57 protein-coding genes and 1 tRNA gene (2 of these 58 only partly in view) are annotated in these 57,320 nt (G+C 60.6%); 32 read left to right on the top strand and 26 right to left on the bottom strand.

The window, feature by feature from the left end; all coding sequences use genetic code 11:
- From NKF26_RS06240 to NKF26_RS06160, 17 genes are all read left to right on the top strand, one after another.
- A protein-coding gene (locus tag NKF26_RS06240; RefSeq protein WP_253227352.1) for a hypothetical protein crosses the window boundary here: on the top strand, positions 1-438 show its 3' portion. The gene continues 258 nt to the left of window position 1, outside the view; the window shows 438 of its 696 coding nt (coding positions 259-696); its start codon lies beyond the left edge, outside the window; its stop codon occupies positions 436-438.
- A gap of 68 nt (positions 439-506) precedes the next feature.
- Entirely contained in the window at positions 507-992 is a 486-nt protein-coding gene (locus tag NKF26_RS06235) for a chemotaxis protein CheW (protein ID WP_253227351.1), read from the top strand.
- A gap of 85 nt (positions 993-1,077) precedes the next feature.
- Positions 1,078-1,440, top strand: coding sequence for a chemotaxis protein CheY (gene cheY / locus NKF26_RS06230; protein ID WP_253234095.1), 363 nt, complete (start codon positions 1,078-1,080; stop codon positions 1,438-1,440).
- Entirely contained in the window at positions 1,437-2,474 is a 1,038-nt protein-coding gene (locus NKF26_RS06225) for a chemotaxis response regulator protein-glutamate methylesterase (RefSeq protein ID WP_253227349.1), read from the top strand. Before cheY ends, NKF26_RS06225 begins: the two co-directional genes overlap by 4 nt.
- A gap of 6 nt (positions 2,475-2,480) precedes the next feature.
- Positions 2,481-4,499, top strand: a complete 2,019-nt coding sequence (gene cheA / locus NKF26_RS06220) for a chemotaxis protein CheA (protein WP_253234094.1) — start codon at positions 2,481-2,483, stop codon at positions 4,497-4,499.
- Entirely contained in the window at positions 4,499-5,095 is a 597-nt protein-coding gene (locus tag NKF26_RS06215; RefSeq protein ID WP_253227348.1) for a chemotaxis protein CheC, read from the top strand. Before cheA ends, NKF26_RS06215 begins: the two co-directional genes overlap by 1 nt.
- A 40-nt stretch (positions 5,096-5,135) precedes the next feature.
- Complete coding sequence (locus tag NKF26_RS06210; RefSeq protein WP_253227347.1) at positions 5,136-6,257, top strand: chemotaxis protein CheC; 1,122 nt, start codon at positions 5,136-5,138, stop codon at positions 6,255-6,257.
- Positions 6,254-6,757, top strand: coding sequence for a chemotaxis protein CheD (locus tag NKF26_RS06205; protein WP_253227346.1), 504 nt, complete (start codon positions 6,254-6,256; stop codon positions 6,755-6,757). The genes NKF26_RS06210 and NKF26_RS06205 overlap by 4 nt, the downstream gene beginning before the upstream one ends.
- Entirely contained in the window at positions 6,754-7,551 is a 798-nt protein-coding gene (locus NKF26_RS06200) for a protein-glutamate O-methyltransferase CheR (protein WP_253227345.1), read from the top strand. The genes NKF26_RS06205 and NKF26_RS06200 overlap by 4 nt, the downstream gene beginning before the upstream one ends.
- A gap of 156 nt (positions 7,552-7,707) precedes the next feature.
- Positions 7,708-9,006, top strand: a complete 1,299-nt coding sequence (locus NKF26_RS06195) for a FlaD/FlaE family flagellar protein (protein ID WP_253227344.1) — start codon at positions 7,708-7,710, stop codon at positions 9,004-9,006.
- Positions 8,990-9,421, top strand: coding sequence for a fla cluster protein FlaF (locus NKF26_RS06190; RefSeq protein WP_253227343.1), 432 nt, complete (start codon positions 8,990-8,992; stop codon positions 9,419-9,421). The genes NKF26_RS06195 and NKF26_RS06190 overlap by 17 nt, the downstream gene beginning before the upstream one ends.
- Positions 9,422-9,880, top strand: a complete 459-nt coding sequence (locus tag NKF26_RS06185; RefSeq protein ID WP_253234093.1) for a flagellar protein G — start codon at positions 9,422-9,424, stop codon at positions 9,878-9,880.
- Positions 9,877-10,644 carry an ATPase domain-containing protein gene (locus NKF26_RS06180; protein WP_253227341.1) on the top strand — a complete coding sequence of 256 codons (768 nt, stop codon included), beginning with the start codon at positions 9,877-9,879 and terminating at the stop codon, positions 10,642-10,644. Before NKF26_RS06185 ends, NKF26_RS06180 begins: the two co-directional genes overlap by 4 nt.
- Before the next feature lie 3 nt (positions 10,645-10,647).
- On the top strand, positions 10,648-12,462 hold the full coding sequence (locus tag NKF26_RS06175; protein WP_253227340.1) for a type II/IV secretion system ATPase subunit: 1,815 nt from the start codon (positions 10,648-10,650) through the stop codon (positions 12,460-12,462).
- Position 12,463: 1 nt separating this feature from the next.
- Positions 12,464-14,188 carry an archaellar assembly protein FlaJ gene (gene flaJ, locus NKF26_RS06170; protein WP_253227339.1) on the top strand — a complete coding sequence of 575 codons (1,725 nt, stop codon included), beginning with the start codon at positions 12,464-12,466 and terminating at the stop codon, positions 14,186-14,188.
- A 62-nt stretch (positions 14,189-14,250) separates the two neighbouring features.
- On the top strand, positions 14,251-15,120 hold the full coding sequence (locus tag NKF26_RS06165; RefSeq protein ID WP_253234092.1) for a CheF family chemotaxis protein: 870 nt from the start codon (positions 14,251-14,253) through the stop codon (positions 15,118-15,120).
- A 75-nt stretch (positions 15,121-15,195) separates the two neighbouring features.
- The gene (locus NKF26_RS06160; protein ID WP_253227337.1) at positions 15,196-15,732 is read left to right on the top strand and encodes a metallophosphoesterase family protein; all 537 of its coding nucleotides are present in this window, start codon (positions 15,196-15,198) and stop codon (positions 15,730-15,732) included.
- A gap of 29 nt (positions 15,733-15,761) precedes the next feature.
- Here NKF26_RS06160 and NKF26_RS06155 read toward each other — a convergent pair whose 3' ends face one another.
- The 6 genes from NKF26_RS06155 to NKF26_RS06130 form a co-directional block, all read right to left on the bottom strand.
- The gene (locus tag NKF26_RS06155) at positions 15,762-16,628 is read right to left on the bottom strand and encodes a CheF family chemotaxis protein (protein WP_253227336.1); all 867 of its coding nucleotides are present in this window, start codon (positions 16,626-16,628) and stop codon (positions 15,762-15,764) included.
- Between the two features lie 27 nt (positions 16,629-16,655).
- Positions 16,656-18,458 (bottom strand): methyl-accepting chemotaxis protein, encoded by a 1,803-nt coding sequence (locus tag NKF26_RS06150; protein ID WP_253227335.1) that lies wholly within the window; start codon positions 18,456-18,458, stop codon positions 16,656-16,658.
- A 244-nt stretch (positions 18,459-18,702) separates the two neighbouring features.
- Positions 18,703-19,923, bottom strand: coding sequence for a HEAT repeat domain-containing protein (locus tag NKF26_RS06145; protein ID WP_253227334.1), 1,221 nt, complete (start codon positions 19,921-19,923; stop codon positions 18,703-18,705).
- A gap of 101 nt (positions 19,924-20,024) precedes the next feature.
- Positions 20,025-20,654 carry an archaellin/type IV pilin N-terminal domain-containing protein gene (locus NKF26_RS06140; RefSeq protein WP_253227333.1) on the bottom strand — a complete coding sequence of 210 codons (630 nt, stop codon included), beginning with the start codon at positions 20,652-20,654 and terminating at the stop codon, positions 20,025-20,027.
- A gap of 9 nt (positions 20,655-20,663) precedes the next feature.
- A complete protein-coding gene (locus NKF26_RS06135) occupies positions 20,664-21,266 on the bottom strand; it encodes an archaellin/type IV pilin N-terminal domain-containing protein (protein ID WP_253227332.1) in 603 nt (200 codons plus the stop codon).
- 463 nt (positions 21,267-21,729) lie between these two features.
- On the bottom strand, positions 21,730-22,071 hold the full coding sequence (locus NKF26_RS06130; protein ID WP_253227331.1) for a helix-turn-helix domain-containing protein: 342 nt from the start codon (positions 22,069-22,071) through the stop codon (positions 21,730-21,732).
- A 169-nt stretch (positions 22,072-22,240) separates the two neighbouring features.
- Between NKF26_RS06130 and NKF26_RS06125 the strand changes: the two genes are divergently transcribed.
- From NKF26_RS06125 to NKF26_RS06100, 6 genes are all read left to right on the top strand, one after another.
- Positions 22,241-22,651, top strand: coding sequence for a chemotaxis protein CheW (locus NKF26_RS06125; protein ID WP_253227330.1), 411 nt, complete (start codon positions 22,241-22,243; stop codon positions 22,649-22,651).
- A 481-nt stretch (positions 22,652-23,132) separates the two neighbouring features.
- Complete coding sequence (gene glmS / locus NKF26_RS06120) at positions 23,133-24,953, top strand: glutamine--fructose-6-phosphate transaminase (isomerizing) (protein ID WP_253227329.1); 1,821 nt, start codon at positions 23,133-23,135, stop codon at positions 24,951-24,953.
- 88 nt (positions 24,954-25,041) lie between these two features.
- Complete coding sequence (locus NKF26_RS06115; protein WP_253227328.1) at positions 25,042-26,001, top strand: polysaccharide deacetylase family protein; 960 nt, start codon at positions 25,042-25,044, stop codon at positions 25,999-26,001.
- 276 nt (positions 26,002-26,277) lie between these two features.
- Complete coding sequence (locus NKF26_RS06110) at positions 26,278-27,864, top strand: alkaline phosphatase family protein (RefSeq protein ID WP_369682118.1); 1,587 nt, start codon at positions 26,278-26,280, stop codon at positions 27,862-27,864.
- On the top strand, positions 27,861-28,811 hold the full coding sequence (locus NKF26_RS06105) for an NAD-dependent epimerase/dehydratase family protein (RefSeq protein WP_253227326.1): 951 nt from the start codon (positions 27,861-27,863) through the stop codon (positions 28,809-28,811). Before NKF26_RS06110 ends, NKF26_RS06105 begins: the two co-directional genes overlap by 4 nt.
- Positions 28,812-28,874: 63 nt before the next feature.
- Positions 28,875-28,959 (top strand) — tRNA-Ile (locus NKF26_RS06100).
- Positions 28,960-29,023: 64 nt separating this feature from the next.
- Here the strand turns inward: NKF26_RS06100 and NKF26_RS06095 are convergent.
- The 13 genes from NKF26_RS06095 to NKF26_RS06035 all read right to left on the bottom strand — a co-directional run bounded on the left by NKF26_RS06095 (position 29,024) and on the right by NKF26_RS06035 (position 44,394).
- Positions 29,024-30,025, bottom strand: coding sequence for a nitronate monooxygenase (locus tag NKF26_RS06095; RefSeq protein ID WP_253227325.1), 1,002 nt, complete (start codon positions 30,023-30,025; stop codon positions 29,024-29,026).
- Positions 30,026-30,128: 103 nt separating this feature from the next.
- Complete coding sequence (locus tag NKF26_RS06090) at positions 30,129-31,598, bottom strand: oligosaccharide flippase family protein (RefSeq protein ID WP_253227324.1); 1,470 nt, start codon at positions 31,596-31,598, stop codon at positions 30,129-30,131.
- Between the two features lie 31 nt (positions 31,599-31,629).
- On the bottom strand, positions 31,630-33,423 hold the full coding sequence (locus tag NKF26_RS06085; RefSeq protein ID WP_253227323.1) for a hypothetical protein: 1,794 nt from the start codon (positions 33,421-33,423) through the stop codon (positions 31,630-31,632).
- A gap of 113 nt (positions 33,424-33,536) precedes the next feature.
- Positions 33,537-34,463 carry a glycosyltransferase gene (locus tag NKF26_RS06080; RefSeq protein ID WP_369682126.1) on the bottom strand — a complete coding sequence of 309 codons (927 nt, stop codon included), beginning with the start codon at positions 34,461-34,463 and terminating at the stop codon, positions 33,537-33,539.
- A 275-nt stretch (positions 34,464-34,738) separates the two neighbouring features.
- Positions 34,739-35,812 (bottom strand): DUF354 domain-containing protein, encoded by a 1,074-nt coding sequence (locus tag NKF26_RS06075; protein WP_253227321.1) that lies wholly within the window; start codon positions 35,810-35,812, stop codon positions 34,739-34,741.
- Between the two features lie 2 nt (positions 35,813-35,814).
- Positions 35,815-36,888 (bottom strand): GNAT family N-acetyltransferase, encoded by a 1,074-nt coding sequence (locus tag NKF26_RS06070; RefSeq protein WP_253227320.1) that lies wholly within the window; start codon positions 36,886-36,888, stop codon positions 35,815-35,817.
- A gap of 503 nt (positions 36,889-37,391) precedes the next feature.
- Positions 37,392-38,285 carry a polysaccharide deacetylase family protein gene (locus tag NKF26_RS06065; RefSeq protein WP_253227319.1) on the bottom strand — a complete coding sequence of 298 codons (894 nt, stop codon included), beginning with the start codon at positions 38,283-38,285 and terminating at the stop codon, positions 37,392-37,394.
- Positions 38,269-39,330, bottom strand: coding sequence for a non-hydrolyzing UDP-N-acetylglucosamine 2-epimerase (gene wecB / locus NKF26_RS06060; RefSeq protein ID WP_253227318.1), 1,062 nt, complete (start codon positions 39,328-39,330; stop codon positions 38,269-38,271). The genes NKF26_RS06065 and wecB overlap by 17 nt, the downstream gene beginning before the upstream one ends.
- Positions 39,331-39,349: 19 nt before the next feature.
- On the bottom strand, positions 39,350-40,414 hold the full coding sequence (locus NKF26_RS06055) for a glycosyltransferase family 2 protein (RefSeq protein ID WP_253227317.1): 1,065 nt from the start codon (positions 40,412-40,414) through the stop codon (positions 39,350-39,352).
- Positions 40,415-41,770: a nucleotide sugar dehydrogenase gene (locus tag NKF26_RS06050; protein ID WP_253227316.1), complete on the bottom strand. Its 1,356-nt coding sequence runs from the start codon at positions 41,768-41,770 to the stop codon at positions 40,415-40,417.
- The gene (locus NKF26_RS06045; RefSeq protein WP_253227315.1) at positions 41,767-42,750 is read right to left on the bottom strand and encodes a Gfo/Idh/MocA family protein; all 984 of its coding nucleotides are present in this window, start codon (positions 42,748-42,750) and stop codon (positions 41,767-41,769) included. The genes NKF26_RS06050 and NKF26_RS06045 overlap by 4 nt, the downstream gene beginning before the upstream one ends.
- Entirely contained in the window at positions 42,743-43,819 is a 1,077-nt protein-coding gene (locus NKF26_RS06040; RefSeq protein WP_253227314.1) for a DegT/DnrJ/EryC1/StrS aminotransferase family protein, read from the bottom strand. The genes NKF26_RS06045 and NKF26_RS06040 overlap by 8 nt, the downstream gene beginning before the upstream one ends.
- Positions 43,816-44,394, bottom strand: a complete 579-nt coding sequence (locus NKF26_RS06035; RefSeq protein ID WP_253227313.1) for an acetyltransferase — start codon at positions 44,392-44,394, stop codon at positions 43,816-43,818. Before NKF26_RS06035 ends, NKF26_RS06040 begins: the two co-directional genes overlap by 4 nt.
- 413 nt (positions 44,395-44,807) lie before the next feature.
- Between NKF26_RS06035 and NKF26_RS06030 the strand changes: the two genes are divergently transcribed.
- Positions 44,808-45,359: a hypothetical protein gene (locus tag NKF26_RS06030; RefSeq protein ID WP_066145596.1), complete on the top strand. Its 552-nt coding sequence runs from the start codon at positions 44,808-44,810 to the stop codon at positions 45,357-45,359.
- 40 nt (positions 45,360-45,399) lie between these two features.
- Here NKF26_RS06030 and NKF26_RS06025 read toward each other — a convergent pair whose 3' ends face one another.
- Together NKF26_RS06025 and NKF26_RS06020 are read right to left on the bottom strand one after the other, a co-directional pair.
- A complete protein-coding gene (locus NKF26_RS06025; protein WP_066145593.1) occupies positions 45,400-45,609 on the bottom strand; it encodes a hypothetical protein in 210 nt (69 codons plus the stop codon).
- On the bottom strand, positions 45,609-47,042 hold the full coding sequence (locus NKF26_RS06020; RefSeq protein ID WP_253227312.1) for a hypothetical protein: 1,434 nt from the start codon (positions 47,040-47,042) through the stop codon (positions 45,609-45,611). The genes NKF26_RS06025 and NKF26_RS06020 overlap by 1 nt, the downstream gene beginning before the upstream one ends.
- A 530-nt stretch (positions 47,043-47,572) precedes the next feature.
- On the opposite strand from NKF26_RS06020, the gene NKF26_RS06015 reads away from it, so the two are divergent.
- Genes NKF26_RS06015 through NKF26_RS06005 form a run of 3 tightly spaced genes read left to right on the top strand, consistent with a single transcriptional unit; the run spans position 47,573 to position 50,476 of the window.
- The gene (locus tag NKF26_RS06015; protein ID WP_253227311.1) at positions 47,573-49,186 is read left to right on the top strand and encodes an alkaline phosphatase family protein; all 1,614 of its coding nucleotides are present in this window, start codon (positions 47,573-47,575) and stop codon (positions 49,184-49,186) included.
- On the top strand, positions 49,183-50,199 hold the full coding sequence (locus NKF26_RS06010) for a GNAT family N-acetyltransferase (protein ID WP_253227310.1): 1,017 nt from the start codon (positions 49,183-49,185) through the stop codon (positions 50,197-50,199). The genes NKF26_RS06015 and NKF26_RS06010 overlap by 4 nt, the downstream gene beginning before the upstream one ends.
- A gap of 43 nt (positions 50,200-50,242) precedes the next feature.
- On the top strand, positions 50,243-50,476 hold the full coding sequence (locus tag NKF26_RS06005; RefSeq protein ID WP_253227309.1) for a hypothetical protein: 234 nt from the start codon (positions 50,243-50,245) through the stop codon (positions 50,474-50,476).
- A gap of 33 nt (positions 50,477-50,509) precedes the next feature.
- Here NKF26_RS06005 and NKF26_RS06000 read toward each other — a convergent pair whose 3' ends face one another.
- The gene (locus NKF26_RS06000) at positions 50,510-51,091 is read right to left on the bottom strand and encodes a metal-dependent hydrolase (protein ID WP_253227308.1); all 582 of its coding nucleotides are present in this window, start codon (positions 51,089-51,091) and stop codon (positions 50,510-50,512) included.
- A complete protein-coding gene (locus NKF26_RS05995) occupies positions 51,091-52,110 on the bottom strand; it encodes a DUF1616 domain-containing protein (RefSeq protein WP_253227307.1) in 1,020 nt (339 codons plus the stop codon). Before NKF26_RS05995 ends, NKF26_RS06000 begins: the two co-directional genes overlap by 1 nt.
- A gap of 291 nt (positions 52,111-52,401) precedes the next feature.
- Here NKF26_RS05995 and NKF26_RS05990 point away from each other — a divergent pair, with 291 nt between their 5' ends.
- From NKF26_RS05990 to NKF26_RS05975, 4 genes are all read left to right on the top strand, one after another.
- Positions 52,402-52,587: a hypothetical protein gene (locus NKF26_RS05990; protein WP_342766333.1), complete on the top strand. Its 186-nt coding sequence runs from the start codon at positions 52,402-52,404 to the stop codon at positions 52,585-52,587.
- 69 nt (positions 52,588-52,656) lie between these two features.
- The gene (locus NKF26_RS05985; RefSeq protein ID WP_253227306.1) at positions 52,657-52,860 is read left to right on the top strand and encodes a XapX domain-containing protein; all 204 of its coding nucleotides are present in this window, start codon (positions 52,657-52,659) and stop codon (positions 52,858-52,860) included.
- A gap of 172 nt (positions 52,861-53,032) precedes the next feature.
- Positions 53,033-54,157, top strand: coding sequence for an acyl-CoA dehydrogenase family protein (locus tag NKF26_RS05980; protein ID WP_253227305.1), 1,125 nt, complete (start codon positions 53,033-53,035; stop codon positions 54,155-54,157).
- 138 nt (positions 54,158-54,295) lie between these two features.
- Complete coding sequence (locus tag NKF26_RS05975; RefSeq protein ID WP_253227304.1) at positions 54,296-54,814, top strand: HAD-IA family hydrolase; 519 nt, start codon at positions 54,296-54,298, stop codon at positions 54,812-54,814.
- A gap of 36 nt (positions 54,815-54,850) precedes the next feature.
- Here NKF26_RS05975 and NKF26_RS05970 read toward each other — a convergent pair whose 3' ends face one another.
- On the bottom strand, positions 54,851-55,501 hold the full coding sequence (locus NKF26_RS05970; protein ID WP_253227303.1) for a helix-turn-helix domain-containing protein: 651 nt from the start codon (positions 55,499-55,501) through the stop codon (positions 54,851-54,853).
- Positions 55,502-55,695: 194 nt separating this feature from the next.
- Positions 55,696-55,944, bottom strand: coding sequence for a DUF5822 domain-containing protein (locus NKF26_RS05965; RefSeq protein WP_253227302.1), 249 nt, complete (start codon positions 55,942-55,944; stop codon positions 55,696-55,698).
- Positions 55,945-56,046: 102 nt separating this feature from the next.
- Here NKF26_RS05965 and panB point away from each other — a divergent pair, with 102 nt between their 5' ends.
- On the top strand, positions 56,047-56,856 hold the full coding sequence (gene panB, locus NKF26_RS05960) for a 3-methyl-2-oxobutanoate hydroxymethyltransferase (protein ID WP_253227301.1): 810 nt from the start codon (positions 56,047-56,049) through the stop codon (positions 56,854-56,856).
- 102 nt (positions 56,857-56,958) lie between these two features.
- Here the strand turns inward: panB and NKF26_RS05955 are convergent, their stop codons facing one another.
- Positions 56,959-57,320: the 3' end of an alpha/beta fold hydrolase gene (locus NKF26_RS05955; protein ID WP_253227300.1), read on the bottom strand. 415 nt of this gene lie beyond the right edge of the window; 362 of the gene's 777 nt are visible here — the last part of the coding sequence; the start codon falls outside the window, past its right edge; its stop codon occupies positions 56,959-56,961.

Here is a 57,320-nt window from a genome sequence, read left to right as displayed (position 1 = left end):
CCCGAATCGGACGTCGAGGATGGGTCGATGGCATCGAACACGGACCCCTCGTCACCGGCCACGACTTCGGAAATCAACTCGCGCGACGTTCGTCAATGGCTGGAAGCGGATTTGGCGGACGTGACGTCCCGATACGGGTTTCACATCAGCGCGAAATCGGAAGATTCCATCAGCCACCAACAGATGTTTTCGGACGACGTGGGGACCGTTTTCGACAGCCTCCTCCTGTGGTACGCTCAGCAGGTGGATAAGGGGACAGCCGTCGAGGACGTCCTCGGCATCCTCCTGATGGAGTCGAACATCCGGGTTCGCTACTCGCCACGCTGTCTTCGTGGTCTGCTCGATACACACGACCTCTCACCGGACGACAGTATCGCGGACCTCTTTCAGGCGATTCAGGACGCGAACGGCGTCGTCTTTCCGCCGGACGTCGAGTAGTCATTCTCCGCCGTGATAGCGAGGAGTGGGTTTTATGTTCTATCGTTCGATGTATCCAGTAACTGACTATGAGCGTTCAGGAACAGGAACCATCGAACGAAGAGACCCAAGTCGTCGAATTTCGACTCGGCGAGGACGTTTGCGCCATCGATATCGAACAGGTAGACAGCATCGTCGAAGTGAAGAAGGTGACGCGGATTCCACGAACGCCGAACTCCATCGAGGGCGTCATGGACCTTCGCGGTGAGACGACGGCCATCATCGATCCGAAGGAGTTTCTCAGCGTCGAAACCGGCGAGCGAGGTGACGACGTTCTCGTCTTGGACCGCCCCGACGACAAACAGAAGATCGGAATTCGAGTGGACGAGGTGCTCGACGTGACCACACACGCACCGGAGAGGATAGACGCCAACGACGAATTGGAGAACCTCGACACGCGTGGAATCCGTGATCAGATCTCACGTGGTATCATCAAGAAGCCGAACGGCGACGATGACGAGCTCGATCTCGTGATATGGGTGGACATTGACAAAATGATTAACAGTCTGAATTAACTTTCTGAAGAAATCCTCAACTGTGATAATCACAGGGGAGCATTTATTTTGCCCCCTTTCAAAAACTCTCGATAGTGAAACTTGAATGGTGAATGACGTACTAATTGTCGATGACTCAGAATTCATGCGAAACCTCCTGCGTGAGATTCTGGAAGAGAATTTCGAGATCGCGGACGAAGCCGAAAACGGCGTCGAAGCGGTCGAACTGTACAAAGAAAAACAGCCGGACTTCGTGATGATGGACATCGTGATGCCGATTCGAGACGGCATCGAGGCGACGACTGAAATCAAGCAGTACGATTCGGGGGCGAACGTCATCATGTGTACGAGTATCGGGCAGGAAGAGAAAATGAAGAGGGCGATCAAGGCGGGCGCGGATGGCTACATCACGAAGCCGTTTCAGAAGCCCAGCGTGATGGAAGCCATCGACGACGTAATCTCAGCATGACGCGGGCGGTCGTCGTCGACGACTCGCATTTCATGCGGACGGTTATCACCGACGTTCTCGAATCGGACGGCATCGACGTCGTCGCACAGGCGTCGAACGGCGAGGAGGCCGTCTCGGTCGTCGCCGAACACGAACCCGACGTGGTGACGATGGACGTCGAGATGCCGAAGATGAACGGTATCGAGGCCGTCGAGGAGATCATGGAACGGTCGCCGACCCCGATTCTCATGCTTTCAGCACATACCGAGGAGGGGGCGGAAGCGACGTTCGAAGCCCTCGATCGAGGGGCGATCGACGTGTTGGCGAAACCAGGTGGGGAAGTGTCCACCGGAATCTCCGCACACAAGGACGCCCTCGTCGCGAAGGTCCGGTCCGTCGTTAAGGCGGACGTTTCCGTCAGCGTACCGGACAACACGATGGCGTCCCCCGCGAATCTGGACGATTCCTACGTCGAGAACGCGACGGTCGTCATCGGCGCATCGACGGGCGGTCCACGCGTCGTCGAAAGCGTTCTCGCGGGGCTTCCCCGCTCGGCACAACTCCGGATTCTCATCGTCCAGCACATGCCGGACAGCTTTACCACTCGATTCGCAAAGCGACTCGACAACCGAACCGAGTACGACGTAAAGGAGGCCACCGACGGCGACCGAATCGGCGCCGGACAGGCACTCGTTGCGCGGGGGGACTACCACATGGAGGTCTCGAACTACGCGAAAGGGAGGCTCCGCGTTCGACTCACGCAGGACGAGGTGCGACACGGCGTCCGTCCGGCGATCGACGTGACGATGGAGTCCGCCGCCGCGGCGATCACCGACCCGCTGACCGCCGTCGTCCTCACCGGCATGGGTGCGGACGGTGCGGTCGGCGTGGAAGCCATCAAAACGGCCGGTGGCCGGACCATCGCACAGGACGAAGCGACCTGTTCCGTGTTCGGCATCCCCGCACGGGCGATCGAAACCGGGTGTGTCGATACGGTGCTTCCGGCCGACGAAGTCGCCCGTGGAATACTTTCGACCGTACGCAAACCGACGTGATTCGATATGGATGAATACATACAGGATTTCATTCGTGAAAGCGAAGAGAACATAACGGAACTGAACAACTCGCTGCTCGAACTGGAGAACGACCCGAACGACGAGGAAGCGATGGATTCCATCTTCCGGACGGCACACACGCTGAAAGGAAACTTCGCGGCGATGGGATTCCAGAGTGGAAGCGATTTGGCTCACGCCATCGAGGATCTGTTGGACGAAATTCGACAGGGGAGGATGGGAGTCACGCCCGAAATCATGGACCACGTCTTCGCCGGCGTGGACAAAATCGAAGTCATTCTCGCCGAAATCGAGGCACACGGCGAATCGAAAACCGACCCGAGCGCGACCATCCAGGACATTCGCGCGACGTTGGCGGGGGCGAGTACCGTCTCCGACGAGGTAAAACCTGAGTCGACCGACGAGGCAGCAGAAACCGGTGCCGAAACGATCCTCGAACGACTCGACGACCCGTCGGTGCTGGCCGGAGTCGACCCGGTGTTCCACGCCCGAGTGGAGATGGGTGACTCGCAGATGAAAGGCGTCGATGCGATGTTCGTTCTCGGCGAGGTGACCGAGAAGCTCGATCTGCTCGGTGCGGTCCCGCCCGTCGAAACCATCGACGAAGGCGACTACGACGACGGCTTCGACCTGTTCGTTACGGACGGCGAGGAGGAACACGTCTCGGAGGTCATCGACGGTGCGTCGAAGGTCGAATCCACCACGGTCACCGACGTGACCCACGCGGTGCCCGACCCTGCCGGAGCGGTAGGGAAGACGGTCGATTCGGCGTCCGATCCGAAAGCGGTCGGGAAAGCTGAATCGGCGAGTGAACCGACGGGGACGGAACCCGCAACCGGAGCCGACGAGTCGGATACCGCCACGCCGGTGGACGAAATCCAGTCGATTCGCGTCAACGTTGATCAGTTGGACGACCTGCACGGGTTGGTCGAACAACTCGTCACCAGCCGTATCAAACTTCGACGGTCGATCGAACAGGGAGAACTAGGAAGCGCATCGGACAACCTGGACGAACTCGACAAGATAACGACCAGCTTGCAGGACACGGTCATGGATATGCGGCTCGTGCCGCTCAAGAAGATCGTGGACAAGTTCCCGCGGCTGGTGCGCGACCTCTCGCGCACACAGGAGAAGGAGATCGACTTCGTGATGGAAGGAAAGAGCATCGAACTCGACCGCACCATCCTGAACGAGATCAGCGACCCGCTCATGCACCTCCTCCGGAACGCCGTCGACCACGGCATCGAACCCCCGGAGGAGCGTGAGGCGAACGGGAAATCACGCACCGGGACGATTCACCTGCGTGGCATGCGCGAACGCGACCGCGTCACCATCGAAGTGGCGGACGACGGTGCCGGTATCGACGCCGACACCATCCGGTCGAAGGCGGTGAGCAAGAACATCCTGACGCGGGGTGAGGCGGACGCGCTTTCGGACGAGGAGGCCTACGAACTCATCTTCCACGCGGGCTTCTCGACGAACGAGGAGATCACCGACGTGAGCGGTCGCGGCGTCGGTATGGACGTCGTCAAAAACACCATCAAGCGCCTCGACGGCGATATCAGCGTCGAGAGTGAACTCGGTGGCGGCACGGCCATCAGCCTCTCGCTCCCCGTCACGGTCGCCATCGTCAAAGTGCTGTTCGTGGAGTCGGGTGAGGAAGAGTACGGGATCCCCATCAAGAACGTGGACGAGATTCGACGGATGGGTGCAGTAAAACACATCGAAGGCGAGGAGGTCGTTACGCACGACGACACGGTGTATCCGCTCATCCGTCTCGGACAAGCGCTCGACGTCCCCGGCGAAACCAAAAACGGAGACGGGATGCTCGTTCGGGTCAACGAGTCGGAGCGACAGGTCGCGATTCACTGCGATGCAGTGAGCAGACAGGAAGAGGTCGTCGTCAAGCCGTTCGAAGGAATCCTGTCCGGGATTCCGGGTCTCTCCGGGGCGGCAGTGCTCGGTGAAGGCGACGTGGTGACTATCCTCGACGTGGAGAGTTTATAATGAGTTTGCAGATAGACATTCGGAAGTTGAGCCTGTTCAACAGGATGGCAAAGCAGGGTGCGAACACGGTGGCAAACCATCTGAATCAGATGACGGGAATGCAGACGGAGATGGAGATAACCAAGACGAACTTCATCGACATCCGCGATATCCGCAACCACATGGGCCACGAAAAGCAAGTCGGGATTCACATCGAACTCGTCGAGCAGCCCTACGGATACATCCTGTTTCTGTTTTCGGTTGGAAGCGCAAAACAGCTCGCCCACGGCATGATGGGTGGAATGGGTGACCCCGCGGAGAAAGGCTTCAGCAACATGGAAAAATCCGCCGTTCAGGAGATCGGCAACATCATGACCAGCGGATTCATCGACGGCTGGGCGAACGTTCTCCGGACGACCATCGACTTTTCGACGCCGACGTTCACGTACGGCCCGGCGAGCCGAACCGTCGAGTCGCTGGTCGGCCATCGAGATGACGACGTCGCGATGGTGCTCGACTCGCGGGTACGGGTACCGGATTCGAACGTGGAAGTGAAGGTGTACACGTTCCCCGAACTCGAACAACTGGTTCGGATGATGCGCAAGATAGAGGTTTGAGATGGAAATCGATATCAGAAAGCTCGAAGCGGCAAACAGAATGGCACACGAGGGGGCAGAACGGGCGGCCGCACACCTGTCGGCGATGACTGAAATAGAGACGTTCGTGGACGTTACGCGGACGTACGTTCGCTCGGACACCGAGACGAACGACGGTGGTGGGTGTGTCGGCGTCGTCATCGAACTGGACGGCGGGCTTTGTGGACGGACGGCGTTCGCATTCCCTGCGAAAAGCGTCGAGCGGATGCGTGACGCGCTCGCACCCGGAATGGAGGACATGGACGAGAGCATCCTTCGGGAGCTCGGAAACGTGATGGCTGGCGGGTTCGTGGATGGGTGGGCCGACTACCTCGGAACGACCATCGACATCTCGCCGCCGACGTACGTGGACGGCGACCCGACGCTGCTTCTCGACGAGGACGAAACGTTCGTCTTTGCGAGTTCGATCTGTGCGGTGGACGAATCGATCTCGTTCCGCGTTCACCTCTCGCCGGGAGTCGGGGAGTACGATACCCTGCTCGCCGCCGAAGGCGAAACCGTTTCGGTGGAGAACCTCTCGCACTTCGACGAGATGACGCGAAGCGGTGCGACGACCGTCGCGGAGAACATCACGGCGATGACGGGCATCGAAACGACGGTCGATATCACACACGTCAGCTTCGTTCCCGTCCAGGAAGTGCCGGAGTCACTGGGTGATACGACGTACGTCGGCGTCGTCATCCAACTCGAAAACACCCCCGGTGGGTTCGTCCTGATGCTGTTCGACGAATCGTCCGCACACGGCGTCGCTAGCGCGTTGGTTCCCGGCGACGGGGAAGAAGATGAGTTGAGCGAGGCGGAACGAAACGCCATTCAGGAACTCGGCAACATCATGGCGAGCAGTTTCATCGATGGCTGGGCGAACGCGCTCGAAACGACCATCGACATCTCGCCGCCGACGTTCGCCTACGACATGGGCAGTGCGATCGCGGATCCGTTGGTCGCCCATCTCGGGCAGGATCAGGAGTTCGCGTTCGTTTCCGATGCGACCATTCGTGCGGCGGACCAACCGTTCGACTGCTCGCTGTACGTGCTTCCGGACGAATCGGAACTCCGGGACGTACTCGAGTCGCTCGATTCCGACGCGACTGCGGAGCGAAAAACCAGCGCAGGACGATTATGAAGGTGTATCGCAGCGAGTCGCATCGGGGGAGTGGTCCGATAAAGGTCGGTGTCGCGGATTACGCCGTCACACCCCACGAAACACGGCTCACGACGACCGGACTCGGATCCTGTCTCGGCATCGCGCTGTCCGAACGGTCCAGCGGCGTCGCCGGTCTCGCACATGTCATGCTCCCTTCCGCACCCGAATCCGGCGGGGACGACGCGAAGTTCGTGGATACGGCCATCGAGAGGATGCTCACGGAGATGGTCGATGAAGGAGCGAACGCCGACTCCATCGAGGCGAAGATCGCGGGCGGGAGCAACATGCTCGATCTGTCCGGGATCGGACGGGACGTCGGAGCGCGAAACGTCGAGGCGAGCAAGGAATTGCTCGCCGAACGGGGGATACCCATCGTCGGCGAGGACACGGGAGGAAACCACGGACGCTCGCTCGAACTGCACACGGGGACGGCCGTCCTCGTCGTCAAGAGTACCCACCGAGGGGTGAACCGAATTTGAACTCGTTCGACACCCTGCTCTCGTTCATCGAGTCGGAACTCGGCTTCGCGACGAGCCACTACGATTCCTCGTATCTCGATCGGCGGGTATCCTCGCGCATGCGTCGGACGGGAATCGAAACCTACGATCGCTATCGACAGCGACTCGAAACGGACGCGGACGAGCGAACCGCACTCCTCGATGCGCTATCCGTCAACGTGACGAGTTTCTTCCGAAACCCGGACGTGTGGGCGGAAGTTCGGCGTGTCCTGCGATCGCTGACCGACTCCGGGCGTCACGTGAAACTCTGGAGTGCGGCGTGTTCGGACGGACGGGAACCGTACTCGCTGGCGCTGCTCGCGTTCGCGGATTCGGAGATCGACGAGACGAAGATACGGATAACGGCGACCGATATCGACCGCGAAGTGTTGGCGAAGGCACGCCGTGGAGTGTATCGGAGCACTCGAACGACGGACATCGCGGAGCAGCTCGAACCGCTCGAGGGTTACGAGCGGTTCGTACAGCGGGACGATACCGAGTTTCGGGTGCCGGATCGGGTGAAACGGCTGGTCGAATTCGAGCGGCACGACCTGATTCACGGTCGTTCGAAGTCGGATTTCGATTTCGTTTCGTGCAGAAACCTGTTTATCTACATCAACGCCGAGCACAAACTGCCGATGCTCCAAACGATCACCGACTCGCTTCGAACGGGCGGGTATCTCGTTATCGGGAAAACGGAAACGCTACCCGATGTTCTGAAGGAAAAATATGACCCGATAGACAAACGTCTCCGTATATATAAGAAATCAATATAATTAGTCGGATCTCTAAATCGTATTTAGAGATCGTTTGGGGGATGATTTTTGTCCACATATCGTCCGCCTACCGTCGAAATGTGAGCGTCCAATCATAGTATCAATTTTGATAACTCAGGCAGAAGATTAATGTGCTGGCGTTCGGTGGTGTGCATAATGAGACTTATAACTCTTGCTCCCAACCTCGCTCCGCTCCTGAGTGGGTCGGTAGCCATGGGTGCCATGGGAATCATGGACTTCATGGAGGATGACGAGAGTGCCGAGGGGGAGTCGAACGACGACGACCTGTTCGATGATGACCTCGGTGGTGACGACTTCGGTGATTTGGACGACAGCATGGACGGCGGTATGGACGATTGGGGCGACGGGGGCGGTGACGGGTTCGGCGACATGGGCGGCGGTTCGACACAAGAACTCGAAAATCGCCTCCAAGACCTCGAAAACGAGGTCGGAGACATCGCCTCGACGGTCAGCACCGTTCGGAGCGAAAACGAGCAGATAAGCGAGAAAGTGGACGACGTCGAGGAGAACGTCCGCAAACTGCTCGAAATCTACGAGATGGTCACGCGCGGCGTCAACCCGTTCGTTGACGACGTCCCTAACGGTGGCCTCGGCGGCGACGCGTTCGGTGGCGGCGGTGACGACGGTTTTGGCCTCTTCGACGAAGAGGAAGAGGACGACGAGGAGGACCTCGACGACGATGTCGCTGATGCCGATGCCGAGAGCTTCTTCGATGATACGTTCGACGACATCGAGGAGGACGACATGGACGACATCGGGATGGACGATATGGACGAGATGGAAGCGGACGAGGCGATGGAAGATGACGAAAGCGACGGACAGGCGGGCGGTTCGACATTCCAAGAACTCAAAGACGAGTACGAATCCGGGGAAGCCGACTGGGCCGAAGAGGGAGACTCCGACGAAGCGGAGTCGGAAATCGAGTTCGACGTCGAACCTGAGGAGGTGCCGGAGACGGAACCCGAGCCTGAACAAGGGACATCGGAAGCGCTCGATACGGGCGAGTTCGAGTTCGAGGAACCGACTCAAACGGACGAATCCCAAGCGGCGGAGACGACGATGGCGATGCGAAACGGCATGCAAAAACCGTATCTCGCCACCCTCCCCGCGGGCTACATCGTGGACCTCGTCGTGATGGAGTGGTTGGAGTTCCTCGTCGAGGAGTTCGGCTCCGAGGACGCCGTTCGGACCATCGGATACTACGAAGACATAGACTGGATAAGCGAACCCGTCGAGGAGCAACTACTCGGGTTCGCTCGCGGGATTGCCGACGTGTCGGACGTGGACACCGACGCGACACCGGCCACCCTCAGCGTGGACGACCACATTCGGAGTCTCTCGTTCATGAGCCAACTTACCGGAGACGCGATCGAGCAAAAAGTCGTCGACCACTGTGCAGGGATACGGGGAGAGGGCAATGGGCTTCAGCGTTAGTGGTTCCACTGCCATCATCTTCCTGGCGATGTTCCTCAGCTTTGGAATGTTCTACTCGTCAGCCTACAACGGCTTCGAGCGGGTCAACGACGCCCAAACGTCCCAGTCTGAGCACGTCCTCGAACAACAAAACACCGGACTTAATATCACAACAGTGAACTATTCCGCAGGATACCTGAACGTAACCGTGAACAATACCGGAACGACCACGCTTGAAGTAAATGATACCGACGTGTTGGTCGATGGTGTATACATCTCCGAAAAATCAGTCGCTGCACGTGACGTTGACGGCAACAACGGCACCGAACTGTGGCTCCCTGGTGAGTCCCTTCATTACAGGATCAACGTCACGACGGGTCCGAAGCGCGTGAAAGTCGTGACCGGTCCTGGACCTGCGGATACGGTGGTGGTCTGAGTGGCGAGCGTCTCCACATCCCACCTCATTCTGTTCATCGCGAGTCTCATCATCGCGGCGAGCGTCGCCGGGACGTTCAGCACGGGCATCCAACGACTGTCCGGTGCGTTAGGTGACAGGAGTATCGACATCAGTCACAACGTCAGGACGGATATCGAGATCATCAGCGATCCTGCCAGTGAGGCCGTTTATAACGCAAGCGGCAACAAAAATATTACCCTGCTGATAAAGAACACTGGGTCAGAGAATTTAAAGGGGTCAAGCGACCAGATTGATATACTAATAGACGGAAAGTATCAATCGAATGTCTCAGTAAAAGTCGTCGACGGAACCTACTGGGACGTCGGAAATGTAGCACGTGTTATAATCACACCAAGCACTCAATTGCCGCCCGGAAACGATCATCGCGTGAAGGTCATCGTCAACGGCGACTCGGAGGTGCTGGAGTTTAGATCATGAGTTCGAACAATCTCTACTCGCTCGGCTTGCAAGAACACGACCGCCTGAACAACGAGCTCGGAGGTGGCATCCCGCGAGGGTCCATCGTCCTCATGGAAGGGGATTACGGTGCAGGTAAGAGTGCACTGAGCCAGCGGTTCAGTTACGGCCTCTGTGAGACGGATCACAGCGTGACGTTGCTCTCGACGGAACTGACGGTGGGTGGGTTCATCGATCAGATGCATTCGCTATCCTACGGCATCGAGGAACATCTCTTGAACGAGCGACTGTTGTTCCTGCACGCCGACGTGGATACCGGAACGCGCCAGATAACAGCACCGAGCGAGAGCACGGACGACGGACAGCGAAAGGAGTTGCTGAACCGGTTGATGAAAGCGGAGGCCATGTGGGACGCGGACGTGGTCATCATCGATACGTTCGACGCGATTCTCCGCAACGATCCGACGTTCGAGGCGCTGGTCCGGCAGAACGAGGAACGACAGGCCGCACTCGAAATCATCTCGTTCTTCCGTGACCTCGTCAGTCAGGGCAAGGTCGTCGTTCTGACCGTCGACCCTTCGACGGTTGACGAGGATGCCATCGGACCGTTCCGGGCCATCGCGGACGTGTTCATGGAACTCCAGATGGTCGAAGTCGGAAACGACGTGCGTCGAAACATCTCGGTCAAGCGGTTCGCCGGGATGGGAGAACAGGTCGGTGACAGTATCGGATACTCGGTTCGCGCCGATGCTGGTATCGTCATCGAGAGTCGTAGCGTCGCATAAAAAATGACCGAACATGGGTCCACCCAAATCGAAGACAACCTCCGTGAGGTCGCGATGCGCCGTCCGCACCTCCGTGACTACTTGAAACGTTTCAAGCAGTTCACGGGTGAATTCCCGAAACTCATCGAAGAACCGTCGGGCGAATGGGAAGCGGACAAACCGAACGTCATCTATCCGGCGGGCGGTCCCATCTACTGTCACATCTACGGAGATATCGGTCGGGATACGAAGTACTACGCCATCGAGCCGGATTTGAGCGACACCGAACAGGACCTGTTCTGGAACGTCCGAAACAAGATTCTCGAAAAGAGCGTCACGAAACCAGCGCCCGAGAGCGAATCGGAGTACGACGACAGGATCGAAGAACTCCTCCAAGAGACGGTTCGAATCGGCGAGGCGAACGACACCATCGGAACACGAATCAGCGGCGTTTCCGCACGGAACATTCAAAAGCGGATTCAGAGCGTCTCGCCCCAAGACCTCGCACGACGCGTCAGTAGTATCTCCTACGACGACGTGAAGGCCGGAATTCAGGAGCTCCGTGAAAACAACGTGGTCGAGGAGTTGCGGAATTTCTCCGGAATCGGTAAGTACCAGGTTTCCGGTCAAACCTACGAGAACATTCGCTATCGGCTAAACCGGGATATCGTCGGGTTCGGTCCGCTCGAACCCATCATGCGTGACCCGTCGAACGAGGACATTCACGTCATCGGTCCCCACGAGACGTACGTCGATCACGGAACCTACGGCATGCTCGGGACGACCGTCGATTTCGGAACGACCGATCACTTCGACAATTGGCTTCGTAACATGGGCGAACGAATCGGGGACCCGGTTTCCGATTCGGACCCCATCGTGGACTCGACGCTTCCGGACGGGTCGCGTATCAACATCATCTACAGCGACGACGTGAGCATCAAGGGACCGAGCCTCACCATCCGTCAGACCGAAGGTACGCCACTGTCGGTTGCCCAGATTACGAATTGGGGAACGCTGTCGCCGCAACTGGCGGCCTACCTGTGGCTCTGTCTGGAGAACGAACAAACGGTGTTCGTCGTCGGAGAGACGGCGTCCGGGAAGACGACGACGCTCAACTGCATCCTGTCGTTCATCCCCCGGGACAACAAGATTTACACCGCGGAGGACACCGCCGAGGTGCTGCCGCCACACAACACGTGGCAGCAACTGCTCACCCGCGAGGGGAAGAGCGAAGCCAGCGCCGACGTGGACATGTTCGACCTCGTCGCAGCAGCACTGCGTTCCCGCCCCGACTACATCATCGTGGGTGAGGTTCGTGGTGCGGAGGGTCGGATGGCGTTTCAGGCGGCCCAGACCGGCCACCCCGTGATGCTCACCTTCCACGCGAGCGATATCGTTTCGATGATTCAGCGGTTTACCGGCGACCCCATCAACGTCCCCGAGACGTTCATGGACAACGCCGACGTGGCGCTGTTCCAGAATCGGGTCAAGCAGGGCGACAAAGTCCTCCGCCGCGTGACGAGCGTACAGGAGATCGAGGGATACTCGAAGGACATGGGCGGCGTAGTGACGCGCCAAGCGTTCTACTGGGATCCCGTCGAGGACGAAATCGTCTTTCAGGGGATGAACAACTCCTACGTGTTGGAAGAACAGATCGCGACGCTGCTGGGCTACAAGAACACGCGAGACATCTACGAGGAACTGGACTTCCGTGCACGAATCATGGAACGGATGATAGAAGAAAACGTCCTCGGCTACCACGAGGTGAACGAAGTCATCGAAGCCTTCCAACGCGACGGCGTCGATGGCCTTCCGTTCGACGTCCATCGGTCGATTTGACATGGCAGAAGCACAGTCTACGGACGCGAAGCAACTCCTCAGCTCCGCGGCTTCCTCGACCATCGAGGCCTACCAGCAGATGGAGATACCGATGTTCCGATACATCGGTCTCGTCATCGTTCCGGCAGCGGTGTTTTTCGTCATCAGCCTCACCATCGTCTTCGCCGTTCACCTGCCGGCTCTCGTCGCTCTGCCGATCCCACTGCTTGGAATCCTCGGGTTGACGACGGCAGTCATCTACCCGAAGCTGTTGCGGGACCGACGGAAAAAACAGATAGAGGACAGACTACACCTATTCATCAGCCACATGACCGTCCTCTCGACGGCGAACATGGATCGAGTGCAGGTGTTTCGTGTCCTCTCGGAGGAAAAGGAGTACAAGGAGCTTGCATTGGAAATGCAACGGATCGTCCAATTGGTCGATACGTGGAACCAGAGTTTGGACGACGCGCTCCGAATCCGGGCAAGAAAAGTCCCGAGCAAGCCGCTGTCGGACTTCTTCGACCGTCTCGCCTACACCATCGGTGCGGGGGGGACGATTCAGGATTTCCTGGCCTCCGAACAGGACGTGGTCATTCAGAACTACGTCACCATCTACGAAGGCGCGTTGCAGAACCTCGAAGTGATGAAGGACCTCTACCTTTCGATGATCCTCTCCGTCACCTTCGCACTCGTGTTCGCGACGGTGCTTCCCATCCTGTCGGGGACGAACCCGACGATGACGGTCAGCGCGGTCGTCGTTATGTTCGCGTTCGTACAGATGGGATTTCTGTTTATGATTCAAACGACCGCACCGTACGACCCTGTCTGGTATCATCCGGAGCAGAAGGATCGGACGGCGTCCGAGCGGAAGGTGCGTCTCAGCGTCATCGCCGGAATCGTTCTGACCGTCATCTCCATCGCTATTTGCCTACTCATCCTCCTCGGACGCACGTCCGTCGACCCCAGTTCGATTCCGCTCCCAATTTTCGCGGCGCTGCCGACGACGCCGCTCATACTACCCGGCTTGGTCGTCCGGCGTGAGGAGAGCAAGGTCAAGGAACGCGACGACGAGTTCACGAACTTCATCCGCGCATTGGGTGCGAGCGAGACGGCGAAACAGAGCACCACCACCAACGTGCTCGAAACGCTCCGAAAGAAGGATTTCGGCGCACTTACGCCCGATATCAACGACCTCTACATTCGATTGAGCATGCGAATCGAGTCGGAGCTCGCGTGGCGGCATTTCACCGCCGATGCCCGTTCGTATCTCATCCAGAAGTTCAGCGAGATGTATCTCATCGGCAGACAGATGGGTGGTGAACCGAAGCACCTCGGGGAACTCATCAGCGGCAACATGAACGAAGTGATGCAGTTGCGCGAACAGCGCCAACAGTCCACGATGACGCTCATCGGTGTCCTCTACGGGATTACCGCCGCGTCGACGTTCGCCTTCTTCATCGGTCTCGAAATCGTCACCATCCTCTCCGGGATGTCCGTCGACCTGAACACCTCGCAACTCAATATCGGGACCATAATTCACACCGGAGTGTACAACATTCCGATGATAGAGTACCTGCTCGTTATCATCATCCTGCTTAATTCGGTGCTCTCCTCGCTCATGATTCGTATCGTCGATGGGGGGCACAAAGTGAACGCGTACATGCACTTCGTGTTGCTCACGTGGGTGAGTGCGCTCATCGCGTGGGTGACTCGCGTCGTCGTGCAAACGTTCTTAAATGTATGAGAAATTACTTATGAGTCCAGCACACAGAAAACGGAAGAGAAAGCGAATCGTTGAGCAACGCCATGTCTGAAACAGTTATCGCCGATTTCGTCGCAAGATTCAGCCTCGACACGCGGGAGTCGCTGGAACCGGTTCGTGGACGAATTGTCCTCAGCCAGAAACGACTCGTGTTGGCCGAGAGCGGCTCGAAGACGACGATACCGTTACGTTCGATCTTCGACATCTCTGTCGGCCACGTCCCGTCCGACCTCGAAGGGTTCTTTCAGGATACCGTCACCGTCGCATACGAAGCGGACGATGGTCGCCACACGGCCGTCATCGAAGCCAAAAACGACAACGTCGGGAAGTTCAAGGTCTTCCTTTTCAAGGCCATCCTGAGCGGCACGCCCGTCACGGTGAAACACCCGGCACGCGTCGGTGGGCGCGTCACCGACCAGGGGTTCGAGACCGGAAAGCTTCGAATCCAGTCCGGATCGGTAGAATTTCTCGGAATCCCCGACCCGTTCGCGGTCGACCTCTCGGGCGTGAGTTACTTCCAGAAACAGGACCGCGACGTCGGCGGGACCACGCGAACCGTCGTCGCGATTCGCCACGCCGACAACGGGCAGACAGTCACCTCGGAATTCGTCGTCGCCGCCGACCGCAAACTCAATCTGCTTGGACGATATCTGCGTCTCGAATACGCCGAGATCTCCCAACAAGCGGAGCGGATCGACGTTACCGAACAGGAGATGGAAGCCCTCGTCGCCATCTACTCCGGCGCGAACAGCGGCAACTTCGCTGGCGCGCTCGGCATCGACGCCGGAAGCGCATCGATGGTGCTCACCGAAATCGAGAAGAAAGGGCTGGTAAACCCGGCCAACGACGGCCTCTCGCTGACCCCCCCGGCGAAGATGATCGTCAGCGACCGTATCGAGAAAGTGAACACGTGAGCGGTGGTGGGCACTGTATCCTTATTTCTCCGTCCATCTCACAAATTGGTAACAGATCGATTCGTCTGGGGCCGTATGGAAGTCGCGATCCTCTCCGACATGCACATCCCCGGTCAAGCAGAGCGGATTCCCGACGCGTTCCGCGAGCACATCGAGGCGGCCGACCACGTCGTCCACGCTGGCGACTTCGGCTCCGAGGAGGCACTCGCCGACGTACAGGCACTGACATCCGATCTGACGGGTGTCTACGGCAACGCCGACCCGAACGACATCGATCTCCCTCCGGTCGCGTCCGTCGAAGTCGACGGCCTGACGTTCGTCGTGCTCCACGGCATTATCAACCCCGTCGAGCGAGCGGTGTCCAGTTCGGAGGGTGTCGTCATGAACCGCGACGATTGGCTGAACGCGATCGCCGACACGACGCGAGCGCGGGCCGACGAACCCATGGTCGGCATCGGTGGCCACACCCACCAGGTCGAGGACACGGTTCACGACGGGGTTCGCCTGTTGAATCCGGGGTCCGCGACTGGTGTCGGGCCGGACGTCGATGCGACGATGATGACCGTCGAAGTCACCGATGGTGAACTCGACGTCACGCTACACGAGGGATAAAAAGCATAAACAGCAGGCTCGGACGGGCGTTATTTCTCGCTGATGAACTCGCTGGCGATGTTCCGCCCGCGTGTCTTCAAACCCACTTCACGGCGTTTTCTGACTTCGTCCAGGACGTCGAGTTCGATGAGTCGCTCGAAGATCTCCTCGACTTTGTCTACGTCCATACCGAGGAAGTCGGGGATCTCGAACGATGAGACACCGGTGTACAGCGCCATCAGAACTTCTTTTTCGGTCTCCGATAGCTCGGCTCCCGATTTGCTCTGTTGTTCGCCCTTCTGGAAGAGCGATCCGAGGAGTGAACAGCGCCGGGATTGCCCGGAGATGTACGTTTGAACGCTCGTGCTCCCCTCGGAGTGCTCGACTTCGAGAACGGTTCTGGTCTGTCCTTCGACGGTTCGTTTTGCGGTATCGACCTGCCCGATATCGTCGAGTTCGAGTTGGATGAAGATGCCGCTGGCTACCGCGATTCCGACCTCGCCGACCTCGATTTTCACCCGTGCACGCTCCCAGTCCGTGTTCTGCACCACGCCCCCTTTGACCGCCGGGTGCTTGACGAGAATCATCGACTGGTTCAACATCGCGCCGTACAGTTTCGCCTCGAATTCCTCGATTTCGAGCTGTGAGGAGACGAGAAACACGTCGCCGTCGAACTCCAAGCTGATGTAGTCGGACACACTGGCGACCGACTGGTTCACGTCATACCGACCGCTCATGCCGCTGACTTTCGAGAGCGGAATCGATCGTTTTCCTCCGTTTCCGGCGAGAACGAGCCGTCGATTGGAGAGCAGAATGCGTCCGCTCGTCCAAGCGGCGTCCTTCAGCTTTTGGCCGCCTTTCATCGCTTGGAGGAACTTTCCTCGCGTATCTGTAATCTTGTATTCGCCTTCACTCATGAGTGAGAGAGATGGAAATCGTCGTCGTTAGTTCGATCCTGCAGTGAGATCGCCGACGCGGTCCACGAGTTCACTGATCGCTGTCGTCTGTTCCATGCTGGCCCCGACGATATCCTCGGTGGCGGCTTCGACCTGTTCGGTCGTATCGCGCACGTCCTCGACGGTCGCCATCACTTGTTCGACGTTAGCGGCCTGTTCGTCGTTCGCCTCCGCGACTTCGGTCACGCCGGTCGCAGCCTCGTCCACGGCGTCCGCGATCTCTTCGAGGGCGATGAGGGCGTCCTCGATTTCCTCGCCTGCGTACCGAACCTGTTGGTTCGATTCCTCGACGGCGACGACGGTTTCGTTGGCTTGTGACTGGATGTCCTCGATACGACCGGCGATTTCCTCGGTGTGTTCGCGGGTCTTGTTCGCCAGTTCCTTGACCTCGTCCGCGACGACTTCGAACCCACTCCCGGCGTCTCCCGCACGGGCAGCCTCGATGTTGGCGTTCAGTGCGAGGAGGTTCGTCTGGTCCGCGACTTCGGCGATTACCTCGATAACGCCCTCGATCTCGGCCATCTGTGATTCGAGTTCGGTGACGGTCTCCACGAGGTCGTCGCTCATCTCGATGACGTCGTCCGTCGCCTCGCGCGCACCCTCGCTGGAGTCGAGACCGCTGTCGGCCGCCGCTTTCGCCTGCTCCGCGGCGGAAGCCACTTGATCGGAGCTCGCGGCGACCTCTTGCATGCTCGCGCTGAAATTCTCCATCTCATTAGCGACGATGGTAAGGAGTGACGTCTGTTCCTCCACACGTTCCTCGATGGTGTGAGCTGAACCCGAGGCTTTATCGACCGATTCGGCGAGTTCGGACGCCTGCTCGTCTACTCGGTCGGTGAGCAGTTCGAACCGCTCACCCATGTCGTTCACTTGGTCGACCACCGAGATGAGCCGATCGTCGATAACGTCGTACTCGTCGGTGTAGTTGGCGCGAGCCGAGAGGTCGCCACCTCGCATGGCGGATAGGGTACTCCCGAGTTCTTCGACCAATCCCCTCACGCTATCGTGGCGACGAACGTCCTCGGTGCGGTCGTGCACCGTTTCAACCACGGCGATCAGTTCCCCGTCCTGATAGAGCGGTTTGGCGGCGAAAGCGATCTGACGGTTTTCCCCGTCTTGTGTCACCATCTGACTTTCGTCGCGGTAGAGTTGATTGTCGTCGGCGTCCCGGTCGACATCGAATTCGAGATGTGTGTTCTCCGGAGCGTCGAGGATCTTATCCGCGAGCGTCTTACTTCGGCGGCCGTCGGGATAGAACGCGGTACTCGCCCGTGTCGATCCGATGGCTTCCTGGCGCGGCGTACCGGTCAGTTCTTCGAGGGAACTGTTCCACGCCACGACTTCGTGGTCCGCGTTGAGCATGAACACCGGAAGACCGATCCCGTCGAGAAGCGCTTCGTCGTCGACGTTGAGTTCGTCCTCATCTTCGTCTTCCTCGGCCGGGAGCAGGGACTCGTGTGCCTCCAGTCCGGCTTGCATGCCGGAAACGCCTGCCCATATCGCGTCTATGAGTTCGGACTCCGCTCGTGTGAGTTCGTCGGAAACCGCTTCGTTTCCGTCGCCGAGTCGGTGGTCGAGTCGGTCGAAGGTCGCTTCTACCATCGTTTCGAACGCGGCACCGTACGTCGCGGCGAACGTCGCCCCCGGAACACCCGCCTCCGCGTGTTCTCGTCCGAGGCGAGGCGCTTCCGCAATCGTCGCCTCACTGTTCGAAAACAGTCCGTTCAGATGGTGGGCTTGTGCCTGTTGCAGTTCGTCGCTAGCACCCGTCCCACCGTACACGTCCGTCACAGTACCTATCGATATTTTGTTATCACTTGAGACAGTAACCTCACTATTTTGTACCCCTCCGTCGAATTTGATACGCTTTTGGGACTCTCCAGATGAATCCGTATCCCGGAGAACGTCCTTTAAAACCCGGATGAGCGAGTCCGTAACCATTGTTGGCGAATCAAGACACTAGCCGAATATAAAACTTTAGTAAAATCTCAAATTAGATAATGAGACTGGTATTATTTAGATTTGATTTCTGATATTATGCTCTTCCACCGAGTTTCGAAAGCGCGGAGAAAGCACGCTTTCGGACCTCCTCGTCCTCGGTCGTATCTACGAGATCGTCGAGCCGTTCCCGTGAGCGTTCACCCCCGACCTTCCCGAGACCGAACGCGGCCATTGCTTGTGCATCCGTCGTCGCTTCGGAGTCGGAGAGCACTTCCAGGAGCGCAGTTTCGACCGATTTACCGCCGATCGCTGCGAGGCTGGTGACGGCGAACTGTGCCGTCATACCGTCGTCGGCGTCCAACACCCCCACGAGTGTCTCGATTGCTTCCCACCGGTTTTGGGTACCTGTCACCCGACCAAGCAACCAAGTCGCGTTACGGCGCTGGTGTGCCTGTGATCCCTCTTCGATGATCTCGACGAGCGACGTGACGACGACACGATGCTCGCTCGTACTGAGCTTTTCGACCATCGTCTCCCGGAGCTCGTGGCTCTTCTCCGGTGGTACGTTCGAGAGCAACTCGATGAGGGAGAACACGGCCGCTTTTCGAACCGCATCCGATTTGTCCCCTAACAGTTCGATGAGGGCGTCGAGAGGTCTCTCACTACCGAAGGTCCCGAGCGACCCGGCGGCGATTCGTCGCACCGCTTCGGCAGGGTCGTTGAGCATGCCGAGCAGAGCGGAAAGCGCCTCGTCCCCTTGCATCCGACCGAGCGCTTCCGCCGTCTCCCGGCGGACTTCGACTTCCTCGTCGGTTCGTCGCTCGGCGAGGTGGGACACTGCTCGTTTGTCCTCAAGCCGTCCCAGTGCACGCGCGACACGCGAGCGAACTCGGGGATCCGGGTCCGACAACTGCCGAATCAGATCCTCGGTCGCAGAGCGGCTCCCGATCCGTCCGAGAACGTTCGCGGCGGCCATTCGAAGTTCCGGCTGATCGGACGTGAGCGCATCCGTGAGTTCCTCCGCTCGCGCCCACTCCGCTCTACTTCCGCTGATCTCTTCGCCAACGATGGCCGCAATGAGTTGTTCGACCGCTTCCCGTTGGTCGAGGGCGTCGATGGCGGCTGCTCGAACCGCAGCGTTCGGATCGTCCTGTGCGGCCGTCGTCAGTGAGTCCACGACCTCGTCATCCGGGACGTCGAGGTCGCCGAGGATTTCTGCGGCTCGCTGTCGAACGGTGTCGTTGTTGCTTTCGCCGAGCACCGTGACGAGGCGTTCAGCGTCGGCCTCTTTTTCGAGAGTAAACAGCGATGTCACGGATTGGAATTATTGTAGGGGATAAAAAATCTACCTTTTCAAAGAAACGTAGTGACTCATGATTGGGGAGAGGTTGCACCAAAAAGAAAGAGAATACTTGGTTAGACCGTCACCGCGCTCTCCTGGGAGAGCGACTGCGGGACGTTCACGCGGTAGAGCGTGACTGCACCGTACTGCGTGGTGAGTCGAAGTTCAGCCGTCTGGCCCTCGGAGAGTCCGTAGACGTTGTTTCCAGCGATTCCCGACGCGTTCAGGGAGATCGTGAAGCGGTCGTCCTGACTGTTGAGAACGGGAACCGATTCGTCGCCGTCCTTGATGGCCGAGACGGTGAATTGGGTACCGTTCGCATTGCTGCCGTTCACGAGCGTCACTGCCTTGTTCGGGCCGATCCACTCGATGGTGGCCGTGGAGAGGTTGATATCGTCCGAACCCGATCCGCGCATGACCGTCAAGTTGACCGTATCGACGTACTCCTTTCCGTTCGGGTCGTAAGCACCGCTGCTGTTCAGCGTCGTTACGTTACCGAAGCCGGAGACGACTTGAACGCGGTTAGAGACCTGTGCCGTGCTGTCTTGGCCCGTCTGCTCGGATTTCGACTGGAGGAAGCCCGCCGTGTTGATGAGTACACCGGCCGCGATCGCGGCGACCAGCACCATCGCGATGAACACGATGAGCGTTCCGATACCGACCTGACCTCTGTTATTGAGGCGCTGTTGGATTGCGTCCTTCATTTTAGTACTTTAGACCGTCACCGCGCTCTCTTGGGAGAGCGACTGTGGGATGTTTGCGCGGTAGAGCGTGACTGCACCGTACTGCGTGGTGAGTTTGAGGTCAACTGTTTGACCCTCTCCGAGGTCGCTACCACCGATGGTACCAGCGTTCATCGAGATGGTGAATCGGTCGTCTTGACTGTTGAGGACCGGTGCGGAGCCGTCCTCGTCCTTGATATCAGTGACGTTGAAATACTTGCTACCGTTTGTATTGACCTGTGAAATGTTCCCCGCCACGAGCGTCTTTGCCTTGTTCGGGCCGATCCACTCGATGGTGGCCGTGGAGAGATTGATGTCGTCCGAACCTGATCCGCGCATGACGGTCAGGTTGATGTAATCTACTTGTTCGGCGTCCGTCACGTTACCGAAGCCGGAGACGACTTCGACGCGGTTGGAGACCTGTGCCGTGCTGTCTTGGCCCGTCTGCTGGGACTTCGACTGGAGGAAGCCCGCCGTGTTGATGAGTACACCGGCCGCAATCGCCGCGACCAGCACCATCGCGATGAACACGATGAGCGTTCCGATACCGACCTGACCTCTGTTATTGAGGCGCTGTTGAATTGCGTCTTTCATGATTTCTCACTTCATGTCCGAACCGAAATGTATCACGGTTCGGACTCTATGCGGAACGAATCAAAGGATTGTATTAAATCTACGTATCCAATTATCAGGTGTGATATCGTTCTTAGACGGTCTATAATGGCAATATAATCCAAAATAAGGCCATTAACGGAGAAAATTCGTTTTGGTCGCTCATCTGCATATAATTAACACTTCCCAAACAGTCATATAATCATCAATGACAAGTTTGCGTCTAATCTGAGAAGGGGGATCACCTTCGAACCCGTACGTGAACGCACTGACGGTTGTCGCGATGACCGTAGGAACGACGAAGGGAAAGCCGATGAAGAGCTAGAACGGCGTTCATCGTTCGGCCCGGGAATACCACTGACGGCGAACGTAACCATCGAGAACCCCGAGATGGCGAGTGTGACGCCGAAGAGCACGGAACTATGGACTGTACGGACTGTACGGGTTACTGTTGCTCCTTCAGGTCGCGCCACACGTCTACCAATGCGTTCTCGACTTCGGGACGGTCACCGACGGACACGTCGATACCATCACTCTGAAACGAGATTGCGACGCTATCGATGTCACGTCGGTACACTTTCGTCCGGCGACCTTCGTTCGAAAACTCCCGCCCGGTCAGTTCGAGCAGGTTTGCCTCGGTGAGCTCTTCGATTCGGCGATAGCTGGTCGCTATCGGGATACCAAGCTCCTCGCTTAATTCCTGTGCGGATTTCGGTTCGTGTGTTGCGTCGAGTATTTCGGCGTTGTATTTGTTACCGAGCACCCGCAGCAGTTCCACAGACCCCATCGGTTATCGACTTTGATAACAAGAGCATAAAAAGATACCGTCACCCTCGTCACAGAAACTTAATTTGAAAGTGTTAGAATTGTAGAGGAGTCCAACCGAAGTGAAACGGAGTTTTCGTGAGATAGCCTTCAGCGGAACAGTAAAGTGGATCCCCAAAGGAGAACCACTCATGTCAAAAAGAGTTTCTGAATTACAGGTGTTAGTTTTTCGTCTCGAAGACAAACAGTACTGCATCGATATCGCGCACATCGACGAGATTGTGGACCGTCACGAGTTGACGAAACTGCCCGATTCGAAACCGCACGTCGAAGGGGTCATGGACCTTCGGGGAACGACGACGACCATCGTCAACCCGAAAACCGTCCTCGGGCAGACCGGGTCCGGGGCGGGTGACCGGGTGATCGTTTTCGAGACGGAAGACGAGCGAAGCATCGGGTGGGTAATCGACGAGGTAAATCAAGTCGTCAGCCTCGACGACGCTGACGTGGACGGGTCGGTCGAGAGCAAGTCCGTTCACGGCGTCGTTCGGCAAGACGATGAGTTCGTCATTTGGGTCAAACCATCCGCCATCAACATCTGAGCCCACACGACACGGCGAAAATTCAGTTCCCACTTTTCTTGTCGCGGTCGTCCACTGAACTCGTTCACGTCGATGGTCGTCCCCGTAGGACGTCTGTATCCAGTGTTGGCAGGGCCAGTTCGGTATCCGTTCGCTTCCGCCAGTGACGGAACGAAAGTAGCCGGTCCGTACCGAGTGGTATCGAGCGTACCGCCTGCGAAATGCCTTCTCGGCATCCATCTAGCGGGGACAAGTACGACATCATTGGAGGGGTCTAAGATCGACCTTCAGACCGGTCAGAGGGCGTATAACAAAGAGGTAATCCGGGTATTCGTAATTACCGTTCATCCCCGAATTGGAGACATCGGGGTATTGGACATAGCGGAGTTGCCTATGAGATTCCCGAACGATAGACGAACAGATATCGGAAGTCGTACCGTCCATTGGAACCACCTGCGAACGCTTCGTCGGCAATGAGTGACAACTGGGAGGTATTCGACTAATGTGTGGTATCATCGCCCGAGTTGGCGAAACGCAAGACGCGGTAGACGAGTTGCTCGTCGGCCTCGAAAACCTCGAATATCGAGGCTACGATTCGGCCGGACTCGCCGTCAAAAACGGGGGAGGCCCAGCGGTCTTCAAACGTGAAGGCCAAATATCACACCTGAAGGAGATGTTGATAGACGAAGTCCCGTCCGGCGGCCTCGGCATCGGACACACCCGATGGAGTACGCACGGACCACCGACCGACGAAAACGCCCATCCGCACACCGGCTGTGACGAAAAGGTCGCTGTCGTTCACAACGGCATCATCGAGAACTACGAGTCGCTCCGAACGGGGCTCGTCGAACGTGGTCACACGTTCGAAAGCGACACCGATACCGAGGTGATCCCGCATCTGGTCGAGGATCATCTCGAACGCGGTGCGACGCCGGAGGAGGCGTTCCGGCGGACGATCCGACAGCTCTCGGGGAGTTACGCCGTCGCGATGTTGGTCGAAGGAAGCGATGCCGTGTACGCGACTCGGTCGGGGTCGCCGCTCGTCCTCGGTGTCAGGGAAGGAACCCACTTCCTCGCCAGCGACGTCCCTGCCTTCTTGGATTTCACCGACGAGGTGATCTTCCTCGACGATGGTGATGTCGTCATCATCGAACCCGGCCAGCACGAGATAACGAAACTCGATGGAACGCCGGTCGAGCGCACCAGTCAGACGTTCGATTGGGACCCACAGGATGCTGGGAAGGGTGGCTACGACCACTACATGCTGAAGGAGATTCACGAACAACCGACGTCACTCCGTCAAACGCTCCGTGGGCGTGTTGACCAAACGACCGGCGATATCTCGCTGGAGGATTTCCCGGCAGGGACGTTCGAGGACGTTCAACGCGTTCAGTTCGTCGCCTGCGGGACGTCCTACCACGCGGGTCTCGCCGGAAACAGCTTCGTGGAACGTCGCGGCGTGCCTGCCCAGACGTTCCTCGCAAGCGAGTACGCCGTCTCTCCGCCACCGGTGGACGAGGAGACGCTCGTCATCGGTGTCACCCAGAGCGGCGAAACGGCGGACACCCTCTCGGCCTTGCGACGAGCGAACGCGAGCGGTGCACGGACGCTCGCGGTGACGAACGTCGTCGGCTCCACCGCCGCACGCGAATGTGACGACGCGCTGTTCATCCGGGCCGGTCCGGAGATCGGTGTGGCCGCCACGAAGACGTTCTCCTCACAAGTCGCCTCGCTGTCCCTCCTCGGCGAACGAATCGTCCGGGACACGGTCGGCACGCGAAGCGACGACATCGAGGAAGTGCTGTCCGCCTTTGGCGACTTGCCCGACCACATCCAACAGATCCTCGATTACACGAAAGCTCACCGCGTCGCAAAACGCTACCACGACAGCGAGTCCTACTTCTTCATCGGCCGGGGGACGATGTTCCCGGTCGCGCTGGAAGGGGCGCTCAAGTTCAAGGAGATTTCGTACGAGCACGCGGAAGGCTTCGCGGCGGGCGAACTGAAACACGGCCCGCTCGCGCTGGTGACGCCGGCAACCCCGGTGTTCGCCGTGTTCGACGGCCGTCACGACGAAAAGACCCTGAACAACGTCAAGGAAGTCGACGCTCGCGGTGCGCCGGTCGTCGCGGTGGCGAGCGATTCGAACGAGGCGATCTTCCAGCACGCGGACGACGTGTTGACGATTCCCGATACGCACCCCGATGCGGCGGGAATCCTCGCCAACGTCCAGTTGCAACTGCTCTCGTATCACGCCGCCGCCCTCCTCGACCGACCCATCGACAAGCCACGTAATCTGGCGAAGAGCGTGACTGTCGAATGAATCGACCGGGTAATCCTCGCTTACCCACCCGAACGAAACTGAACGGTCGGCGCGGTTTAATCGCGTTCCGACCGGGTTTTCGACAGACATGAACGCCGTCGTCCTCTCGCTCGACGCCGAACTCGCATGGGGGTATCACGACCTCTCGGAGGTCAAGGAGAACGTCGAGACCGCACGAACGTCGTGGTCTCGACTTCTCGCTCTGTTCGACGAGTTCAACATCCCCGCGACGTGGGCAGTCGTCGGTCATCTCTTTCTCGAATCGTGTGATGGGACGCACTCGAACCATCCGACACCGACGGACGACTGGTTCGACCGCGACCCCGGTAGCAGTGCGTCGGAGAACCCGTTCTGGTTCGGTGACGGCCTGATCGATGCCATCATCGACGCCGACGCACGACACGAACTCGGCTGCCATACGTTTTCACACGTCGAACTCGGCGACGAGGCGACGAATCGCGAGGTCGCAGTCGCGGAGACACGACGAAGTATCGAAACCGCGGACGACGCGGGGTACTCCCTCGAATCGTTCGTCTTCCCACGAAACAAGATCGGACATCGGGACGTGCTCGCCGCCTACGGACTCACGTGCTACCGCGGCGAGCGACCGGAACTCTGGTACGATGGGTCGCGCTTCCAGTCGCTCGGGAAGCTCATCGATTTGCTCGTGAGCAGGACGAGTCCGCCGCTCGTCACACCCGAAGTCGACGAGTACGGACTGGTGAACATCCCGGCGTCGATGTTCCTGTTCGGTTACGAGGGACGGGCGCGAACCGTCACCGAACGGCTTTGGGGAGACCCGCTCATTCGCTCGGCGAAGCGCGGCATCGACCGTGCTGCGGACGCCGACGAAGGGGTTTTTCACCTCTGGATGCACCCGAACAACTTCACGGAGGAACGGGACTTCGATCGATTGCGAACGATCCTCGAACATCTCGCAACCCGGCGCGACGAAGCGAGGCTTCAGGTCCGGACGATGGGCGAAATCGCGGGTGCGATTCGGGGAACCGATCCCGCGACGACCCGAACGCCCATCGGTCCGCGGTAGCGGCCGATTCTCTCGAATCGATTTTTCTCGTCGTCGCTCAGTTTCGATAGAGTAGGCTGCTGCTGCTCGGCCCATCGGGGTACATTCCCGACCGGTCGGAGTGCTTCGGACGGTTTTCGTACTCCAGTCGGTATTCGAGTGGAACCGTCGGAAACAGTCCCAAATACGCCGAGTAGACACACCCAGACCCCTCGAAACAAGCCCATAACAAAGCGAACCCCGATGGTGAAACCGATAGAGCCACGGGCAGGTGGACTGCCCCGGCAACGATAACTTATGTCGATGGAAACTGAGAGCCCGGAACGGGCGTTCGTCCTCGGATTGGACGGCGTCCCATGGGATTTGATTCGGCGATGGACAGGGGAAGGACAGCTACCGAACTTCTCTCGGTTGCTGGAGGAGGGTGCGTCCGGCCCGCTAACGAGTACGACACCGGACTCGACACCGCTAGCATGGCCGACGATCGCGACGGGTGTCTGGCCCGATAAGCACGGACTGTACGGGTTCCAACACTTGGAGCGGGGGTACACCCACCGGATGAACACCAGCGCGGACGTTCGCCGCCCGGAACTGTGGGACATCATCTCGCCCGCCGTCGTCGGCAACGTTCCGATGACGTACCCGGCGAGCGACATCGACGGATCGCTCGTCACCGGGATGATGACCCCGGAGATGGACGACGGGTTCACCCAACCACCGGAACTGGCCGACGAAATTGCGAACGAGATTCCGGACTACCAGATAGGCCTTTCGTGGGACGAGTACCGGGACCGCCCCGAGGAGTTCCGCGAGGAGCTAGCGAAGCTCCTCTCGACGCGTCGAACCCTGATGCAACGGTTGATGGAGGAACAGTGGCGGCTTTTCTTTTTCGTTTACACCGCCCCCGACCGCCTCCAGCACCTCATCTGGGAGGACGACGTCCTTCTCGAACACTACCAACAACTGGACGAGATTCTGGGGGAGGTGATGGAGTACATCGAATCCCGTGATGCGGTACTGTTCGTCGTCTCCGACCACGGTTTCGGTCCGATTTCTCGGTTCGCCTTCCTCAACACGCTGCTCGAACGCGAGAACCTGCTGACGCGAAAGAGCGGCAACGGAACGCGGGGAACGCTCGCCAAGATGGGGCTGACGAAGGAACGGGTCGAGGGATTAATGGCCCGCCTCGGCATCAACGAAAAATCGCTCATCGAGCATCTTCCACGGGGATTGGTCGATTCCGTCGCCACGCACGTTCCCGGGAACCACAGCCTCTACGACGTGAATTTCGAGGAAACGGTCGCCTTCGCCCACGGGTCGGGTAACGTCTACATCAACGACACCATGCGCTTTGACCCCGGCGTCGTCGCGCCCGCCGACGTACCCGCGCTCAAGGAAGAACTCCGAACCCTGTTCGAAGGAGTGACCGACCCGGAAACGGACGACGCCCCACTGAACGTCCACGACGGGGACGAGGTGTTCCCGACGGACCCCTACTCACCCGACCTCGTGGTCAAAGGCATCGAGGGGTACGAAACGGCCGTGTCGCTCACCCGTTCGGTGTTCAGGGACAGCGGGAGCAAGGTCGCCAGTCATCGCCCCGAGGGAATCTTCTTCGCGTGGGGGGCCAGTATCGAAGCGGAATCGACGGCGAACGAAGCGAACGTTACGGACGTCGCCCCGACCCTGCTTCACGCGTTGGACGAGGCGGTCCCCTCCGACGCCGACGGTCGCGTGTTGAAGGAAATCTTCCATCCCCACTCCAAACCGGGACGGCGGGCCGTCTCACAGCGGGATTACGGTAAATCCGGAGAGTCCGAAGCCGTCGAAGCGGACTTCGACGGCGTGGAAGATCGACTCCGGGGTCTGGGGTACATGGAATGAGCGGCGGACGACGATCGGTCGACGACTCGGTCGTTCCACGCGGCCAAACGGTTCTCATCACGGGTGGCGCGGGGTTCGTCGGCAGCCACCTCGCCGAAGCGCTCGTGGACCACAACGACGTCCGAATCCTCGACGATTTCTCCGCCGGAAAGCGGGGTAACCTCCCGACGGACGTCACCGTCATCGAGGGAGACGTACGCGATTCGACGGTCGTCGATGAGGCCATGTCCGGCGTCGATATCGTCTTTCACGAGGCCGCGATGGTCAGCGTCTCGAAGTCGGTCGAACAACCGCTCCGGAGCCACGCCGTCACCGGCGACGGGAGTCTACTCGTCCTCGACCACGCTCGGCGGGAGGACGCGCGGGTCGTCCTCGCCTCCAGTGCCGCGGTGTACGGCCATCCCGAATCCGTACCGATTCACGAATCGGCGGGAAAGCGACCGACCTCTCCCTATGGCATCGACAAACTAACCGCCGATCAGTACGCCCGCCGATTTTCCGACCTCTACGGGCTCGAAACGGTCGTCCTGCGGTATTTCAACATCTATGGACCGCGGCAGAATCCCGAATACAGCGCCGTCGTCCGCACCTTCTTCGACCGTGCGACCGAGGGCGAGGACATCGCCATCGAAGGTGACGGAACCCAGACCCGCGATTTCGTCCACGTCGACGACGTGGTGCAGGCCAACTGCCGCGCCGCCACGACCGACAGGGTCGGAGAAGCGTTCAACATCGGTACCGGGTCGAGCGTCACGGTTCGCGGCCTCGCCGAGGCGATCCGCCGCGTGACCGACTCCGATTCGGAGGTCGTTCACGTCGATCCACGACCGGGCGACATCGACGACAGCAGGGCGGACATCACGCGGGCGAGGGAGGGACTCGACTACGAACCGACCGTCTCGCTCTCCGAAGGCCTCGATTCGCTCGTCGGTGAACTCACGGTCTGATCGAATTCTTCCCCCGTTCAGGGCCACCATAACAAAGGTAGTCCCGCCCCAAGGGTAGGACGAGGAAGGGTGGCTCAGTGGTAGAGCACCACCAACTTGTTGGTGGGAGCTTGATAGGCTTCGCGTGGTTCGAATCCCGCCCCTTCCGCTTTTGCGAGGAACGAACGTGACGAGCAACTGCGAAGGATCACCGAGCGTTCCATGCTCGTCAGTCATCTCTTTTGCAAGGCTTCGATCGTCTCCTCGGTGAGCGTTTCAATGACCCTCCCCGCCGGTCGTATCGTTTCGGTCAATCCCGCGCTCTGCCCGGCGTACAGCGGCAGTTCCTCCACGTCCCCGTTCATCCCGGGAACGGCGAGCGAATCTTCGTATCTGTGAACGGGGTCCCCAGCGTCAGTTTCCGCGACGACCTCCCCCTCCCCCGGTCGATGGCTTTCAGGGCGTCCCGCAGCGTTCCAGTCCGAGACGGTCGCGTTTTCGATCACTCGATGTGGCACCTCCGGCCATCCCTCGTCGAAGAGGGTGGCGTAGACCGTCTCGGTCTCGTTCGCTTCGATCACTCGCCGTCGATAGCGACGGTGAACGTTGGCTTCCTCGGTTGCAAGGAATCGCGTCCCGAGCCACGCACCTGCTGCGCCGAGGGTGAGGACGGCGGCGATTCCGCGACCATCCGCGATACCTCCGGCCGCGATAACGGGCGTCTCGGGAACGGTATCGACGATACGAGGGACTAACGGCAGGGTTGCGACCTCGCTCTGTACGTGACCGCCCGCTTCCCACCCCTGTGCGACGAGGACGTCCACGCCCGCATCGACGGCGTTCTTCGCTTCCTCGGCGCTACCGACGGATTGGAGAACGGTGCCGTCGTGGTCGTGAATCCGTTCGACGTACGGAGCGGCGGTCCCGAACGAGAACGAGAACACCTCGACACCGACGTCGAGACAGACTTCGAGATGTGTTTCCGTCGGAACGTCCTTCGCGCTCGGATCCTCGACGATGTTCACGCCGAACACGCCGTCGGTTCGCCGCTCGGTTTCGGCCAATAGCCGACGGGTCGTCGCCGCGTCCCGCCACGTGATGGCCAACATTCCGAGCGCACCGGCGTCCGCGACGGCGGCCGCCAGTTCGGGACAGGTCGCGCTTCCGATGGGCGCTTGAACGATGGGGACGTCGAGGCCGAGAGCGTCCGTGAGCGTCGTCGCTACTGTGGACACGATTGATCGATTAGGGATGTGCCGTACGGACCTTTGGTTCTAGGGGTGTGGAATTCGAAATCACCGTCAAGCGGTCGAAATCCGGTCGTGCCGACCGACTCCGTTAGGACTCCAGCACGTTCGCGACGCGACCGATGTCGAGCAGGCCGCTCATCGTCGCCAGACTGGCCCAGATAGCGCCGCCGAGCAGCACCACCCCGGCGAGCGATATCGGTCCCGAGACGAACGGGAGGGCGAGATACACGACGATGGACATGGCGAACGTGATGGCGAGGACGAAGGCGGCGTGTCGGAACAGGCGCGAAACCGGGAGTTCCAATTCGTGGTGGACGACGAGCACGTTGACGGCGACGTACACCGAAAAAGTCGCGACGGTGGCCCACGCCGCGCCGACGGCACCGAACGAGGGGATGAGGACGAGGTTGAGGGCGAAGTTCGCGGCGGAGGTCGCGCCCTTGGCCCACGCCCGTTCCCGCGCTCTGCCGAGGTAGTCGAGCGCGTCGCTGGTGATCAACGACACGGCGCTGAGGACGACGTACCCCGAGAACACCTGCACGACGGGGATGGCCCCGGCGTATTTCGCGCCGAACACCTGCCTCACGGCGGGACCGGCGAGGAGTGCCAATCCGGCAGCGGCGGGAACGTAGAGCAGGAGCGTGTGTCGTAACGTCGTCCCGTAGAGACTCGCGGCCGCGTCGCGTGCGTCGTCGGCCTTCTGCTCCCCGTAGGTCGGCGAGATGGTGAAACCGAGGGAGGCCGCGGGGGCCTGAAGGAACGTGGCGATGTTCTTGGCGAGGTAGTAGGAACTCACCGCGACCGGACCGACGATGGCCCCGACGAGGATGGTGTCGATGCGCTTGTCGAGGACGTTCGCACCCTGTGTCGCCGTGAGCGGAATGCTGTACCTGAGAACGCGCCGGGAGAGTCCGTCCTCGGGTTCGTCCGCGTCGTCGATGGTCGAGTAGAACTTCCGGTAGAGGACGGCGAACCCGACGACAGTCGCCACCGCATAGCTAGCCACGTAGCCGAGGAGTGCGCCGCCAGCACCACCGAGGACGACGACGCCGATGACGACGAACACCAGTAGACTCACGCTTCCCGTCGCCCGCGTCACGGCGCTCCACGTCACCCGATTGAATCCTTGAAACACGACGACTGCGAACGTGGAGAGCGAGTAGCATGCGATGTACGCCCCGCCGAACACCATCAGCGGGGCGAGTTCGGGTTGGTGGATGAGATGGGCGATAGTCCCCGAAAACAGGGTGAACGCCCCGGACACGACGACGATAGCGATGATCCGATAGCGAAGCGCCGCACGGAGAACGTAGGGGACCTGTCCCGGATCACGGTCCCGATATTCGGTGACGTATCGGGCCGCCGATTTCGAAGTGCCGAGGTCTGCGAACAGTCCGGCGACGCCGAACACGGCGAGCGCGCTACCGAGAAGTCCGTACTGGGCCGGAGTGAGCAAAAAGCGGGTGAGGACGAGGACTAACAACCCGCTCGCAACCATGTGAACCGCACGAGCACCCAACGATGCCTTGAATCCGCGTGCGAAGGTTTTCGTATCCATTATCGGATGAATTTCTGCAGTCTGAATCCCGTCATTTGATATAGTAGAGGTCGAAGCCGCCACCCGATTGTACCCTGTCCACGCCGGGTTGACTCTCGAGCGTTCTGAACCCACGCTCCGGGAATCGAAGCCCGCGATACACGGAGAGCTCTCGCTCCCTGGCGGCGTCGGTTATCGGTAGGTATCGCGGCCCATCGAAGACGTGCTCCAACCGTCCGGCGGTGAAGTTCTTCTCGGTAGCGTTGTAGTTGCCGTAAATTCCCTCGCCACGGAAATCGGCACGTCTGCTCGCCTCGTAGCCGAGAATTCCGTCCGAGTACCGCTTGCCGGACGCTCGAAGTCCGGTGAATTTCACGTCACCTCGGTGTGCGAGCGCCGTCGAGAATCCCGTCATCTCGCCGTCCGAAACTTGGCCGGACGTCTGGTACATGTAGGGGGAGTGGAATATAGTCACCAGCGAGAGGACGAGCATGATGGCGAAGAGTATCACGATGAACCCGGACACCGGGCCGTCGTTCGGCAGTCTTCTTCCGGCCGCGTCCACCCCACGGGCGAGCGCGATTGCCCCGAGCATCGTAACGGGGACCATGAGGAACCCCAGTATCCGAAAGTGAAACTGAGCGTAACTGGCTATGAAGAAGGCGACGAAGAGGACGAACAACGGAACGGTGCCGATGGCGAGATACTTGCTGAACGCGTTCGCGTCCGTTCCACGAACGCGGCCGAGGAGGCCGCCGAGCATCAGGATGCCCGCCAATAGGAGGAAGACGAAACTGACGAGAAACAGTTTCAAAAAGAGCAGACGGATGCTGCCGCCGAGTTGGGAGAGGCTCGCGGCCGCGTGTGCGGAATCCGCGCCCGCAGTCGGGTCGGAGAGGAGGCTGTTGATGAGCGCGTGCACCGCCCCGCCCGACCGTTGATGAAACGGTGACCACGCGAGAAACATTGCCCCGAGGAAGAACGTCTGTGAGTACAGCGCCCGATGGTGTGCGATGGCGTGCTCGTCGCGGAACAGGCGATAGACGAACTGGACGACGATGACGCCACCGAACAACAGGATGACGTTGGCTGCTTGTTGGGGATGAACGAACACGACGGCGATCGACGCGAGGGCGAGTAGCGCCCCTGCCCCGGTTCCCAGAATCGGCACCCGTCGAGGGTTCGATAGGGTGACGTACTTCGCCACGAGGTAGAGTATGAGCGGGAGGAACAGGATGGCCTGCGAGGTCGGGTGCGGCATGATGAAGACGCTGATCGTGTTTATCGGTAGGAGCAGGAATCCCGAAATCGCCGCGTACGTCACCGCCCTGTCGTCGTCCACCACGGCACCGACGGCGAGCGGAACGAACAGCAGATAGACGAGGACGAACGCGGAGACCATGACGAGCATCGACTGCGTGAGCGCCATGCCGGTCGCTTCGTGAACTACGATCGCGATGGTATGCGTACCGGGGTACAACAGATCGTAGGCGGGCATGTTCCCCGAGATGATGTCCTTCGCCCATCCGAGATGTGTCAGCGAGTCGCCCGGCCCGTAGAAGTAATACCCCCTGACGAGCGGGAGCGACGCGATGATCAGCACCGTCGCCCCTCCCAGTACGAGACCGAGCGTGCGATACCAGTCGGGTGCGGACACCGCAACCGCGGTTCCGAGAAGGAGAGCGAGGCCCGCCCCGACCCAGAAGAGGAGCGGCGTCGATCGGTAGATCGAGAGTTCGTAGCCGTGCGCTGGCGACATGTGTGCGATAAAAACCCCCGCTGCGAGCGCACAGAACCCGGCGACCAGCGTTATCTTCTCCAGTCGGTGTGCGTAGGTCCGTGCCATTTAATCGTCACCCTCGTCGGCGGAACGGCCCTTTGTTATAGACCACCTGATTCGCCGATGTCGTGACGAACCGGGTGACGGCGGCCGAGTCCGAATCATTGTGTGATGCTGCATCAGAGGACGGACTCGTAGACGGCACGGATCCTATCACCCATTCGTTCGAGTCCGACGTCGCGGACGTTCTCGCGTCCGTTCGACGGACGGGGGGACGAAAGCACGTCCACCAACCCGTCCACGAGTTCGTCGTCGGACCGACAGACGTGCGACGGAGAGACGTCCGCCAAACGGTCCTCGACGTCGCCGACATCGGTCGTCACGACCGGTAGGTTACACGCCATCGCCTCCTTGACGGAGTTCGGCGATCCCTCGCTCTTCGAGGGCAACAGGAGTACGTCCGCCGCGTTGTAGTAGGAAGCCATCTCGTCGTGTGGCACCCCGTAGACGCTCTGGAGTTCCACCGGCCCTCCGACCTGCTTCGCGGCGGCCGTGACCACCCGCTCCGCTCGCGGGAAGTCCTTTACCTCCCGCATCGGCGGATAGGGAAAGAGGACGTGTTTGGCGTTTCGAGACCACCCGACTGCGTCGCGGGCTTCACCCGTGGGTTGCGGGGAAAACCGCTCGAGGTCGATTCCGTGCGGAATGACGTGACACGGGGAGTCGAGTTCCGCCGCCATCCCTTCGGACATGACGATGACGGCATCGCAGTGGCGGGCACAGAATTTGCTCAACCAACCGTACTCGCCGAGGAGGTCAGACCCCCACAGCGAGAGGACGACCGGCAACCGAACCTGTGCCAGCGCCATCGGTGCCGTGAGTCCGTAGTTCGCGTGAACCAGGTCGTAGCCGTCCAAGGAGTTTTTGAGGACTGTCGGGAAAAATCGGAGGTAGTCGGTCGGCCGTCGTTCGGTGACCGATTCGTGGGTACGATGGGTTCCCGGCGGCGCGAGTGTCTCTTCGTGGACGCCGCGCGCTTCGAGAACCCGTAGTTGTTCGTTGTAAAATCGGGCTTCGACGTTCGTCACGAGGTTCAGCACCCGCAGCGGTCGCTGCTGGACGCTGGCGCTCGGCTGTGAGGTTCCTCTCGACACGTTGCTGAACCCGAGGGGAGTGTCGGCCTTTGTTATCCGTGGCTTTCCCGGGGGCAGGTTCGGCGTACCGAAAATCGCCCAATTTCGGCCCCGAACGTTGCGATTCGTCCCACGGGTCGGCCGAGAAAATATATCGGCTCTGATGATTCACGCGACGAGCGTCGTTAACTGGTCGGCGACGAGTTCGAACCGACCGGGACGCGAAAAAGTACGAAAAACCGTATTCGCTATCGGTGCGACACCGCGACCGTTCGTTCGATACGTTGCTGTGGGACCACGGCCGTTCTCGCCACGTCCACGATGACGTCGGTGAGGTTCACCTTGTCCGAGAGATACTCGTCCCGTCGCTCGCGGAGACGGCGTTTCGCCGAGTCGTCCGAGATGGTGGTGAGCGCCTGCGAGAGCACGTCGTCGAACTCCCGGAAGTTGTAGATGAGTCCCTCGCGTTCGAGTTCGATGAAGTTGCCCATGTCCGACTCGCCGACGAAGGAGTTCGACCGGATCGCGGGCGTTCCCAACAGGGCCGCCTCCGTCACCATCGTCTGGGTGTCGGCGACGAGCAGGGACGCTTCGGCCAGCGCGTCGTGGAGCAAGGCTGGGTGGAGGTCGAACTCGTAGGAGTCGCCGGGGGCCGGGTTGCCGCCCTCGTCGGAGACGAACACGGTGACGTGCTCGGAGAGCGCGGCGATGAGTTTCCGACGCTTTTCAGGCGAGAATCCCGAGTGTCCCACGTCGTGGTGCGAGCCGAACGCGTTGAATCGGACGATGGCGTACTCCTCGTCCGGCTCGACGCCGAGCCGGTCCCGAATCGTCGGGTCGGGTTCGTACACGTCCGGGTGGAGATAGGCGAGTTCCTTGAACCCGCGGAACTCGTAGTGGTTCGCGCCGAGGTCCTTGCCGAAGGTGTGCGGCGTGAGGAACGTGTCCACGAACGGGCGGGACGCGACGTGGTCGAACGTCGTCGGTTCCGAGTCGGCGACGACGACGACCGGCGTGCGAGACATCGCCCCGGCGTGAGCCGCGTAGGAGCCGACGCCGAAGATGAGGTCCGGATCGTAGCGCCGCGTCTGCCGGAAGATTTCGAGGTACTGCCCCGGCAGTTCGCGGAAGAGCGAGAACATCGTCGTCTCGCACTTGCCGTAGATTCGATACGGCAGGTCGTGATAGTCCAACAGTGCATGGGTACAGCCGTAATCCCGCCCGAGGACGAGCACGTCGTGGCCCTCGGCTTGCAGTCGCTCTATCGCGTGGCGATAGAGGTGGACGTGCGCGGGCGTGTTGGTGAAGAAGAGGTATCGCATTCTCATCCCCTCACGAACTGGTAAGCCCGTTTCGCGGCGCTCATCGTCGTCCCGTTCGATTCGACCAGATAGTACGGGACCAGGTCCGCCCCGAACTTCGCCTTGTATCGACAGAGCCGCTCCGTGTTGGCTCCCATCAGGTCGTACCTCGTCACCGACTCGACCGGCGGTTCCTCGACGATGTCCTGAATGATGTTCCAGTGGACGAGGCTGTTCACGCTCGTCCCCTCGTACACCGAGCGGGCACCGCCCTGCCAGAAGTACGCCGCGTCGTTCGAGTAGAGCGCGGTGATCCCGGTCAGGTAGTTCCCCTCGTCGTCCCGAGCGACGTAGGTCTGGGCGGCGTCGTCGAGTCCCTCCCAGAGGTCCCGAACGTACTCCCACGAGAGGCCGAGCGTCTCGTCCTGTTCGTCGTACCGTTCGACGGTGTGCTCGAACACGTCGCGCGCGCCGTCGATTCCCTCGCGGGTGACGGTCACGTCGAGGTCCTCGGCGTCACGAATCTCCCGACGGAGGCTCTTGCTGAAGGATTTCTTCACGGCGTCGGCCGTGGTCGATGCGAGGTCCAGTTCGTAGGTGAAGTACGGTTCGACGCTCAGGTCTCCCCACGAGTACGGTCGCGGGTCGCCGTAGTCGGTGCCACAGAGCATGCGGAACAGGGTCAACCCGGACTCCATCTGTTCACCCACACGCTGTGCGACCGGCGAATCGAATCCGACCTCGGCGAGTCGCGCCGTGTAGTCGGTTCGGATCCGGCCGAGCACCGTCTCGGTGAACTCGCGGTTGACCTTCTCCTGCTTCCGTCGTTTCGGACTCGTCGGCATCATGATCGGTCCCAGCCGCGGAATCCCCATCCCTGGCGGTGGCGAGAACGCGGCGGTTCCGAGCGGTCCGTTCCGGACGACGACGGGAAGCAGGGCGATAGCTTGTTGTCCCTTGAAGCCCCCGTACAATCGGAGTTCGCCCGGTGCGTGCCGCTCGATCGCCGCGAGCGCCGCCGGACGGTGAAACACCTCGAACCCGTCGTTGGGGAGCGCGTCAGCCCACTCTTCGATAGATAAACGTTCGACTCTCATTCGTTCGTCTCGTCCGCCGATAGCGGCGGTTTTCACTTTGTTATCCCCCACCTGCCGCGACGAATGATCGACCGAAAGGGGTTCAGGCGGTGTCTACTCCGACGGTTACGACGAGATCGGATCGGATTCGAGCGAAATTCGAGCGTTTGAGCTACTGACACAAAGATATCCGACTATTCGATACGGAGGCGAATATTCGAATATATTTCTCAATGCACGATGGTAACGACGACACGGCACCGAATTCCTCCGGGAACGCAGTGACTACGATGGAAGCGTTGGAAATCCTCGCCACACCTGCTACGATGTGGATTTTGGTTGCGGTCCCATCGCCGCACGGTATACGTAGTCACGGGGATAGAAAAATCTCTCGTATCGAACATCTATCGGCCTTCGAAAACTTGGTCTCGGAGGATGTCGTGTCAGCTCAAACGTCGCAGTCTCCGGAGCGAGAAACCATCTGAACCGTATCACTGTCGCGTACGAAAATCGCCGGGAACGCGTTATTTACTGTGCATGCTCGCGCGACTCGTCGAGGTCCGCGAGGCGGTTCCGACCCGATCAGCGAGGTCGCCCGGGGGGCCGACCCACGCGCCGCGGTCGAGGGCTGACTCGATGAGGCGGCGGTAGAGGCGGCGGTGGCCGGGGAACTCGTCGGAGAACAGGCGGGGGTGCCAGAGGACGGTCATCACGGCGTCGTTCTCGGCGGCTTCGGCTAGCAGGTCCTCGCAGGCCGCCCACGCCGCCTCGAAATCGTCGCCGGGGTCGGGGATGGCGATGTCCATCATGGTGAGCGGGAAGACGATGAAGTCGTCGTCGAACGGACGCTGCACGCCGTAGCCGTGCTGGAAGCCGTAGTCGGAACTCGACCCGAGGGATGCATCGTACTCCAATCCGATGTCGCGGTGGTGTTTCCAGGTGGAATCACCGCGGTTCAGATGGTGTTGACGACCGCCGCGGACCCGGTGACCGAGGGCGGCCTCCAGCGCGGTCTTCTGCTCGCGGAGGGCATCCGGATCGTCGTAGGAATCGTAGGAGCCGTGGAGTCCGACCTCCCAGCCTCCGTCGTCCAACTCGTGGAGCACGTCCAGGATGGCCGTGTCGAACAGGTCGTAGCGACCGAGGTGTTCGATCCAGTAGCGCGGCGTGAACCACTCGTTCGGCGGCTTCTGGAAGATCGATTCCTCCTGAAGGAAGTAAAACGCCGATCGAACGCCCAGGGAATCCTCCAGTTCCATGATCTCCTCGAACTGCCACCACGGATTAACACCGGGGGCGAGCGCCGAGAGATGACCCAAATTCCGGTCTTTGAGTGCGTAGTACGGGGCTTGCAGTCGTTTGTAGGGTCTATCCACGTCGTGGGTCAAACACAGTTCGAATTCATAGCCGGGTAACATCGGAAAGCACCTCCACGATCCGTTCGGCCGCGGTCCCATCGCCGTACGGCGTGGGCTTCTCGTTCGGCATCGTCACGTCCGACAGGGCGCTTCGAATCGCCCCGCCGTCCGCGCCGACCAACCGGTTCCAGCCACTCTCGACGGTCTCGACCCACTCGGTCTCCTCGCGGAGCGTGACACAGGGCGTGTCGAGGAAGAACGCCTCCTTCTGGACGCCGCCCGAATCGGTGGCGACGACCGCCGCGGCGTCGAGCAGGGCGACGAACTGCCGATATCCGACCGGTTCGGTCAGTATCAACCCGCGTTCGGCCCGGCCGTAGAGGCCGAACTCCTCGAGTCGGGCCACCGTCCGCGGATGGGCGGGGAGGACGACCGGACGCGGGTCCTCGACCAGCGCGTCCACGATCTCCTCCAGTTTTTCGGGATCGTCCGCGTTCGTATCCCGGTGGACCGTGGCGAGGACGAACTCCCCGGACCCCACGCCGAAGTCCGAGAGAACGCTCGTATCCGCCCGGTCGCGCGCCCAGAGCAGGGCGTCGTAGCCCACGTCGCCGGAGTTGTGGACCCCTTCCGTGATCCCCTCGCGTGCGAGGTTGGCCGCGGCGTCGGTGGACGGGACGAACAGTAGGTCGGCGGCGTGGTCGGTCAGGACGCGGTTCGTCTCCTCGGGAATCTCGCTCCCGCTGCGCATTCCGGCCTCGACGTGCGCCAACGGTGGGTCCATCTTCGACGTGACGATGGCCGCCGCGAGCGTCGAGTTGGTGTCGCCGTAGACGAGCACCGCGTCCGGTTCCTCGGCCTCGATTTCGGCCTCCAATCCGGAGAGCATCGCGCCGGTCTGCCGACCGTGGGTGTCCGAACCGACGCCGAGGTTGGTGTCCGGATACGGGATGGACAGTTCCTCGAAGAACACGTCCGACATTCCTTCGTCGTAGTGCTGGCCGGTGTGGACGAGCACTTCATCGTGGTCCTGCCTGAGGACGCGGGAGACGGCGGCAGCTTTCACGAACTGCGGGCGTGCGCCGACGACGGTCAGTACCTTCATCTATCGTATTCCTCCGAATTCATTCGTTGCGTACCTCCAGTTCCGCGGTTTCCTCCCGGTCGAACGCCATCGCCAGCACGAAACAGATGCCGCCGAGGAGCATCGCCGTGAGTCCGTCCGAGGACCCTCGCTTGCGTCGAGCCAACGAGAGCAACCCGGCGGCGGTTCCCATCGCTCCGAGACCGTACAGGAACGCGAGCGGGTGAAAGTCCCGGACGAGATATTTCGTCTTGATCCGCCACAGGAAGCTCCACAGCAGCAGCGCGGAGAGCTTCGGGATGAACGTCGAGTAGCGAATCGTGCTCTGTTCGTCGCCGTACACCGCGGGCATGGTCACGTCGGCGACGCGCATGTCGTGGACGTTTAGCCGGACGAGGAGGGCGTTCGCGAAGCCGTAATCGTCGTACACGTCCTCGATCGCGAGGTTCGAGAGCGCTCGGCTCGAAATCGCCGTGTAGCCGTTTTGCGGGTCCACCATCCCCCAGTAGCCGCTGGCGACCTTCGTGAGGAACGTCAACAGCCAGTTGCCGAAACTCCGCCACGCCGACATTCCCTCGCGGAATCCCGGCGTCGAGAGTCGGTTCCCCTTCGTGTAGTCGGCCCGGCCGTCCACGATGGGTTGGATGATTCGAGCCAACATCTCGGGACGCATCTGGCCGTCACCGGCCATCACCGCCGTCACGTCGATGTTCTCCTCGTGTGCACGACAGTAGCCGGTTTTGATGGCCGCGCCGACGCCCCGATTTTCGGAGTGACGGATCGGCACGATACGCCGGTCGAAGTTCGCCCGAGCGTCGTTCATCGTGCCCCCGTCGTTCATCCTGCCACTGCCGCTCATCGCTCCGCCGTCGCCCGTTCGACCGCCGTCGTCCATCGCTCCACCGTCGCCCATCGTCGTACCGTCCGCGACCGCTTCGGCGCGTTCGGCGTGCGACTGAATCTCGGCCCACGTACCGTCGGTCGAGCAGTCGTCGATGACGTACACCCGGTCGACGAACTCGGGGACGGTGTCGATGACGCCGCCGACGAGTCCTTCCTCGTTGTACGCCGGGACCACGACCGCGACGGATTTGCCCTCGTACATTCAGTCACCTCCGATGGTGTAGACGCGGTGGTCCGACCGGGACAGGTCCAGACAGTTCCGGCCGTCGACGACGACCATCGGATCGAACCCGTCCCAGTCGATGTCCGCGAACTCGTCGTGGTTCGTGACCATCACTGCCGCGTCGAAATCGTACCCTTCCACGGCTTCGAGCGGGAGTTTCGTCGCCTCAAAGTCGTCGGCGGTCGGGAGCACTGGGTCCACCGCGAACACGTCCGCACCGCGCTCGGTCAGGTCGGCACAGATGGGGCGTGCCGGGGCGGCCCGCGTCTCCTCGACGCCGGGTCGGTAGGTCAGACCGAGGACGAGCACCCGCGAGTCCGCGAGCGATTTGCCCTCGTCCTCCAACAGTTCTCCGACCTTTTCGACCGTGAACGCGGGCATCGAGTCGTTCACCTCGCGTGCGGTACTCAACAGCGGGAAATCCATCTCGAACTGGCGGATGAGGAAGTACGGGTAGTACGGAATGCAGTGCCCGCCGACGCCCGGTCCCGGCCGATGAATGTCACAGAACGGCTGGGTGTTCGCCGTCTCGATGGCCCGGTTGACGCTGATATCCGCCGCGTCGGCCATCGTGGCGAGTTCGTTCGCCAGCGCGATGTTGACGTCGCGGTAGACGCCCTCGAACACCTTCACGGCTTCAGCGGTCGTCGCGCTCGGCACCGCGATGACCTCGTTGCTGGTCAGTTCGCCGTAGACGAGTTCCGCGACGCGCGTGCTCTCATCGTCCACGCCGCCGACGACTTTGGGGTAGGCTCCCCGAATGTCTTCCAATGCGCGACCGCTGGAGGTTCGCTCCGGGCAGACCGCGACCCCGAACTCTTCACGCGTGAGGTCGCTCTCGCGTTCCAACATCGGGAGCAAGACGTCGCGGGTCGTCCGCGGCGGGACGGTGCACTCGACCACGACGAGGTCGCCGGGGGCGAGTCCCTCGGCGACGCTCTCCATCACCGACTGGAGGATGGCGAGGTCGGGTTCGTCGTCGTCGGTTATCGGCGTCGGAACGATGACGACGTGAATCGCGGCGTCCCGCGCCGCTTCCGTCGGCGATTCGACCGCCCGGAGGGACCCCGACTCGACCGTTTCCGAGACGAGTTCCTCGAGACCGGGTTCGCGCTGGACGTGACACTCGCCGCGGTTGATTCCTGCGACCACGTCCGGATCGATGTCCGCCCCGACGACGTTGCTGCAAGTCTCGGCGTACACCGCCGCGAGCGGTAGGCCCATCTTTCCGAGGCCGTACACAGCCACGGGAACATCGCCGGACAGGAACGCTTCACGCTGCTCGTCCGTGGATGCGTCGTTCGCGTAGAGCCTTTCGGGTCGCCGCAGGCTCACCCGAGATGCACCTCCTGTTCCTGCTCCTTCGGGCCGGACGCCAATCCGTCGATCTTTCGAGCGACTTCGAGCACGCGAAGTCCGTCCTCGCCGGTGACGACCGGCGTCGAACCGGTCGTCGCGCTCCGGACGAACGATCGGAGTTCGTTCTTCAGCGGTTCGCCGTTCTCCACGGTCGGGCGCTCGATGATGCTCTCGTGCCGGTAACGCAGGTCGCCGTTGTCCTCGATGTACTCCGGCAGCGAGTGACGGTGAATCTCGACCGACTGGTTCGTGTAATCGACGTTCACCCGACAGTCGGCCGCCGTGATCGACAGCTTCCGGACCTTCTCCTGTGTCACCCGACTCGCCGTGAGTCCGGCGACGATTCCGCCGTCGAACTGGATACTCGCACTCGCATAGCGGTTATCCCGCGTCCCGGCCGCCGCAATCGAGTTGATATCGTCGTCCACGATGGAGAGCAGGACGTCGATGTCGTGAATCATCAAATCCATCACGGCGCTCACGTCCACCGCTCGGCCCTCCGGTGGCGGACCGAGTCGCTGTGCATCGATGGCGATGATATCGAGTTCCGAGACGATCTCCGAGAGCGTCCGGATCGCCGGATTGAACCGTTCGATGTGGCCGACTTGAATCATCACGTCCGCGCTCTTCGCGCGGGAGATCAGGTCCACCCCCTCGTCGGGATCGCCGACGAACGGCTTTTCGACGAGGACGTGAACCCCCGCATCGATACACTTCTTCGCCGTCTCGTAGTGGTATGGAGTCGGAACAGCGATGGAAGCGACGTCCGCGATTTGGAGGGCGGTTTCCATATCGACGGCCTGTGTGCCGTGATTTCTGGCGACTTCGGCCGCGTTCGCTTCGTCCACGTCGTGAATCCCGACGAGATTTACTTCGGGTAGTTCGCTGTAGACGCGGGCGTGATGGCGACCCATGCTTCCGACGCCGATGACGACCGCGTTCGTTGGTTCACTCATAATCTATGATGGTGGTTGCAATCGTTCGCACGTCTTCACCCGTCAGGCCGGGATGGACGGGAAGCGAGAGGACTTCGTCCGCCATCCGTTCCGAAACCGGGGCGTCGTGTTCGACGTGCTGGTATGCTGGTTGTTTGTGAATCGGCGTCGGGTAGTAGACGCCCGTCCCGATGCCGTGCGATTCGAGGTGGTTTTGCAACCCGTCCCTGTCCTCCGTGCGAATCGTGTACTGATGGTAGACGTGGCGACAGTCGTCGGGTTCGACTGGCGGTTTGACGGTCGCGTCACGGAGGCGGTCGGTGAGATAGGCCGCGTTGGCCCGCCGCGCCTCGTTGTACTTCGGGAGCCGTGACAGCTGCACGCGACCGATGGCCGCGGCCATGCTCGTCATCCGGAAGTTGTGACCGAGACGAACGTGGTCGTAGCCGCCGTCCGCGGTGCGACCGTGGTTGACGAAACTCGCCGCGCGTTCGGCCACGTCGCGGCGGTCGCTCGTCACCATTCCCCCCTCCCCCGTCGTCATGTTCTTCGTCGGGTAGAAGGAGAAACAGGCCGCGTCGCCGAACGACCCGACTGGTCTGCCGTCGTACTCCGCACCGTGTGCCTGCGCGGCGTCCTCGATCAGTGCGATGTCGTGCGTTTCGGCGATATCCTGCAGGTGGTTCATCTCCGCCGCCAGTCCGTAGAGGTGCACCGCGAGAATCGCGTCCGCCTCGTGTTTCCGGACCGCCTGCTCGGTCGCGTACGGATCGAGCGTGTACGTGTCCGAGTCGATGTCGGCGAAGACGGGTTCCGCCCCGGCGAGCCGAATGGCGTTCGCGCTGGCGACGAACGAGAACGGCGAGGTGACCACGCGGTCACCCGGGCCGATATCGAGGGCCTCGAACGCGGCGTGGAGGGCCGTCGTTCCGTTGCTCGTGGCGACGCCGAACTCCGTCCCGCAGAAGGCGGCGAACTCGTCCTCGAACCGACGTACTTCCGGCCCGTCGGCGAGTTGTCCCTCCTCGATACAGGAGACGGTCGCTTCGATCTCCTCGCGCCCCAGTTCGGGGTTCGCGATGGGAATCATATGTCGTTCCCTCCCGAGAGCGATTCCGGAAGCGGACGTATCTCGGCGGGCGTACCGACGGCGAGCGTTTCGGGTGGCACGTCGTCAGTCACGACGGCACCGGCGGCGACGAAGGCCCCCTCGCCGACGGTGATGCCGGGGAGGAGGGTTACGTTCGCGCCGATGGAAACGTCGTCTTCGAGCGTCGGCCCTTCGAGGTCCGTCGATTGGCGGATGGGATACGGGTCGTTAGTGAACGTCGCGGCCGGTCCGACGAACACCCGGTTCCCGACCGTGGTGTTGGTCGGGACGTAAACGTTCGTCTGCATGCTCACGTGCGAACCGATGGTCGTTTGCCCATCGATAACCGTGTTCGTGCCGACGATAACGTCGTCGCCGATGGTCGTTTTCTCCCGCACGAGGGCACCGTGGCCGGTCGTGAAATCGCTCCCGATGGTTACGTCGTCGTAGATAACCGTTCCGGACCGGATGGTCGCACCGTTACCGATAGTCGGTGGCGTCGAATCCGCCGTGTAGGCGTATCCAACCGTCGCATCCGGGTGGATGGTCCGGTCCCGACTCTGTGGTTCGGTCACGGCCGACCACCCCAGCGGGGACACGAATCACAGGGCGTGTCAGTGGATGGTAGTGAGTTCATAGCTTGGGTCATGAATCGCCCGATTCCGCCGTGCGTGCGACGGACTGGGCGTTATTCCCCATGCCCTACCTGTCCTCTTTGTTATACGCTCCTTGGCGGAGGGTAGCTCCGGACTAGCCCCGCTACGAGCCGTTTACCCGCCGAAATCGGCGTTACTCGACCGGGAACGAGGAATACGGCCGAATGGGCGGGGTGTATGGCGACGTTACCCGAGAACAGCACCGTGGTAACAAAGTGGGGAAGCGGTGATTGCCGGTGTATGCGGTGGTGGAAGCCGTGACCACAGGCTGGTCGCGTACGCAAACGGAGGTGTATTGGTTTCGATGAGCGAGCGGCCTCTCTCCCCATACGATGGCTAGTTCCGGACTCTCACAGGACCAGGTGTTCGAGGTTCTCAAGAGTCCACGACGACGCTATGCGCTCTACTACCTGCGACGTGAGGGTGGAATCGTCGAGCTATCCGACTTGACCGATCAAGTCGCAGTGTGGGAGAACGACACCACGCTCTCGGGGTTGACGAGCGAGCAGCGCAAGCGCGTCTACATCTCGCTCTATCAGACCCATCTCCCCAAACTCGACGACGCCGGAATCGTGGAGTACGACAGGGACGAGGGCGAGATTTCCCTCTCGCGACGCGCACGTGAACTCGATACGTACCTCGGCGACGTCTCTCGACCCGAGATTCCGTGGGACAGATACTACCTCGCGCTCTCGCTCGGTAGCATCCTGCTCGTGCTCGGCGTCTGGTTCGAAATATACCCGTTCACGCTGATTTCCGGCATCGCCACTGCCGTCATCATACTCGTCGCGTACGGGGTTTCGGCCATCGCCCAGTATCTCTACTATCGGCGGCGAACCGTGCAGGGATTGCCGCCCGAACTGCGGCGGGCCGAAGGGCAGTAGGTGGAAGAAGAACGGACCTCGAAAAGATCCGTTGGAGGGTCTACTGCTTCTTTTCGACGTTACAAACGGCGTCCGCGTCAGCGAGGATGAACGCGTCGTCGCGGAGCATGTCCTTGTCCTTTGGAAGGAACATGAGTCGGCCGCGCCCGTCTCGGCGGGCGCGGATAACGTCCCACTCGTCGATTTCGTAGCCGAGGTCCCCTTCGAGGTCGGGGTTGGCGGGAAGTCGCTCCCAGCGGGACCGGCTCATTATTTCCCCGCTCCGATCGAGATTCGTGCCTTGCCGTCGACCTGGAGTCGTTTCAAGTCACCCGAGAATCGATAGCCGTCCTTACCGTTGAAGACCTTCCCCGTGACACGGGTGCCTTCGACGGTGTCCATCTTGTTGATCGAACCGAGGGCGTCGGATTTGGCGACCGACCCGCCGACGTCGAAGGAGTAGCTGCTCGATCCGGCGGTTTTGTGTCCGTTGATGACGATGGTTTTTGGCAGACCGAGTTTGCCCGCCGTGACCTGCTCGCCGTTGAGGGACACTGTCGCCTTGCCGTCGAGACTGAAGCTCACGAGCGGGCCCGAGAACTCGTAGCTGTCGGTGCCGCCCGCGACGGAGCCGGTTGCGGTACCGTTTTTGAGCGTGTCGTCGTCGTCCTTCGAGGCTCCGTGATCGGTCGACTTTCGGATCTTTCCGGCGACCTCGAACTCGTAGGACGCCGCCTTCGAGGACGAGTTGCTCGAAATACTGATGACGTTCGGCAGTCCCTTCGCTTTCGACTGCTTTTTCTTCGCCGCTTGCTTGCGATTTCCGTGACTCTTGGCCGCACCGCTCGCCGCCTGCTCTGCGGTCATTGGGACGCCTTTCGGCGGCGTCAGGTCCGCGTTGTCGCCGGTTCGGGTGTTTTCCGTTTGCACGTTACCGCCGTGTGCGGTCACCAATCCACCCTGGATGTCGGAGTTGATGACTTTCGTCGTACCGTACCAGGACCAGACACCGCGGTTGTTGACCGTACCGGGTGCCGAACAGTTCTCGCCACAGGGGGGCGTACTTTCGTCGACCTTCACCACGGAATTCTTGACGTACGGCGTTCGGGAGCCCTTCGCGTTCAGGCGGATGTTGGAGATGTTGTTCGAGTGGAAGTACGAATCCTCGACGTTCGTGATCCCCGTCGCACCTTTACTTCCCGGACCGGAGGCGTACAGACCGTTGTTGACCGTGTTTGCGATGTGTGTGCGTCGAATGGTGATGGTTCCACGGTGGGGAAGGTTGGCGTTGACCCAAACCCCGCCACCGTGTTTTCTGGCCTTAGTGCCGTCACCCATGTAGACGTTTTCGATGAGACCGTGACCGTCCGACGATTCGACGCCGGGCATGATCATGAAGCTCTCACCGCTGTGCTGTCCTTTGATACCGACGTTTCGAATCGTCCAACCGTTTCCGCTGGTCGTGATCGCCACGCCAGCACCGGATGCGGTGATGTCGATGAGGACGTTCTCGAACGTCACTCCGTCCCCAACGTGGATCGATTTCTGTTGCCCAGCAGGGACGGTGATGGTTCGATAGTCTTCTGCGTTCGCTACGCCGGCCGTAGCGAAGGCTGCTGCCGTCGCTCCGGCGAATTTCAGATACGAACGTCGGTTTAACAGACCGCTGTCTGTCGAATCGCGTGCCGTTTCGTCGCGTGCCATGGTTTCAATGCCGCATTACCAATTTAAGTAGATTACGATCCTGTCTCAATGCAATCCGAATTATTTAAAAGTGTATTAATGGCAGTTATCCGAGGAGAGTATGACGTCATTTCCAATGGAAACGCCACATTACCGCCGGGTCGTCGTCTATTTGACGTTGAGAATGACCTTCGATTACGTTTCGTCGTGGAGTGAGCATCTGTGACATCGATCCAGATGTAAACGTCGATGCCACACCTGCCCTTTCAGGAAGGATATCGCTCGCCTGTCGTTGCGTCGCGTGCCATTGCAGATTCAATGTTCTTCTCCTATTTTATGTATGTATCGGTTTGGGGCCACTGTACCGTCTGAAATATTTGATGGCCGATTCCGTCGAGAGAACGGATGGGCCGTCGAACCGGAGAAAGGTGGTATTGAGTCACACGTTCCCCTACTGACGACGTTTGACGGGAATTCGGACAGTACGGCCACTCTAAACGGCTGGAAACTGACGCATAACAAAGGACGAACGAGGGGTTCGCGAAAACAGCATGGACTGTCAGATGCAGACCCTCCTCGTCGGAATCGACGCGGGGTGTCGGAGCGTCCTCGAACCGCTGTTCGAGAAGGGGGCGCTCCCGAACCTCGCCTCGATCTTCGATGAGGGGTCGACCGGGCCACTGGAATCGCAACTACCGCCGTGGACCCCCAGCGCGTGGCCCTCGTTGTACACCGGCGTTAACCCCGGAAAGCACGGCGTGTTCGGCTTTCTCCACTTCGACGGCTACGATTGGGACGTGGTGAACGCCAGCCGTGTCCGCGAGTACACGCTCTGGGAACTACTGGACCAACACGGCTTGTCGAGCGTCGTCGTCAACGCACCCGTCACACACCCGCCACGCGAAATCGACGGCGCGATACTGCCGGGGTACACCGCACCGGAAAACCCGACGTGTCACCCCGATGGACTCCTCGACGAAGTTCGGGACGAAATCGGCGGCTACCGGGTGTATCCGCCACGAAACCTCCCGGAGGAGCAATCCGTCGAATGGTATCGCCGCCTCACGCGCATGCGCGGTGACGCATTTAATTATCTCGTAGATCGCTTCGATCCCGACTTCGGCTTCGTCCAGTTCCAGAGTACGGACACGCTCTTTCACGAACATCCAGGCGACGAGGAGGTCGCCAGAGCGGTGTACGAAGCGGTGGACGAACAGGTCGGGAAGATCCTCGATACGTGTGACCCGGACACCGTCGTCGTCGCCAGCGACCACGGCATCGGCGAGTACAACGGCTACGAGTTCCGCGTCAACGATTTCCTGCACGAGGAGGGCTACGTCGAAACCGCCCGCGGCGGCGAAGGCATGCCCTCGTGGTCCACCATCGCGGGAAACCAGTTACAGCAGGGCGAGGAGAGTTCCTCCCACGAGCAGGGGATGGCCGAGCGGGGACTCGCGCTCGCCGCGCGGGTCGGCATCACGAGCCAGCGGATCGGAACCGTACTCGAACGCGTCGGGTTGGACACCGTCGTCGCGGAACACGTCCCCGAGCAGTTCATCCGCGCGGCGACGGAGCAGGTCGATTTCCCCAACTCCGTCGCGTATATGCGCGACAGAATCGAGTGCGGCGTCCGACTCAACGTCGAGGGACGCGACCCGAGCGGCGTCGTTTCTCCCGACGAGTACGAAGGGGTTCGCGCGGAGATCATCGAGAAACTGCGCGACGTCAGGACGCCGGACGGCGACTTCGTGTTCGAGACGGTCGCCCCGCGCGAGGAGTATTTCACCGGGCCGTACAGCGCGGACGCCGTGGACATCGTCTGTGTCCCCGCGGAGTTCGATCAGTTCCTCTCGGCCCAGCTCAGGGGCCAGCAGTTCGGCAAACCGAGCGAGCCGTGGAACCACAAGCGAGACGGCATCTTCGCTGCGGCGGGTGACGGCATCGACCCGGACGCGAACTGTGCCGGTGCCCATCTCTTCGACGTGGCACCGACGATTCTGGCGACGTTCGGACTCCCGGCGAGCGATCGGATGGACGGCCGGGTTCTCCCGGTCGTCGAATCGGTCGGCCAGCAGAGCTACCCCGCGTTCGAAGCGGGCGAGACGGTCGAAACGGACGACGAGCGCGTGGAAACGCGACTTGCGGACCTCGGATATCTCGAATGAGTATTACCATCGAAAAAGACGGCATCAGGATAGAGCGGACGAACGATCTGGATCGCTGGAACGACCTCGTCGAACGGTCGCCACAGGGGTCGGTCTTCCACCGACTGGAGTCGCTGGAAGTGCAGGCCGAACACACCGGTTCGGAGTTCCATCCCCTCATGGGGTACAAGGGACAGGAACCCGTGGGACTGTTCCCCGTCTTCACGATTTCGAAGGGCGGGATGACGACCGCGTTTTCGCCGCCGCCGGGCATCTGGCTCCCCAGCCTCGGCCCGGCCCTGTTGAACATGGGGAAACTCAAGCGACGGAAAGCCGAACGTCGACACCGCCGGTTCATCGACGGCTGTCTCAAGTGGCTCGACCACGAGTTCGCGCCGAAGTACGTCCACATCCGCACGGGAGCGGGCTACACCGACGTTCGCCCGTTCGAGTGGAACGAGTTCGAGATCCAGCCGCGACACACCTACGAGGTCGATCTCACGCCGGGCGAGGACGACGTGCTGGCCAGTTTCAGCGGCGACGCCCGGAGCAACACCCGAACCGACGAGAATCGCTACGAGATCGACGTCGGCGGCCCGGAAGCGATCCGTCGGATAATCGGGCAGGTGAAAGCCCGTCACGACGAACAGGACGAACCCTACAGCCTCTCCCCGGAGTTCGTCGTGGACCTCCACCGACGGTTGCCGGAGGGCGCGGTTCGCCCGTACGTCTGTGACGTTGACGGCGAGTTCGCGGGCGGAATGATAGCCCTCGCCGACGACGAGCGCGTGTACCGCTGGCAGGGCGGCGCGAAGCACAACCACGACGTTCCCATCAACGACCTCGTTGACTGGGCCATCATGCGCGACGCGATGGACGAGGGAATCGAACGCTACGACCTCGTCGGCGCGAACGAACGCCGACTCTGTGGCTACAAGGCGAAGTTCAACCCCGAACTCGTCCGCTATCACAGCATGGAGCGTGGCACGCGGATGATGAACCTGCTGTCCGACGTGTACAAGCGGTTCCGGTAAGAAACACGACAAGACTTTTCTTTCCCCGCTTTCTGGAGTGGACATGAAGGATTCGCTCGTCGCGGGAGGGATTACGCTGATATTCTTCGGTATCGGTTCTTCTTTCGGTCCGTTCGGAATCACGGTCGCGGGGTTTCTGCTGGTGATATTCGGACTGGCGACCAAAACTGACACCTTCGCCTCCCCACGAAAGGTGGAGTGTGACGCGTGTGGTCGAAAAAACTACCCCGAAGATGCAACTTGCCATCACTGCGGAACGGTTCTCTCCGGAAAATAAGTCACGTCGGTATTCGCACCGATTATCGTCCCGTTACCGTCCGACGACGGGTGCGTAACGGGTGATTGCCCGCGGAAGCCCCGGTAACCCGTCGAACAGCCAAAGACAGGCCGCACCGAGCAGGAGGCCGAGTTCGAGCGCGATGTAGCCGGTAACTGCCGGGTCGCCGAGGTGTGCGAGGTACTCGCCGAAGTACTCGTGGAATCGTGCCAGAAAGCCGAGACTCGAACTGTCGGGCGGGACGGGAACGAGCGGCCAGAGCAGGAAGGCGAACGAGGCCTCCTTGCCGATGGCCAGCGGATAGATGATGTCCCCAGCGAGATGCGAAAGGTAGCCCACGGTGAACGCGACGCCGATGTCCGTTCGTTTCGCGCGATGTGCGAGCACGAGCGCGGCCACGGACAGCGGAACCGCCGTGACGAGCGAGTGGGCCAACGAGTGACCGCTCGGGAGGACCGAAAGCGTCCATGCGAGCGGCTTGTCCACGAGGTCCGGCAGTTGTGTTGCGACCGCGAGGGCGACGACGGCATCGCCCCTCGGCGGCCGCCCGGTGCGGAAGTGACGATACGAGGAGTACACGAGGTAGCCGAACGCGAGATGTTCCCACGGCCACATTATCCGGTCACGTTGATCCAGATTTGGGCGTGTTGGTCGGCGTTGTCCACCGTCGGATTGCTGGGCGGAGTGCCCTTGTAAAGCAGATACTCGACACGGAGGTTCTCACCGGTCATCGTCGGCGCGATGTCGTGGCGAACGCGCCACGTGTCACCAGCGCCGAGACGATGATCGAACCGTCCCAACTCCTCCTGTTTAGTGACGCTACCAGCACCGTTTGGCTGCTGTTCCACGCGCTGAAGTTCGACGACGACGGAGTAGTGAACCGCTTTATCCTCGTGATTGTTGACGGCGACGAACACGGGTTTCGACTCGCCCGCCGTGATGTTCTCCGGGTAGTTCTCGGCGACGTACTTCCCGTCGGATCCCTTCGTGAGCAGGGAGAGGTTGGAGAAGTGATCGCCGTCCTGCGGGGCGGCGACGGCGAACCCGACGGACGTCAGCGCGATCACGACCGAAAGCATGAGCGCGAGGTTGAGCACCACGTCGGTCGCCGATTCCTCGTCGAAGAGCGCACGATACAACCGAGCGATACCGCTCCGGAGCGAAATCGACAGTCGATTCTGTTTCGGCACGTAGAATCGCCGAATCACGGCGAAAAGCGAGACTACGAGCGTGAACCCGACGATCGCACCGAGTACGTGCAGCGGCGCGAACGACAGTTGAGCGAGCGAGAAGATGACGCCGAGCGTCGTCAGCAACGACACGCTGACGCCGAACGAGAGCGCACACCGTTCACCCGCCGTCACGCCGTCCTGCCGGAATCGCCCCGGACTCGACCATCTCGACGTTTGTTTTCCGGCCTGCGGGAACAACAACGCGACGAGGGCGTACCCCGGAGCGAAGAACACGAGTGGAATCCCCAACGCGACTGCGAGTGGCGTTCCGTACACCCCCGGTTGCATCAGCGCGAGGGAGAGGAGTATGACTGCAATACCGAGGATGGCCAAATCGATCGGAAACTCCAACACGGGACGCGTGATCCGTGTCCACCACGATTCGTTCGTCTCGTGGCTCATACGCGTAATTGTTCGCTGGCGGTCGTCGCGCGGTGCTGGCCCGTCTGGTGTTCTCGAAGCGGCATGGAAATCAGTCCGTGACCAGCGTATTCCCGGATGGTACTTTGTTATCCTGCGCGTACCGTCCCGCCGGTCGGGTTTACCTCCCATACTGACCGACCAACTTGCCGTAAACCGGGTTTTCGGCCCGGTAAGGGGTTCTTGTAACGCCGAAGGGAGTCCATAACAAAGGGGGAGAAGGAGAGATATGCCTCCAGACTTGCCGAACGGCAGGCAAGTGAACGACGGTGATTGACTCTGAATTGGACATGCTCAACCGACGACTCGGATGCACTGGCTCCGGACGGCGAAGTCATGTTCGCCGTGGACGAGGACGACGACGGCGGCAAGTTGGCTATCATCGCGGACATCACGCGGGACGACGCGTGGATATCAGTCCCGCTTGGTGTAGCACAACCACTCTCACAACGTCGTTGACGGCGAACTCGCCCGAACGACGCCACAGTCCGAACTACTTTTCACCGCACTCTCCGGAGTACATACCCAATGGATTACACACTCACTGCGCTTGCGATGCTGACCGGACTGCTGACCGGCGCGCTGTTCAAGTTCGTCGGCGTTCCGATTCCCGCCCCGCCCGAACTACCGGGCATCATGGGAATCGTCGGGATTTACCTCGGCTACAAAATCGTCGATGCGACCGGTTGGAGTCTCAATCTCGTCCTCACGACGCTCGGATTCGCAGGATAACGTCGAACGGTATTCGTAGTCGAGTCAGCTTCGAACGGTCGTGCGATTCGTGAACTTCGCACCAGAACCGTACCCATCAACAACGCCAAGCGAACCTCCTATCCCACCGTATCGATCGATCCTCGAAAGCGCGGAACGGGTACCTTTTTCCTCCGGCACTCGAAGAACCATCATGAACCTTTCAGCGGAACAGCGGGCCATTCAGGACGTGGTTCGGGAGTTCGCCGTGGAAGAGATCCGACCGACGGCAGGGGAGTGCGACGAGAAGCAGGAGTTCCCCGAGGACGTCTGGGACGGACTCGCCGAACTCGACATGATGGGGATGACGGTGCCGGAGGAGTACGGCGGGTTGGACGTCGGGAAGTTGACGTACAGCGTCGTCAACGAGGAAGTCGCCTACGGAGCGCTGTCGGTCGCAACCGCGCTGTCGGTGCACTGTCTGGCGACGTCCTGTCTCTCGGAGTTCGGCAGCGAGGGGATCAAAGAGCGGTGGCTCCCCGAGATGGCGAAAGGTCGCCCGGTCGGCGCGTTCGCGCTGTCGGAACCCGAAGCGGGGTCGAACCCGGCGGAGATGTCCACCGAAGCGCGTCGTGAGGGTGACGAGTACGTCATCAACGGCAAGAAACAGTGGATCACGAACGGCAAGCGCGCCGACGTGGTCGTCCTGTTCGCCAAAACGGACCGCGACGACCCGCGGAGCGTCACGCAGTTCGTCGTCCCGAAGGACGCCGGTATCGAGGTCGGCAAGAAGGAGGAGAAACTCGGCCTGCGAGCGAGCGACACGACGAGTCTCATCTTCGACGACGTTCGGATTCCCGCCGAAAATCGACTGACCGAGGAAGGAAAGGGGCTGTCGGCGGCGTTCCACATCCTGACGGGCGGCCGCATCGGCATCGCCAGTCAAGCGGTCGGCCTGTCGCAGGCGGCGCTCGACCAAGCCGTCGAATATTCCCAAGAGCGCGAGCAGTTCGACCGACCGATAGCGGACATCCAGACCATCCGGCACAAACTGGCGGACATGCAGACGAAGTTGCAGGCCGGACGACTGCTGACCCGCGATGCGGCCCGCCTCGCGGACGCCGGGGAGGACCACGCGACGGCCGCGAGCATGGCAAAGCTCTTCGCCAGCGAGTCCGCCGTCGACATCACGAACGAAGCGGTCCAGATTCACGGCGGCTACGGCTACACGACGGACTTCGACGTGGAACGGTTCTACCGCGATTCGAAGATAACGACCATCTACGAGGGAACGTCCGAAATCCAGAAGAAGGTCATCGCGCGAGACCTGCTCGGCTGAGAACGACTGGACGGTTCGGAGACGGTCGAGTGAATAACGTCTTCTTCCATACCCGTCGATGTCCAAACATCGACTTGCTGATCGATGCGTTACCCCCCAACCGAAGTCCCTTTGCCATCACCATACATACCGGTGACCGTGAGAGATGACGTTTCGGCGGTCGTGTACGACTTGGATGGGACGCTCGTGGACCTCATCGTAAACTGGAAACAGGTCGCGGTGGACGTCGCCGCGGTGCTTGACGACCACGGTGTCGATGCGAGTAACGTCGACCTCTGGGCGATGCTGGATTTGGCCGACGAAGCGAACGTCCGCGATGCAGTCGAGGCGGTCATCGGCGACCACGAGTGTACCGGTGCTCGGCGCTCGACGCGACTTCCCCACGCCGACGAACTGCTTCGACGTGAGGTGCCCGTCGGCGTCTGCTCGCTGAACTGCGAGGCATCCTGCCACGTGAGCCTCGAAACGCACGAACTCGCCGACGCGGTCGATGCCGTGATCGGCCGTGATTCGATCCCAACACGAAAACCGGACCCTGAGCCGCTTTTGGCGACCCTTCACGCGTTGGATGTCGACGGTCCCGCACTCTTCATCGGCGACTCCCCCCGCGACGAACTGACTGCGAAGCGGGCGGATGTGGCCTTCGAGTACGTGTAGATTCTTCAGGACAGAGTCTCTTCGACGACGCGGCGGTTACTCGTTGAGCGCGAGGGTGTTTTTGACGAGGTTCGAGTGCCCTCGGCGGAGTTTTTCGGAGATGGACTGGTGAGTCACGCCGAGCGAATCGGCGAGGTCCGTCGCCGACGCGTTTCGCGGCACCGAGTAGTAGCCCGTGTCGTACGCGAGTTGGAGCGTCCGTCGTTGGCTTTCGGTGAGGCCGTATCGTCCCGTCCGACCCTTCGAGAACTCGTGGATGTTCTGTAAGTCGAGGTCGATCCCTCGACGGCGGCAGTACTCGTGGGTGCGGGTGACGGCATCGTGCTCGCTGAACAGCAACTGGAGGTACCACGTATCGTCCTTTCCGCTGGCGGTCAACACCGTCCCGTTCTCCTCGACGAGGATTTGGGTCAACAATTCGATGTCCTTGATCCACTCGAGTCGGTAGAGGGATTCGTCCTCGAATCCCCCAATCAACTGGAAATCGCGGACGCTCTCGTCCGCTTCGAATGCGGTTTCGACTCCCTGACGGTCGTCGGTTCCGGCCCAGATGAAGGGCATGAACTGGTTCCGATTGTAGGCGACTACCTGCTCGATGTCGAATCGAACCGTATCGAGTGCATCGAGTGTTTTTCCCAAGGCGAACTCATCGGCGGGAAACGCCACCTCGGCTATCGTTCCCGTCATGGCCCTTTCTCAGGAGTTCTAGTTAATACCGTTATTGGCCGCTAAACTATAGATATCCAAAATGAGGTGAGAGAAAAAGCCGGAGGGGAAGCAGTGAACGGGAAAAACACTCAGATTCCGTATACATCCTAAATTTCCCAAAAATAGCGCCTTTTCGTTTGGAAATGCGTATCACTGTATATCATTGGTTAAAATTACGTTTCGGGTGTCTGATAGGCACGAGCGTAGAGAAACACGGCGATTGCGGTGACGAACCATACGATCGCACCGACCCTGATGGCGAAGGAGGCGCGCGAACTCCACGTCGGAAGTGAGACGCCGGTGACGAACGCGAGAAGTGCGACGAGTGGCGCACCGATGGTAATCGTGGTGACGAACGTCATCTGCATCACCCATCCGTAGTCGATGCCGTCAGGTTCGTAGGTTTCGACTGGTTCCGGCACGGCTAAACGCGGGAACCGAGCCGCCTTAAGGGTTGTCAGGTCGGATTCCGGTGAACATTCCCGACCGGGCAGGTTAAGCCGTCGGACCGACGAGTTCGAGGTATGCCAACGGTGAGGGATATCCGCGCCAAGGCGGGCGAGGAGCCGATTACGATGCTCACGGCCTACGACGCGCCGACCGCGGCCGTTATAGACGAGGCCGGTATCGACATGATACTCGTGGGAGACAGCATGGGCAACGCAGTGCTGGGATACGACTCGACGATTCCAGTGACGGTGGACGAGATTGCGAGTCGAACCGGCTCGGTCGTGCGGGCGACTAGAGACGCCCTCGTCGTCGCCGACCTCCCGTTCCTCGGCTTCGGCTACGACGAGAAGACCGCAGTCGAGAACGCGGGTCGAATGCTGAAAGAGGAGGGTGCGAGCGCCATCAAAATCGAGAGCGGCCCCCACACCGTCGAACTGACCGAGACGCTTTCGAACCTCGGTGTTCCGGTGATGGCCCATCTCGGTCTGACACCGCAGAGCGTCAATCAGTTGGGCCACGTTCGACAGGGAACCACACAGGACGAAGCGGACGAGATACTCGACCTCGCCAAACGACACGAGGATGCGGGAGCGTTCTCCCTCGTCCTCGAACACATCCCATCGAACCTCGCGGCGACCATCACCGCGGAACTCGACATCCCGACCATCGGAATCGGGGCAGGCCCGGATACGGACGGGCAAGTCCTCGTCATCAACGACGTCGTCGGACTGGGTGAGTGGAGTCCGCCGTTCGCCAAGCAGTTCGGCGACGTGAAAAGCGAGATGGAGCGTGCGGTTACGGCGTATCGGGACGAGGTCGAATCGGAGGAGTTCCCCAGCAAGAAACACAGTCACGTCGAGGACGAACTGGACGGCGTGTACTGAGCCGGTTTCGAATCGAGAGCTGTTTTGAGAGCGAACGCGGTTCGTTCGGGTCGTATGTCATTCGGGTCGTACGCGGGTTTTTCGGGTACGTCCGACTAACGACTACCGCGCGCCATCGAGGAACTCCACGACCGTCTCGTTGAACGCGTCGGGGGTTTCGAGCATGGCGAGGTGGGCCGCTCCCTCGATTTCCGCGTAGCTGCCGTCCTGCACGTTCTCGGCCAAGAATTCGTGATACCACGGCGGCGTGAGCATGTCGTATTCGCCGACGATGGCGAGCGTCGGCGCGGCAATCCCGTCAATCTCGTCGCAAACATCGAATGCATGACAAGAATGAAAATCACGACTCGTCACTCGCTGGCCGACCGTATACATCGACTCCTTCGACAGTTCGACGTATCGGTCGTCCGGGTCGTGAAACAGCCGGTCGCCCCCGTGGAGGAATTCGACCGCTCGGTCGAAAT

Source organism: Haladaptatus sp. AB618, from assembly GCF_024136965.1.
Lineage (GTDB): Archaea > Halobacteriota > Halobacteria > Halobacteriales > Haladaptataceae > Haladaptatus.
Note: the sequence above shows the minus strand (reverse complement) of the source record. Positions and strands in the feature narration are given on the sequence as shown.

Bases quoted from the DNA above. Each gene is read 5' to 3' on its own strand.
- NKF26_RS06090 (WP_253227324.1), bottom strand. From the start codon at position 31,598: ATGGATACGAAAACCTTCGCACGCGGATTCAAGGCATCGTTGGGTGCT.
- NKF26_RS06160 (WP_253227337.1), top strand. From the start codon at position 15,196: ATGGAAGTCGCGATCCTCTCCGACATGCACATCCCCGGTCAAGCAGAG.
- NKF26_RS06140 (WP_253227333.1), bottom strand. From the start codon at position 20,654: ATGAAGGACGCAATCCAACAGCGCCTCAATAACAGAGGTCAGGTCGGT.
- NKF26_RS06195 (WP_253227344.1), top strand. From the start codon at position 7,708: ATGAGACTTATAACTCTTGCTCCCAACCTCGCTCCGCTCCTGAGTGGG.
- NKF26_RS06085 (WP_253227323.1), bottom strand. From the start codon at position 33,423: ATGGCACGGACCTACGCACACCGACTGGAGAAGATAACGCTGGTCGCC.
- NKF26_RS06030 (WP_066145596.1), top strand. From the start codon at position 44,808: ATGGCTAGTTCCGGACTCTCACAGGACCAGGTGTTCGAGGTTCTCAAG.
- NKF26_RS06165 (WP_253234092.1), top strand. From the start codon at position 14,251: ATGTCTGAAACAGTTATCGCCGATTTCGTCGCAAGATTCAGCCTCGAC.
- NKF26_RS06105 (WP_253227326.1), top strand. From the start codon at position 27,861: ATGAGCGGCGGACGACGATCGGTCGACGACTCGGTCGTTCCACGCGGC.
- cheA (WP_253234094.1), top strand. From the start codon at position 2,481: ATGGATGAATACATACAGGATTTCATTCGTGAAAGCGAAGAGAACATA.
- NKF26_RS06110 (WP_369682118.1), top strand. From the start codon at position 26,278: ATGTCGATGGAAACTGAGAGCCCGGAACGGGCGTTCGTCCTCGGATTG.
- NKF26_RS06130 (WP_253227331.1), bottom strand. From the start codon at position 22,071: ATGGGGTCTGTGGAACTGCTGCGGGTGCTCGGTAACAAATACAACGCC.
- NKF26_RS06005 (WP_253227309.1), top strand. From the start codon at position 50,243: ATGAAGGATTCGCTCGTCGCGGGAGGGATTACGCTGATATTCTTCGGT.
- NKF26_RS06225 (WP_253227349.1), top strand. From the start codon at position 1,437: ATGACGCGGGCGGTCGTCGTCGACGACTCGCATTTCATGCGGACGGTT.
- NKF26_RS06065 (WP_253227319.1), bottom strand. From the start codon at position 38,285: ATGTTACCCGGCTATGAATTCGAACTGTGTTTGACCCACGACGTGGAT.
- NKF26_RS06010 (WP_253227310.1), top strand. From the start codon at position 49,183: ATGAGTATTACCATCGAAAAAGACGGCATCAGGATAGAGCGGACGAAC.
- NKF26_RS06215 (WP_253227348.1), top strand. From the start codon at position 4,499: ATGAGTTTGCAGATAGACATTCGGAAGTTGAGCCTGTTCAACAGGATG.
- NKF26_RS06205 (WP_253227346.1), top strand. From the start codon at position 6,254: ATGAAGGTGTATCGCAGCGAGTCGCATCGGGGGAGTGGTCCGATAAAG.
- NKF26_RS06190 (WP_253227343.1), top strand. From the start codon at position 8,990: ATGGGCTTCAGCGTTAGTGGTTCCACTGCCATCATCTTCCTGGCGATG.
- NKF26_RS05980 (WP_253227305.1), top strand. From the start codon at position 53,033: ATGAACCTTTCAGCGGAACAGCGGGCCATTCAGGACGTGGTTCGGGAG.
- NKF26_RS06020 (WP_253227312.1), bottom strand. From the start codon at position 47,042: ATGGCACGCGACGAAACGGCACGCGATTCGACAGACAGCGGTCTGTTA.
- glmS (WP_253227329.1), top strand. From the start codon at position 23,133: ATGTGTGGTATCATCGCCCGAGTTGGCGAAACGCAAGACGCGGTAGAC.
- NKF26_RS05995 (WP_253227307.1), bottom strand. From the start codon at position 52,110: ATGAGCCACGAGACGAACGAATCGTGGTGGACACGGATCACGCGTCCC.
- NKF26_RS06175 (WP_253227340.1), top strand. From the start codon at position 10,648: ATGACCGAACATGGGTCCACCCAAATCGAAGACAACCTCCGTGAGGTC.
- NKF26_RS06155 (WP_253227336.1), bottom strand. From the start codon at position 16,628: ATGAGTGAAGGCGAATACAAGATTACAGATACGCGAGGAAAGTTCCTC.
- NKF26_RS06115 (WP_253227328.1), top strand. From the start codon at position 25,042: ATGAACGCCGTCGTCCTCTCGCTCGACGCCGAACTCGCATGGGGGTAT.
- NKF26_RS06235 (WP_253227351.1), top strand. From the start codon at position 507: ATGAGCGTTCAGGAACAGGAACCATCGAACGAAGAGACCCAAGTCGTC.
- NKF26_RS06210 (WP_253227347.1), top strand. From the start codon at position 5,136: ATGGCACACGAGGGGGCAGAACGGGCGGCCGCACACCTGTCGGCGATG.
- NKF26_RS06180 (WP_253227341.1), top strand. From the start codon at position 9,877: ATGAGTTCGAACAATCTCTACTCGCTCGGCTTGCAAGAACACGACCGC.
- NKF26_RS06075 (WP_253227321.1), bottom strand. From the start codon at position 35,812: ATGCGATACCTCTTCTTCACCAACACGCCCGCGCACGTCCACCTCTAT.
- NKF26_RS05985 (WP_253227306.1), top strand. From the start codon at position 52,657: ATGGATTACACACTCACTGCGCTTGCGATGCTGACCGGACTGCTGACC.
- NKF26_RS06045 (WP_253227315.1), bottom strand. From the start codon at position 42,750: ATGAGTGAACCAACGAACGCGGTCGTCATCGGCGTCGGAAGCATGGGT.
- NKF26_RS06015 (WP_253227311.1), top strand. From the start codon at position 47,573: ATGGACTGTCAGATGCAGACCCTCCTCGTCGGAATCGACGCGGGGTGT.
- NKF26_RS06070 (WP_253227320.1), bottom strand. From the start codon at position 36,888: ATGAGAGTCGAACGTTTATCTATCGAAGAGTGGGCTGACGCGCTCCCC.
- NKF26_RS06135 (WP_253227332.1), bottom strand. From the start codon at position 21,266: ATGAAAGACGCAATTCAACAGCGCCTCAATAACAGAGGTCAGGTCGGT.
- NKF26_RS06040 (WP_253227314.1), bottom strand. From the start codon at position 43,819: ATGATTCCCATCGCGAACCCCGAACTGGGGCGCGAGGAGATCGAAGCG.
- flaJ (WP_253227339.1), top strand. From the start codon at position 12,464: ATGGCAGAAGCACAGTCTACGGACGCGAAGCAACTCCTCAGCTCCGCG.
- cheY (WP_253234095.1), top strand. From the start codon at position 1,078: ATGGTGAATGACGTACTAATTGTCGATGACTCAGAATTCATGCGAAAC.
- panB (WP_253227301.1), top strand. From the start codon at position 56,047: ATGCCAACGGTGAGGGATATCCGCGCCAAGGCGGGCGAGGAGCCGATT.
- NKF26_RS05970 (WP_253227303.1), bottom strand. From the start codon at position 55,501: ATGACGGGAACGATAGCCGAGGTGGCGTTTCCCGCCGATGAGTTCGCC.
- wecB (WP_253227318.1), bottom strand. From the start codon at position 39,330: ATGAAGGTACTGACCGTCGTCGGCGCACGCCCGCAGTTCGTGAAAGCT.
- NKF26_RS06000 (WP_253227308.1), bottom strand. From the start codon at position 51,091: ATGTGGCCGTGGGAACATCTCGCGTTCGGCTACCTCGTGTACTCCTCG.
- NKF26_RS06125 (WP_253227330.1), top strand. From the start codon at position 22,241: ATGTCAAAAAGAGTTTCTGAATTACAGGTGTTAGTTTTTCGTCTCGAA.
- NKF26_RS06055 (WP_253227317.1), bottom strand. From the start codon at position 40,414: ATGTACGAGGGCAAATCCGTCGCGGTCGTGGTCCCGGCGTACAACGAG.
- NKF26_RS06025 (WP_066145593.1), bottom strand. From the start codon at position 45,609: ATGAGCCGGTCCCGCTGGGAGCGACTTCCCGCCAACCCCGACCTCGAA.